At 62.9% G+C, this 56,085-nt stretch carries 55 protein-coding genes (1 of these 55 cut by a window edge); 19 read left to right on the forward strand and 36 right to left on the reverse strand.

Annotated elements, in window-relative coordinates; translation table 11 throughout:
• Both glnQ and ybiO read left to right on the forward strand, forming a co-directional pair.
• Positions 1-490, forward strand: the 3' portion of a protein-coding gene (gene glnQ, locus ACUTSC_RS07950) for a glutamine ABC transporter ATP-binding protein GlnQ (protein WP_004939230.1). It extends 233 nt beyond the left edge of the window; only the last 490 of its 723 coding nucleotides appear in the window; its start codon lies off the left edge, out of view; the stop codon is at positions 488-490.
• 153 nt (positions 491-643) lie between these two features.
• Positions 644-2,866: a mechanosensitive channel protein gene (gene ybiO, locus ACUTSC_RS07955; RefSeq protein WP_445653255.1), complete on the forward strand. Its 2,223-nt coding sequence runs from the start codon at positions 644-646 to the stop codon at positions 2,864-2,866.
• Here ybiO and ACUTSC_RS07960 read toward each other — a convergent pair.
• The 6 genes from ACUTSC_RS07960 to rlmF all read right to left on the reverse strand — a co-directional run bounded on the left by ACUTSC_RS07960 (position 2,863) and on the right by rlmF (position 11,050).
• Entirely contained in the window at positions 2,863-3,873 is a 1,011-nt protein-coding gene (locus tag ACUTSC_RS07960; protein ID WP_197766600.1) for an alpha/beta fold hydrolase, read from the reverse strand. The two genes, ybiO and ACUTSC_RS07960, sit on opposite strands and share 4 nt — an antisense overlap.
• The gene (locus ACUTSC_RS07965) at positions 3,861-4,499 is read right to left on the reverse strand and encodes a GNAT family N-acetyltransferase (RefSeq protein WP_197766601.1); all 639 of its coding nucleotides are present in this window, start codon (positions 4,497-4,499) and stop codon (positions 3,861-3,863) included. Before ACUTSC_RS07965 ends, ACUTSC_RS07960 begins: the two co-directional genes overlap by 13 nt.
• 11 nt (positions 4,500-4,510) lie before the next feature.
• Entirely contained in the window at positions 4,511-5,080 is a 570-nt protein-coding gene (locus ACUTSC_RS07970) for a TetR family transcriptional regulator (protein WP_197766602.1), read from the reverse strand.
• A 178-nt stretch (positions 5,081-5,258) separates the two neighbouring features.
• Complete coding sequence (locus ACUTSC_RS07975) at positions 5,259-6,563, reverse strand: methyl-accepting chemotaxis protein (RefSeq protein WP_197766603.1); 1,305 nt, start codon at positions 6,561-6,563, stop codon at positions 5,259-5,261.
• A gap of 309 nt (positions 6,564-6,872) precedes the next feature.
• Positions 6,873-9,875 (reverse strand): DUF4214 domain-containing protein, encoded by a 3,003-nt coding sequence (locus tag ACUTSC_RS07980; RefSeq protein WP_445653256.1) that lies wholly within the window; start codon positions 9,873-9,875, stop codon positions 6,873-6,875.
• Between the two features lie 209 nt (positions 9,876-10,084).
• Positions 10,085-11,050, reverse strand: a complete 966-nt coding sequence (rlmF, locus tag ACUTSC_RS07985; RefSeq protein WP_180548279.1) for a 23S rRNA (adenine(1618)-N(6))-methyltransferase RlmF — start codon at positions 11,048-11,050, stop codon at positions 10,085-10,087.
• A gap of 118 nt (positions 11,051-11,168) precedes the next feature.
• Here rlmF and ACUTSC_RS07990 point away from each other — a divergent pair, with 118 nt between their 5' ends.
• The 3 genes from ACUTSC_RS07990 to ACUTSC_RS08000 all read left to right on the forward strand — a co-directional run bounded on the left by ACUTSC_RS07990 (position 11,169) and on the right by ACUTSC_RS08000 (position 13,150).
• Positions 11,169-11,798: a flavin reductase family protein gene (locus ACUTSC_RS07990; protein ID WP_197766605.1), complete on the forward strand. Its 630-nt coding sequence runs from the start codon at positions 11,169-11,171 to the stop codon at positions 11,796-11,798.
• Between the two features lie 168 nt (positions 11,799-11,966).
• A complete protein-coding gene (gene bhsA, locus ACUTSC_RS07995; RefSeq protein ID WP_004939265.1) occupies positions 11,967-12,227 on the forward strand; it encodes a multiple stress resistance protein BhsA in 261 nt (86 codons plus the stop codon).
• 287 nt (positions 12,228-12,514) lie between these two features.
• Positions 12,515-13,150 (forward strand): carbonic anhydrase, encoded by a 636-nt coding sequence (locus tag ACUTSC_RS08000; protein ID WP_004939270.1) that lies wholly within the window; start codon positions 12,515-12,517, stop codon positions 13,148-13,150.
• A gap of 63 nt (positions 13,151-13,213) precedes the next feature.
• On the opposite strand, the gene ACUTSC_RS08005 is transcribed toward ACUTSC_RS08000, so the two are convergent.
• From ACUTSC_RS08005 to ACUTSC_RS08020, 4 genes are read right to left on the reverse strand one after another with little or no spacing between them, the layout of a single operon-like run.
• Positions 13,214-15,070, reverse strand: coding sequence for a M3 family metallopeptidase (locus tag ACUTSC_RS08005; protein WP_197766606.1), 1,857 nt, complete (start codon positions 15,068-15,070; stop codon positions 13,214-13,216).
• Between the two features lie 46 nt (positions 15,071-15,116).
• Positions 15,117-16,076, reverse strand: a complete 960-nt coding sequence (gene ybiB / locus ACUTSC_RS08010; RefSeq protein WP_197773119.1) for a DNA-binding protein YbiB — start codon at positions 16,074-16,076, stop codon at positions 15,117-15,119.
• A 38-nt stretch (positions 16,077-16,114) separates the two neighbouring features.
• Positions 16,115-16,744, reverse strand: a complete 630-nt coding sequence (locus tag ACUTSC_RS08015; RefSeq protein ID WP_197773118.1) for an FMN-binding negative transcriptional regulator — start codon at positions 16,742-16,744, stop codon at positions 16,115-16,117.
• A gap of 56 nt (positions 16,745-16,800) precedes the next feature.
• Positions 16,801-18,225 carry an MFS transporter gene (locus ACUTSC_RS08020; protein WP_445653257.1) on the reverse strand — a complete coding sequence of 475 codons (1,425 nt, stop codon included), beginning with the start codon at positions 18,223-18,225 and terminating at the stop codon, positions 16,801-16,803.
• Positions 18,226-18,324: 99 nt separating this feature from the next.
• On the opposite strand from ACUTSC_RS08020, the gene ACUTSC_RS08025 reads away from it, so the two are divergent.
• Complete coding sequence (locus ACUTSC_RS08025) at positions 18,325-19,164, forward strand: MmyB family transcriptional regulator (RefSeq protein ID WP_197766610.1); 840 nt, start codon at positions 18,325-18,327, stop codon at positions 19,162-19,164.
• Here ACUTSC_RS08025 and ACUTSC_RS08030 read toward each other — a convergent pair.
• The 4 genes from ACUTSC_RS08030 to prpB all read right to left on the reverse strand — a co-directional run bounded on the left by ACUTSC_RS08030 (position 19,161) and on the right by prpB (position 23,449).
• Positions 19,161-19,790, reverse strand: coding sequence for a LysE family translocator (locus ACUTSC_RS08030; RefSeq protein ID WP_048321374.1), 630 nt, complete (start codon positions 19,788-19,790; stop codon positions 19,161-19,163). The genes ACUTSC_RS08025 and ACUTSC_RS08030 overlap by 4 nt on opposite strands.
• A gap of 79 nt (positions 19,791-19,869) precedes the next feature.
• Positions 19,870-21,321, reverse strand: coding sequence for a bifunctional 2-methylcitrate dehydratase/aconitate hydratase (locus ACUTSC_RS08035; protein ID WP_197773177.1), 1,452 nt, complete (start codon positions 21,319-21,321; stop codon positions 19,870-19,872).
• A 40-nt stretch (positions 21,322-21,361) separates the two neighbouring features.
• Complete coding sequence (prpC, locus tag ACUTSC_RS08040; protein ID WP_197760111.1) at positions 21,362-22,525, reverse strand: bifunctional 2-methylcitrate synthase/citrate synthase; 1,164 nt, start codon at positions 22,523-22,525, stop codon at positions 21,362-21,364.
• Between the two features lie 33 nt (positions 22,526-22,558).
• A complete protein-coding gene (gene prpB / locus ACUTSC_RS08045) occupies positions 22,559-23,449 on the reverse strand; it encodes a methylisocitrate lyase (protein WP_094460442.1) in 891 nt (296 codons plus the stop codon).
• Positions 23,450-23,693: 244 nt separating this feature from the next.
• Between prpB and prpR the strand changes: the two genes are divergently transcribed.
• On the forward strand, positions 23,694-25,283 hold the full coding sequence (gene prpR, locus ACUTSC_RS08050) for a propionate catabolism operon regulatory protein PrpR (RefSeq protein WP_445653258.1): 1,590 nt from the start codon (positions 23,694-23,696) through the stop codon (positions 25,281-25,283).
• 3 nt (positions 25,284-25,286) lie between these two features.
• Here the strand turns inward: prpR and ACUTSC_RS08055 are convergent, their stop codons facing one another.
• Positions 25,287-26,195, reverse strand: a complete 909-nt coding sequence (locus ACUTSC_RS08055; protein ID WP_197766612.1) for an EamA family transporter — start codon at positions 26,193-26,195, stop codon at positions 25,287-25,289.
• Between the two features lie 136 nt (positions 26,196-26,331).
• Here ACUTSC_RS08055 and ACUTSC_RS08060 point away from each other — a divergent pair, with 136 nt between their 5' ends.
• Positions 26,332-26,766, forward strand: a complete 435-nt coding sequence (locus ACUTSC_RS08060) for an Lrp/AsnC family transcriptional regulator (protein ID WP_025302064.1) — start codon at positions 26,332-26,334, stop codon at positions 26,764-26,766.
• Here the strand turns inward: ACUTSC_RS08060 and dinG are convergent, their stop codons facing one another.
• From dinG to ACUTSC_RS08080, 4 genes are all read right to left on the reverse strand, one after another.
• Positions 26,767-28,965: an ATP-dependent DNA helicase DinG gene (gene dinG / locus ACUTSC_RS08065; RefSeq protein WP_445653259.1), complete on the reverse strand. Its 2,199-nt coding sequence runs from the start codon at positions 28,963-28,965 to the stop codon at positions 26,767-26,769.
• A gap of 66 nt (positions 28,966-29,031) precedes the next feature.
• Positions 29,032-29,424 carry a tautomerase family protein gene (locus ACUTSC_RS08070; protein ID WP_197766613.1) on the reverse strand — a complete coding sequence of 131 codons (393 nt, stop codon included), beginning with the start codon at positions 29,422-29,424 and terminating at the stop codon, positions 29,032-29,034.
• Complete coding sequence (locus tag ACUTSC_RS08075; RefSeq protein ID WP_197766614.1) at positions 29,414-29,746, reverse strand: carboxymuconolactone decarboxylase family protein; 333 nt, start codon at positions 29,744-29,746, stop codon at positions 29,414-29,416. Before ACUTSC_RS08075 ends, ACUTSC_RS08070 begins: the two co-directional genes overlap by 11 nt.
• Positions 29,747-29,870: 124 nt before the next feature.
• Positions 29,871-30,527, reverse strand: a complete 657-nt coding sequence (locus tag ACUTSC_RS08080) for a glutathione S-transferase N-terminal domain-containing protein (RefSeq protein WP_197766615.1) — start codon at positions 30,525-30,527, stop codon at positions 29,871-29,873.
• A gap of 241 nt (positions 30,528-30,768) precedes the next feature.
• Between ACUTSC_RS08080 and ompC the strand changes: the two genes are divergently transcribed.
• The 3 genes from ompC to ACUTSC_RS08095 all read left to right on the forward strand — a co-directional run bounded on the left by ompC (position 30,769) and on the right by ACUTSC_RS08095 (position 33,744).
• Positions 30,769-31,866, forward strand: a complete 1,098-nt coding sequence (gene ompC, locus ACUTSC_RS08085) for a porin OmpC (protein ID WP_197766616.1) — start codon at positions 30,769-30,771, stop codon at positions 31,864-31,866.
• A gap of 178 nt (positions 31,867-32,044) precedes the next feature.
• Entirely contained in the window at positions 32,045-32,896 is an 852-nt protein-coding gene (locus tag ACUTSC_RS08090; RefSeq protein ID WP_197766617.1) for a GNAT family N-acetyltransferase, read from the forward strand.
• Between the two features lie 17 nt (positions 32,897-32,913).
• Complete coding sequence (locus ACUTSC_RS08095) at positions 32,914-33,744, forward strand: 5'-nucleotidase, lipoprotein e(P4) family (RefSeq protein WP_197766618.1); 831 nt, start codon at positions 32,914-32,916, stop codon at positions 33,742-33,744.
• 3 nt (positions 33,745-33,747) lie between these two features.
• Here the strand turns inward: ACUTSC_RS08095 and ACUTSC_RS08100 are convergent, their stop codons facing one another.
• From ACUTSC_RS08100 to ACUTSC_RS08125, 6 genes are all read right to left on the reverse strand, one after another.
• A complete protein-coding gene (locus ACUTSC_RS08100) occupies positions 33,748-34,266 on the reverse strand; it encodes a GNAT family N-acetyltransferase (RefSeq protein ID WP_197766619.1) in 519 nt (172 codons plus the stop codon).
• A 2-nt stretch (positions 34,267-34,268) separates the two neighbouring features.
• Positions 34,269-34,838: a helix-turn-helix domain-containing protein gene (locus tag ACUTSC_RS08105; RefSeq protein ID WP_197766620.1), complete on the reverse strand. Its 570-nt coding sequence runs from the start codon at positions 34,836-34,838 to the stop codon at positions 34,269-34,271.
• 69 nt (positions 34,839-34,907) lie between these two features.
• Positions 34,908-35,219, reverse strand: coding sequence for an AzlD domain-containing protein (locus ACUTSC_RS08110; protein WP_049200952.1), 312 nt, complete (start codon positions 35,217-35,219; stop codon positions 34,908-34,910).
• Positions 35,216-35,926, reverse strand: coding sequence for an AzlC family ABC transporter permease (locus ACUTSC_RS08115; RefSeq protein ID WP_197766621.1), 711 nt, complete (start codon positions 35,924-35,926; stop codon positions 35,216-35,218). Before ACUTSC_RS08115 ends, ACUTSC_RS08110 begins: the two co-directional genes overlap by 4 nt.
• A 71-nt stretch (positions 35,927-35,997) precedes the next feature.
• Positions 35,998-36,846, reverse strand: a complete 849-nt coding sequence (locus ACUTSC_RS08120; protein WP_049200955.1) for an AraC family transcriptional regulator — start codon at positions 36,844-36,846, stop codon at positions 35,998-36,000.
• A 30-nt stretch (positions 36,847-36,876) separates the two neighbouring features.
• A complete protein-coding gene (locus ACUTSC_RS08125; RefSeq protein ID WP_197766622.1) occupies positions 36,877-38,331 on the reverse strand; it encodes an MFS transporter in 1,455 nt (484 codons plus the stop codon).
• A 103-nt stretch (positions 38,332-38,434) separates the two neighbouring features.
• On the opposite strand from ACUTSC_RS08125, the gene ACUTSC_RS08130 reads away from it, so the two are divergent.
• The 4 genes from ACUTSC_RS08130 to ACUTSC_RS08145 all read left to right on the forward strand — a co-directional run bounded on the left by ACUTSC_RS08130 (position 38,435) and on the right by ACUTSC_RS08145 (position 41,075).
• The gene (locus tag ACUTSC_RS08130) at positions 38,435-39,088 is read left to right on the forward strand and encodes a helix-turn-helix transcriptional regulator (protein WP_060425543.1); all 654 of its coding nucleotides are present in this window, start codon (positions 38,435-38,437) and stop codon (positions 39,086-39,088) included.
• 177 nt (positions 39,089-39,265) lie between these two features.
• Positions 39,266-39,760, forward strand: a complete 495-nt coding sequence (locus ACUTSC_RS08135) for a DUF2878 family protein (RefSeq protein WP_197773108.1) — start codon at positions 39,266-39,268, stop codon at positions 39,758-39,760.
• A 111-nt stretch (positions 39,761-39,871) separates the two neighbouring features.
• Complete coding sequence (gene yedA / locus ACUTSC_RS08140) at positions 39,872-40,792, forward strand: drug/metabolite exporter YedA (RefSeq protein ID WP_197766624.1); 921 nt, start codon at positions 39,872-39,874, stop codon at positions 40,790-40,792.
• Positions 40,793-40,898: 106 nt separating this feature from the next.
• A complete protein-coding gene (locus tag ACUTSC_RS08145; RefSeq protein ID WP_016928550.1) occupies positions 40,899-41,075 on the forward strand; it encodes a hypothetical protein in 177 nt (58 codons plus the stop codon).
• On the opposite strand, the gene ACUTSC_RS08150 is transcribed toward ACUTSC_RS08145, so the two are convergent.
• Positions 41,063-41,974, reverse strand: a complete 912-nt coding sequence (locus tag ACUTSC_RS08150) for a LysR substrate-binding domain-containing protein (RefSeq protein ID WP_197766625.1) — start codon at positions 41,972-41,974, stop codon at positions 41,063-41,065. The genes ACUTSC_RS08145 and ACUTSC_RS08150 overlap by 13 nt on opposite strands.
• Before the next feature lie 133 nt (positions 41,975-42,107).
• Between ACUTSC_RS08150 and ACUTSC_RS08155 the strand changes: the two genes are divergently transcribed.
• Positions 42,108-42,827 (forward strand): SDR family oxidoreductase, encoded by a 720-nt coding sequence (locus tag ACUTSC_RS08155; protein ID WP_445653260.1) that lies wholly within the window; start codon positions 42,108-42,110, stop codon positions 42,825-42,827.
• Positions 42,828-42,833: 6 nt separating this feature from the next.
• Here ACUTSC_RS08155 and ACUTSC_RS08160 read toward each other — a convergent pair whose 3' ends face one another.
• From ACUTSC_RS08160 to ACUTSC_RS08190, 7 genes are all read right to left on the reverse strand, one after another.
• Complete coding sequence (locus ACUTSC_RS08160; RefSeq protein ID WP_077791553.1) at positions 42,834-43,595, reverse strand: phosphate/phosphite/phosphonate ABC transporter substrate-binding protein; 762 nt, start codon at positions 43,593-43,595, stop codon at positions 42,834-42,836.
• A 28-nt stretch (positions 43,596-43,623) separates the two neighbouring features.
• On the reverse strand, positions 43,624-44,397 hold the full coding sequence (locus ACUTSC_RS08165; protein ID WP_048233049.1) for an ABC transporter permease: 774 nt from the start codon (positions 44,395-44,397) through the stop codon (positions 43,624-43,626).
• Positions 44,394-45,329, reverse strand: a complete 936-nt coding sequence (locus ACUTSC_RS08170) for an ABC transporter ATP-binding protein (protein ID WP_033637623.1) — start codon at positions 45,327-45,329, stop codon at positions 44,394-44,396. Before ACUTSC_RS08170 ends, ACUTSC_RS08165 begins: the two co-directional genes overlap by 4 nt.
• Positions 45,326-46,480 (reverse strand): ABC transporter permease subunit, encoded by a 1,155-nt coding sequence (locus ACUTSC_RS08175; RefSeq protein ID WP_197773175.1) that lies wholly within the window; start codon positions 46,478-46,480, stop codon positions 45,326-45,328. Before ACUTSC_RS08175 ends, ACUTSC_RS08170 begins: the two co-directional genes overlap by 4 nt.
• Positions 46,481-46,547: 67 nt before the next feature.
• Positions 46,548-47,477, reverse strand: a complete 930-nt coding sequence (osmF, locus tag ACUTSC_RS08180) for a glycine betaine ABC transporter substrate-binding protein OsmF (RefSeq protein ID WP_445653261.1) — start codon at positions 47,475-47,477, stop codon at positions 46,548-46,550.
• A 41-nt stretch (positions 47,478-47,518) separates the two neighbouring features.
• The gene (locus ACUTSC_RS08185) at positions 47,519-48,550 is read right to left on the reverse strand and encodes a fatty acid desaturase (RefSeq protein WP_197766628.1); all 1,032 of its coding nucleotides are present in this window, start codon (positions 48,548-48,550) and stop codon (positions 47,519-47,521) included.
• Between the two features lie 982 nt (positions 48,551-49,532).
• A complete protein-coding gene (locus tag ACUTSC_RS08190; RefSeq protein ID WP_049200980.1) occupies positions 49,533-50,444 on the reverse strand; it encodes a LysR substrate-binding domain-containing protein in 912 nt (303 codons plus the stop codon).
• A gap of 140 nt (positions 50,445-50,584) precedes the next feature.
• On the opposite strand from ACUTSC_RS08190, the gene ACUTSC_RS08195 reads away from it, so the two are divergent.
• Genes ACUTSC_RS08195 through ACUTSC_RS08205 form a run of 3 tightly spaced genes read left to right on the forward strand, consistent with a single transcriptional unit; the run spans position 50,585 to position 53,715 of the window.
• Entirely contained in the window at positions 50,585-51,229 is a 645-nt protein-coding gene (locus ACUTSC_RS08195) for a hydrolase (RefSeq protein ID WP_004939390.1), read from the forward strand.
• A 47-nt stretch (positions 51,230-51,276) separates the two neighbouring features.
• Positions 51,277-51,822, forward strand: a complete 546-nt coding sequence (locus ACUTSC_RS08200) for an antibiotic biosynthesis monooxygenase (protein ID WP_038880135.1) — start codon at positions 51,277-51,279, stop codon at positions 51,820-51,822.
• 21 nt (positions 51,823-51,843) lie between these two features.
• Entirely contained in the window at positions 51,844-53,715 is a 1,872-nt protein-coding gene (locus ACUTSC_RS08205; protein ID WP_060440428.1) for an amidohydrolase, read from the forward strand.
• 102 nt (positions 53,716-53,817) lie between these two features.
• Here ACUTSC_RS08205 and ACUTSC_RS08210 read toward each other — a convergent pair whose 3' ends face one another.
• The 3 genes from ACUTSC_RS08210 to ACUTSC_RS08220 form a co-directional block, all read right to left on the reverse strand.
• The gene (locus ACUTSC_RS08210) at positions 53,818-54,948 is read right to left on the reverse strand and encodes a Gfo/Idh/MocA family protein (protein WP_445653262.1); all 1,131 of its coding nucleotides are present in this window, start codon (positions 54,946-54,948) and stop codon (positions 53,818-53,820) included.
• Between the two features lie 228 nt (positions 54,949-55,176).
• The gene (locus ACUTSC_RS08215) at positions 55,177-55,800 is read right to left on the reverse strand and encodes a glutathione S-transferase family protein (protein ID WP_089185681.1); all 624 of its coding nucleotides are present in this window, start codon (positions 55,798-55,800) and stop codon (positions 55,177-55,179) included.
• Between the two features lie 9 nt (positions 55,801-55,809).
• Entirely contained in the window at positions 55,810-55,992 is a 183-nt protein-coding gene (locus ACUTSC_RS08220) for a DUF1127 domain-containing protein (protein WP_197766633.1), read from the reverse strand.
• Positions 55,993-56,085: the final 93 nt, after the last annotated feature.

The following is a 56,085-nucleotide window of genomic DNA, read 5'->3' on the forward strand; positions in this document are numbered from 1 at the left end:
AGCCGGCATGGTGTTTCAGCAGTTCTACCTGTTCCCGCACCTGACGGCGCTGGAAAACGTCGCCTTCGGCCCGATCCGCGTGCGCGGCGCGAAGAAGTCCGATGCGGAAAAGCTGGCGCGCGAACTGCTGGCCAAGGTCGGTCTGGCGGAGCGTGCCCACCACTACCCGTCCGAACTGTCGGGCGGCCAGCAGCAGCGCGTGGCGATTGCGCGCGCGCTGGCGGTGAAGCCGAAAATGATGCTGTTCGACGAGCCGACCTCCGCGCTCGATCCGGAGCTGCGCCACGAAGTGCTGAAGGTGATGCAGGATCTGGCCGAGGAAGGCATGACGATGGTCATCGTCACCCACGAAGTCGGTTTTGCCGAAAAAGTGGCGTCGCGCCTGATCTTTATCGATAAGGGCCGGATTGCCGAAGACGGCAACCCGCACGACCTGATCAACCATCCGCCGAGCCCGCGTCTGCAGGAGTTCCTGCAGCACGTGTCCTGATCCCGGCGATTTAACGGCGGGCGCGCCACGCGCCCGCCGCTTTCATTCCGCACGCTCTCCCACGTCCCAGCGCGCCATCTTTCCTACTATATTGATTGTTTTCATCGTATTGCTTTTACATCCGCCGATCACAGAACGCCAAAGAGAGGAACAATGCCGCCAAACGCAGACTCCCGACGAGGTTCTCATCTGCGAGAACACCTGCTTTTCCTGCTGCTGTTGCTGACCCTGAACGTCTTCGCACCACCGGCGCTGGCGCAAAACGCGTCGCCGGCACCCGCCGACAAAAGCGAGCAGCAGAAGGCCGCCTATGCCGCGCTGGCCGATCTGCTGCAGGACGACCAAGCGCGCGCGGAACTCATCAACCACCTGAAACAGACCGCTGGCGACGCCCCCACCGCCCCGGCAACGCCGGAGGAATCAACGCCGGCCACGCTGAGCGACAGCCTGAACTCGCTGGCGCAGGAAGGCATCGGCACCTTTAACCAGAAGCTCGGCGCGCTGCAAAAGCTGATCGACTCCGGCCCGAAGCGCGTTTTCAATCCCGCCGGCTTTTTCCGCGCGCTGGGCTACTTTCTGCTGACGGTGGCGGTCACCTTTGCGCTGTTCCACCTGATCCGGCGGCTGATCGCGCCGCTGTACAAACGCATGGGCAGTTGGGGGCACAACGCCCGGCTGCAGCGTGGCCCGTGGTATAAGCGCCCCGCCGCCATTCTCGGCGCTTTCGCCGTCGATCTGCTGGTCCTGCTGCTGGCGCTGGCGGCGGGCAACCTGTTCGCCCGCCACGTCCACGCCGACAGCGCCACCATTCTGCGGCTGCAGACCCTGTTTCTCAGCGCCTTCGCGGTGATTGAATTCTTCAAGGCGGTGCTGCGGCTGATTTTCGCCCCCAACTTCGACTACCTGCGCCCCTTCCCCTTCAGCGACCAGAGCGCGCGCTACTGGAACACGCGCCTCGCCTGGCTCAGCGGGCTGATCGGCTACGGCCTGATGGTGGTGGTGCCGGTGGTAGCGGTGCAAATAAGCTACCCGGCCGCCGCCGCCGTCAACCTGGTGGTGATGCTGGCGCTGACGCTGTATGCCATCTGGCTGATCCTGCACAACCGCAAGCCGATACAGCAACAGATCAACCTGTTGGCCGAACGGTCGATGGCGTTTTTCAGCGTGATCCTGCGCGGCCTGGGGCATATCTGGCATCTGCTGGCGATCGCCTATTTTCTGGTGTTGTTCGTGCTGTCCCAGTTCGACATCGGCAACAGCCTGCGCTTTATGATGAGCGCCACGGTGAAAAGCCTGCTGGTGGTCGGCCTCGGCGCTCTGCTGTCCGGCATGCTGACCCGCTGGATTTTCCGCCGTATTTCGCTGCCGACCGACGTCAATCTGCGCTATCCGATGCTCGAGCGGCGCATCAACTCCTATATTCCCAACGGGTTGAAGATACTGCGGGTGATGGTGGTGCTGGCGGTGACGCTGTTCCTGCTTGACGCCTGGCACCTGATTAATCTGTACCAGTGGGCAGACAGCGAAAATGGCCAGCGGACGCTCGGCGGGCTGGTGCATATCCTGCTGATCCTGCTGATCGCCGTCTTCAGTTGGACGCTGATGGCCAGCATCATCGAGCACCGCCTGGCGTTGGAGCTCAGCAACGGCGTGCGGCCGAGCGCGCGCGAGCGCACACTGCTGACGCTGTTTCGCAACGTGCTGGCTATCGTTATCAGCACCATTACCGTGATGATCGTGCTGTCGCAGGTGGGGCTGAACATCGCGCCGCTGCTGGCGGGCGCCGGCGCGCTGGGGCTGGCTATCAGCTTCGGCGCCCAGACGCTGGTGAAAGACGTGATCACCGGCGTGTTCATCCAGTTCGAAAACGGCATGAACACCGGCGAATACGTCACCGTCAGCGGCATCACCGGCACCGTGGAGCGCATGACCATTCGCTCGATCGGCCTGCGCGACGACTACGGCGTCTACCACATCGTGCCGTACTCCTCGATCACTACGCTGGCCAACTATGCGCGCGAATTCGGGGTATACCGCGCCAACTACACCGTCAGCCGCGACGAGGATATCGATCGGGTCAATGAGGTGCTGCATCAGGCCATCGCGGCGCTGAAGCAAGATGAACAGGTGAAGCATTTCCTGATTGGCGAGCCGGTCTTCAACGGCGTGGTGGCGCTGGGCGACCGCTCGTTCACCACCCGCGTGACGGTGCGCACGCAGGCGCTGAAACAGTGGGTGGTCCAGTACGCCCTCGATCGGCTGGTGAAAATCCATTTCGATCGGGCCGGCATCGGCATGCCTCAGCAAGCGATGCAGATCTTCCGCGCGCCGCAGCTGCACGAAGAACAGGCGCCGCCCGCCGCTCCCGGCGGTTAGCGTCCGCGCCCGCAGGGCTGAGCGGCCAGGAAGGCCGCCACGTCCTGTCGGTAGGCGTCGTATTGCACCGAGCGCGGGGCAAACAGACCCACCACGTTGATCAGCCACGGATGGCGGGCGAACAGCGGTTTGATCATCACATGATCGGCTTCGTCGATGCGCGTCACCGTCAGCAGCGAGGCCGGGATCGTCTGCCGATACACGCGCTCGGTTTCGTCCGCGTCCACGTTGACGTCGCGCCCGCCCAGGATCAGGTGCACCGGCGTGGTGAAATACCGCAACCCCGCCGTCGCGTCGCTGGCCATGTTGGCGCGGATAAAGCGCCAGCGGTCGGTGCTCAATGCAGCGGCGGCGCCATACTCGCGGCGGTACTGCGCGTAGCCGTCCGGTTGCTCGAGCAGCGTCTGGATATGGCGCCAATACGCCTCGCGCGCCTGGATTTTAGCTTCATCGTCCCCCGCCGCCGCCATCGCCGCCCGGGTGTTATAGCGCCCCTGCCGCAGCCAGTTGATCGCCGGCGCCAGCGCCAGCGTGAAGGCGATGTCGGGGCGCAAACGCGCCACCTCCGGCATCACCCATCCCGCCTGGCTGGTGCCCCACAGCCCCACGCAGCGCGCATCAAAGCGCCCGTCCCGCCGGGCCCAGTCGATGATATCGGCGGTTTCCCGCGCGCGATCCGCCATGGTCTGATGCAGCCAGTTGCCACCGGAGCCGCCAACGCCCGGCTTATCGAAGGATAAAACCGCGTAACCCTGCTGCGCCATCGCCTCCCAAATGCCGTAATAGCCTTCGTCGCGGCTGGCGTTGGCCGGCCCATCGCCATGCACGAACACCACGACGCCGGGCTTGATCGGCGCATGCTGCGGCAACACCAGCATGCCGGTCAGCCGGTTGCCGCCGGCGGTCACCGTGACCGGTTCGGTGACAAAACGAAAGTCGTTGACGTCAATGACCCAGCCGAGCGCCAGCAGGAGCAGCGCCACACAGCACAGTCCTATTTTGCGCACGTCGCCTCCCCGCAGCGTCTCTCCATCAACACCCAGTCGGCCTGACCGAACAGCAATCCTAACGAAGCGTAATGCTCTTCGCGCCGCACCTGAAAACCGCAGCGCCGGTACAGGCGCAGCGCATCCACGTTGCGCCGGCTGACGTGCAGGCTCAGACGCCGGCCCGCGCCTTGTTCGGCAGCGTAGTCGTTCATCCACTGCAGCAGACGCTTGCCCACCCCTTTACCACGCTGACTCTCGGTCACCGCCAGGTAGGAGAGATACAGTTCATCGGCCGCCGGGGTGTGCTGCAACACCGCCATTTGCAGATACATGCGCCAAACGTTCAGCCAGCCATAGCGGCGGCACAGCCGCCAAATCGGCAAGGTGCACGGACGCCGCCCGGCGTTATTCTCGCCAGGGGCCACATTGAGGGCAAAGGCCGCCACCACCTGTTCATCCTGCTTCATCACGAAGCTGCGCTCCCGGCTGCCGCTTTGCTTCCAACGCCACAGCCGATAGAACAGACGCCACTGAAGGCGGGCGCTCAGACGGCGCGCGCGCTGAAACTTGTCGCAGAACGCGGCGTAGATCAGCGCCGCCGTTTGCCGGCGGTCAGCATCGCGGTACGGCTCAATGTGCAGCATATCCACCTCGACTAGGGATGCCGGTAGAGCAGCTGTTCCAACAGCCGCACCGGCGTGGTCTCCTCCGGCGCAGACGACGCAAAGATCGCCTGCCGCCAGGCCTGACTTTCGATCACGTCCAGCACCAGCTGCGCGAGCGGCAACGGCGCTATCGCCGGTGCGATCTCACCGGTTTGCTGCGCCTCGGCGATAACCGTCGCCAGCGCCTCAATCAGCTGCCGCTGGTTGGCGCTGAACGGCTCGGCCAACGCCGGGTTGCGCGCCACCTCCGCCACGATCTCCGCCGACAGCTGCACATTGGCCGGTTCGGCGACAAAGGCGTGATAGCCGGTGAAAAAGGCCGACAGCGCCTGTTTCGGCCGCGTTCTGTCGGCCCGCAGCCCGGCGGCAAACTCGGCGAATACGCCGTTTTCCAGCAGCGCAATTTCGCCGATCAACGCCTCCTTGCCGGTAAAGTGGTTATAGAGGTTGCCGACGCTGACGCCCGCCGCCTGCGCGATATCCCGCATACTGGTCTGGTGAAACCCCTTATGGGTAAAGCTGTGCAGCGCGGCCTCGACAATCTTTTCTCGGTTTCCCATCGGCAACTCCCGAAACGGTGAAGGGGGCGCCTGGCGCCATCGAATGGATATGAACGAACGTTCGTTCATATTTAAGGATAGCATAGGCCAGTAAAATTGAACCGCGGCTCAACGGCGTGTGAATCGGTGGGAAGATAAAAACGCCGCCCTCATTTTCGGCGGGCGGCGCGATGAAAACTCAGTGCAGCGCGTCGCCCTGCTTCACCGACGTAAACGCCTGCATCAGTTTCACGACGTCGTGCATGCCGATGTTGACCTGGTTGATCACTTCCCCGGCATCGTTGGTCAGCGCCACGCCGCCACCGGCCTGCTCCACACAGGTCGCCATGCCGGTAATCGCCGCCGCCACGCCTTGCTGGATGGACTTGGTCATGCGTTCAATCTCGGTCGCCGCCTTGCGCGACTGTTCCGCCAGCGTGCGCACTTCATTGGCCACCACGGCAAAACCGCGCCCATGCTCACCGGCGTGGGCGGCTTCGATGGAGGCGTTAATCGCCAGCAGGTTGGTTTGGGAGGCGATTTTACGAATGGCTTCGACGATGGTGCCGATCTGCTGAGAACACTTACCGAGCTCGGTGACCACGTCCGAGGTTTCGCGCGCCGCCGCTTCGACCTGCTGCATGCCTTTCACCGCCTGTTGCACGATGATCGCGCCCTGCGCCGCCTGCCGATCGGTGTCGAGCGACAGATGATGCGCGTTACGCACCATCTCTTCTTCGTGCTGCTGCTGTTGCATCAGCCGGGTGATGTCCTGGGCAATCTTTACCACCTTCACCACCTGGCCGTCGTTGTCGAGGATCGGGTTGTAACTGGCCTCCAGCCATACCCGTTCACCGCGCCGGTTGAGGCGTTCAAAACGCCCGGTGATGAATTCGCCACGCGCCAGGCGCTGCCAGTGCCGCCGATAATCGTCGGAATTGGCGAACGCCGGCGGGCACAGCACCGCATGCGACTGCCCGCACGCCTCTTCCAGCCGATAGCCCATCAGCGCCAGCATATTGTCGTTGGCGCTGACTATGGTGCCCTGCGGCGAGAAAGCGATCATCGCCATCGAACGATTCAGCGCCGCCAGCAGGCTGCGGTGTTCCTGCGCCTGGGTCACACGCTCGGTCACTTCGCTGGCGATCTTGACGATTTCCACCACCTTACCCTGTTTATTCAGCACCGGCGCGTAGGTGCCCTGCAGCCATACCGCCTCGCCGTTTTTCGCGATGCGTTTTATGGTGTCCGTGATGGGTTGGCCCTTATTCAGCGTCTCCCAATGTTTGCGGTACTGCGGGCTGGCGACATAGTTCGGATCGCAGAAAATACGGTGATGCCGGCCAATCACGTCATCGCGTTGAAATCCCAGCGTGCTGAGGAAAAGATCGTTGGCGCGCAATACCGTGCCGTCCGGCGAGAATACGATCATGGGAACGGCGTGTTCTATCGCGCTCAACTCGGCGCCTTTGTGGGTAGTTAACTGACTGAATCGTAACAGCATAAGGTGTAGTCCTTGTGGCAGATGATGGCGCTTTTCTTATTTTTGCCTGGCCACATGCCGCGCCCACACGCAGACGTGCCATCGCGGAAGGAACGGGCAGCGCCGTTCCTTCTGGTTATTGCTATTAACCGGATTAAATTTATTTATTCAGTAAAGTAATTATTAGAATTTAAATAAACCAACAGCCTAAGATTTTTATTATTAAACCCGTATTGAGAATAACGTAAGTGATGAAAATTGAAAGGTAAAATGCGGATTTTTGTCGGCACCGGCAGGATAACCGGCGCCGTTGAGCTAAAACGTCTCCTCTTACGCGACCAGCGGCTCCGGCTCAACCACCGTGCCGTTGAGTATGATTTCCGGAACATAGCGCAGTTCGTTGAGCAAACTTTGATGATCCTGCCCCAAGAGCAGGATGATGCTGTCCGCTTCATCCAGACGGTGATCATCATTGTTATCGACAATGAGATAGCTGCTGTTTTGCTCGCCGAGAACGCTACTGACCCCGACCTTGGCGCTCAATGCGCCAGGCTGGCCAAGATCGAGCAACGCGGCCAACAGCTGGCTGGCACTGCCGCCTTGTTCGGCCGTCAGGGCGCCGATTCTCGTCTCCACGCCTTGCACATCGCTGACACCATAATCTGCCAGCACGCCGCCGCCGGTACCATGAACGATCCGCAGGCCTGAGAGCACATCGTCGATGCTGCCCTGCGTCAGCGAAAAGTCTTTTAACGTCACGCCTGACGCCGCCGTGCTGCTGTGCAGCGTCACGTGGCTTTTCCCTGCGCCGGCCACGATCGTCGTATCTCCCAGCACGTTAAATTGATCGCTGCCTCCCCCGCCTTTGACCAACAGCTGCTCTCCCTGTAGCCCAAGATCTTCCAGCAGCGGCGCCAATTTGGCCTGCGCGTCACCACTTAACGGCAGCGAATCCAACATTTGAATGATCGTGCCGTCACCGCTGCCGCCATGAGAGGACGTCAGGGTAAACCCATTACCGGCGAAGGCCGAAGCGTCAACCAGGCGGACCTGAGTATACCCCTCGGTCAGCGTCAGGTTGAAATTCGCGCCGCCGGACAACGTAATGTCTTGCACCTGATCATTTTGCCCCGTCAGCGTCAGCGCGCCATTGCCCCAGGCCCCGGTGGTGACGGCGATCAGCGTCAATGGGTTTTCATCGCCATGCGAGTCAAGCGCCAATAAGCCGGCGTTACCGCGCCCGGAGAACAACAGGTCGAAACGATCGGTGGCATTCTCAAGGAAGGCTATCTCCAGCCGGCTGTCCGCATGATCACCGATGCCGCTGATTTCAAGGCGTGCCGCATCGGCATTGGCGTTGATCACCTTGACGTTATCCGCCCGGCCGGACAACAGCAATCCCTCACGGCCAAGCGCCTGCGCCGCCCAGCTCTGCACGATCGTCCCTCCGTCCGTTCCCTCTACGGTGGCGTTGCCACTCAATACCCCGTAGTCAAACACATGAGCACTCGTCGCCAGCGCTTTCGTGCTGTAACCGTTCCAACCGATTTGCGTCAACGTGGCTTCCGCCTGGCCGATATAACCCGCCATATCTATCTGTTCGAAATGACTGAAATTGGCGGCATTGCTGCTCACCGTACTGATGCGCGCGCCAAAAAGATCGAGCGTCGAGGTCATTTTGACGATCAGGTTGGCGGACAAAATATCGTGCCCGTCACCGCCATCGGCGCTGAACACCCACCCCACATGATTGGCGCCGCCATTGGCATTGCCTCCCCACAGCAGACTGTCATTACCATGGTTCAGATAAAAGTGCCCTTGGGCGGCGGCGAGGTCGGCCTGCGAGGTGAGCTGCACCCGATCGTCGCCATAGGTGCCATGCACTATCACATTGGCATTGTTTACCGTCATGTCCACCCCATACCGAGCCGCAGGGTTATTATGCAGCCAGATATCCGCCGCAGCGTCGCCATTGACGATCAGATAAGAAAGCTGCGAGGCATAGCTCAGGTCAACCATAACGTCTGCGTCAGCATGCAGGAACACCCTGAACAGCACGGCGGTTTCCACATTGCTCAGCGTATGGTGAGCATGCGTATTCACCGAACCCGACGCGTTGCCGCCACCCTCGCTGGTGGCGAGAGAAGCGGTCGTTTTATACGCCAGGCTGGCGCCGACATCGCGCGCGAACATCCACTGTTCATACTGAACGTCACCTGCCGGCGGCGCATTGATCAGATCGGCAATCACCGCCTGCGTGACCAGTGCCTTGTCGCCGCCCAATGCCCGATAGTGTTCCAACTGCTGTTCATCCACCGCCCGGCCATGCACCGCCTGATAGACGTGCTGAATAAAGTCGTCGCCCTGCAAACCACCGACCTGCGCCTGAAATTCCGGCGTCGCCAGAAGGGCCGTGACCAATTCGGTATAGCTCAACGTGCCGGAGGCCAGCGTCTTGCTCCAATTGTCCAACGAGACGCTGTCCACCGCCCGCTCGGGCAATGCACGGAACAGCGCCGCTATCTGCTCCAGATACTCGGTCGCCGGCAGTTCGCCCGGCGAATATTCCTGGCCCGCCGCATTGAAATGCTGTTGAGCCACCGCATCTTCCGGCGCCACCACGCCGCGCAACTGCGCGATCATATCCACCAGCAGATCGCCACGCGTCGCGCCTTCCGCCAGCCGTTGCTGGTAAGCGGCCAGTTCAGGTACCGTCGGTGGCCGTTCGAATCCCTGAGCGAACAGATGCAAAATGAAGTCATGATCGGAAAGATCGTTGAGTGACAGAGTGGCAATCTTGCTCTGCGCCAACGCAGCCAGATCGCCGCCCTGATTGAGCAGCTTGCCGTCATGGGCAATTTCATCGGTCTGCCAGGACGCTCGCAGCAGATAAAACATCGCCTGCGCGTCGCCGCTTCCGCCGGCGGCATCGGCGGCCGTGCCGGGATACAAACCTTCTGCAATACGCTGATCGAGCACATCACGCTGCGCCAGCATCACCGGATCGTCCCACAGATAGTTAAAGAGGTCGATGACAACGCTGGCGACAGCGCTGTTGAAATGCCCCTGCTGTAGCAAGGCATTGATGTAATCCGGATCGGGAGCGGTATTGTAAACGGAGAAATAAACCTGGCTGAGAATGTCGTATTCGCTTTGGCCGCTCATCCAACCGGCATCGGGTTGGCTCATTAAAATACTGGCCATATAGGCGGGCGGCTGGCTGCCGATATCAAATGCGCTGTCGTAGTAATCGATTTCCGCCGCCGTCGGCAAACGCCCGAAAATCCCGATGATTAAGGCGCCGACCTCTTGTTGCGTAGCTAAAGGAATCATAATAAATCCCGTCAGTGTGATGGATTACGTTCGCGGCATGGCTGCACCGCGGCCTGTCTCCTACATAGGGAAGAGAGACATTGCACACTGCCTGAATGGGTTTTATTGGTATTTCTACAGTTAAGAAATGCTGATGCGATAAGTCAATAAAACGGGGAAAACCGGTCCTCGGTATGGGACTTTGCTCCCATACCGAGGCACCTGAAGACCTAACGCCAGCGTTCGGCTGCCCAGGCGGCTTGTTGCTCGGCGTCGTGGAAGGTCCAGGCGACGAAGCGGCTGATCTTCTGCCCTTGCGCCATCTCGATGGTGCGTACCTCTGCCGCGCCCGCCACGTTCAGCGCATGGTAAATGGCCGGCAGCGTGGTGTTTTTCGAGATGAGTGAGGTAAACCACAGGCAGTGGTTGGCCTTGCCGACGCTCTCTTCCACCATCTTGCGCACGAAGGCTTCTTCGCCGCCTTCGCACCACAGCTCGTTGTTCTTGCCGCCGAAGTTTTGCACCGGCTTGGCGGCCACTTCCCCTTTGCCCAATTTATGCAGCTTGCGGCGGGTGCTGGCGCGCGCTTCCTGCTCGGACGCATGGAACGGCGGGTTGCACAGGGTGGCGTCGAATTTCTCGGCCGCGCCGATGATGCCGCTAAAAATCAGCTCAGGCTGTTTTTGCAGCCGCAGACGCACGCTGTTACGCAGCGTCGGGTTCATCTCGACGATCATCTTGGCCGAGTTGAGCGACACCGGATCGATTTCAGACCCGGTGAAACGCCAGCCGTATTCGCGCAGGCCGACGATCGGGTAGATGCAGTTGGCGCCGACGCCGACGTCGAGGATCGCCACACCCTTGCCGCGCGGGATCTCACCGCCGTTGCTGGTCGCCAGCAGATCCGCCAGGTGGTGCAGATAATCGGCGCGGCCGGGGATCGGCGGGCACAGGTAGTCCGCCGGAATATCCCAGTGTTCAATGCCGTAAAAGTGTTGCAACAACGCACGGTTGAGCATTTTCACCGCCGCCGGATCGGCGAAGTCCACCGAGACATCGCCCCAGGCGTTCGGCTTCACGAACGGCGCCAGCGCCGGGCAGCTGGCGATCAGCGCCGGGAAGTCGTAGCGCGAACGATGACGGTTGCGCGGATGCAGGCCGCTTTTCTGCTGCGGGAAGGTTTTCTTTTTTTCCACCGTGACGGGCTCTCTTGAAGGTATTTCCGACGCGTAAGATAACACATCCCGCCCGCAATGGCGCAGCGACGGGAAACCCGGCACAATGAAAGCTTCATCGATTGCCACAGGGTCCCCCATGAGCCGTGAATCTCGTTATTATTATGAACCCGCCGCCGGCCACGGCCTGCCGCACGATCCGCTGAACGCCATCGTCGGCCCGCGCCCCATCGGCTGGATCTCTTCCCGTAGCGCCGCCGGCTTGCGCAATCTGGCGCCCTACAGCTTTTTCAACTGCTTCAACTATCGCCCGCCGATCATCGGTTTCGCCAGCACCGGCTGGAAAGACAGCGTGGCGAATATCGTGGAAACCGGCGAGTTCGTTTGGAATCTGGCGACGCGCTCGCTGGCAGAAGCGATGAACAACAGCGCCATCAACCTGCCGCGCGGCGAGGATGAATTCGCCTTCGCCGGCGTCACGCCGCTGCCCGGACGCAGGGTCAAAGCCGAGCGCGTGGCCGAAAGCCCGGTGAACTTCGAATGCCGCCTGACCCAGTGCATTCAGCTGCAAACCGCCGCCGGTGAACAGGTGGAAACCTGGCTGGTATTGGGCGAGGTGGTGGCGGTGCACCTCGATCCGGCTCTGCTGGACGAACACGGCGTCTACCAGACCGCCGCCGCCGAACCTATCCTGCGCGCCGGCGGCCCGACCGCCTACTATGGCATTTCCGAACAGCACCGTTTCGATCTGGCGCGCCCGACGCGCTGATCGTCTCCCCCCGTTTAGGCAGAAGATGAACGGGGGAATAAATAATCAAAAAATCTGAAAAAAACCATCAACACTCTCCGATTTCATCCCGCCTGTCACTGCGCAATAATCTTCCCATCGAAAGGCAACCCCCTTTCTCCCTAATTCACTTTGACAGGAATGACGAACATGAAAACCATCAAAACTTTTGCTGCTGCTATCGCCCTGGCCACCGCTTCTTTCACCACTTTCGCCGCTGAGCACGTCAGCGCCCAGGATGCCGCCCAATTCGAAAAAGCCGGCGTGATCGTCGCCAGCGGCGCGACCGACCTGAGCAGCCTGAAGTCGCAGCTGGCCGCCAAAGCCGATGCGGCAGGCGCCAAGGCCTTCACCATCACCTCCACCAGCGGTAACAACCTGATGCACGCCACCGCGGTTATCTACAAATAATCACCGCCCCAAACGTCAAAAAGCCCGCCGGCTATCACCCCGGCGGGCTTTTTTTATGTTCAAGTGCATTAGCGCTGAATGGGTACGACAGCGAGTTTCTAACCGTCCGCTTCTTCAGCACCCCACGCGTAAACGAACCGGACAATGCTGCCGAAAACGGGTAGAAACCCCGTATTTAATGGGGTTTGCAGGGGGGATGAGCACACATTTTTTTACCACCCCATTGCTGGACTAACGGGAGAGGATGATTATCATGTTACGCAGACTACAGATGCAGAGAGCGTTGTATGCAACATATCATTGAAGGTTTCCTCAGTTTCCAGAAAGAGATTTTCCCGCAGCGTAAGGAACTCTTTCGCAGCCTGGCCTCCAGCCAAAATCCTAAAGCGCTGTTTATCTCCTGTTCTGACAGCCGCCTGGTGCCCGAGCTGGTGACGCAGCAAGAGCCTGGGCAACTGTTCGTTATCCGCAACGCCGGTAACATCGTCCCTTCCTTTGGCCCGGAGCCGGGTGGGGTTTCTGCCACCATCGAATACGCGGTGGTGGCGCTGGGCGTGACTGATATTGTGATTTGTGGCCACTCGAACTGTGGCGCCATGAAGGCTATCGCGTCCTGCCAATGCCTCGACCCTATGCCTGCCGTTGCCCACTGGCTGCACTACGCGGATGCGGCCAAAGCGGTGGTGGAGAAGAAAACCTGGAATAGCGAAACAGACAAAGTTAACGCTATGGTGGAAGAGAACGTTATCGCCCAGCTAAATAATATCAAAACCCACCCTTCTGTTGCGGTGGGTCTGCGCAACAGCGGGCTGCGCCTGCACGGCTGGGTGTACGACATCGAAAGCGGCGAAATTCGTACGCTGGACAGAAACACCAAGAGCTTCGTTTCCCTGGCCGATAATCCCGACGTCTATTTCGAATAAAATAACGCCCGGTTTTAACCATTAAATAAAATCCACGCTGCCGCGTGGATTTTATTGTCAGCCTTAAACCAAACGCGCCTCTATCGCCGCGGCGAAGTCGCGGCACATCCGTTCGTCACCGTCGGCGTTATCCGCCAATACCGTCTCGCCGTCCACCACCCGAATGTGCGCCTCCAAATCGAAATCCGCCGGCGGCTGCGGGCGCTTGGCGGCGGCGGCCATCGTCTGCTGCGCCTCATGCCACGCCTGTGCCACCGTATGGTTACAGGCCTGCGCCAGAGAGTCCGGATTGAACCCTTCGCCGGTCAGGCTGCGCAGCGTGTCGTCATGGCTGACGCTGTTGCCCGGCAGCCAATAGTGTTGCGCCAGATCCGGGCCGATGGCCGGGTTGTCCGTCAGGTAACCGTCGCGCTGCAGGAAGAACTGGCGGGTTTGTTCCACCGCCATCATCGCCAGCAGATAGCCCTGGTAAGAGCAGGCGGACTCCAGCGACAGCAGATGCGGGATCGCCAGCGTCGGGCGCGGGCTGCCGCTGATGCCGAGGATCTTTTGCTCGACCTCGCGCGCCAGCGCGGTGATGGCTTCCGGCGTGCGCTGCTCGTCATCCCATTGATACAGCGCCCACTCGAAGTACGGCACCAGCAGGATATGGCGTTCGTTGAACGCGCGCATCGGCTGGCGCGCCGCGATGCCGGCTTCGATCAGCGCATCGGGCACCGCTTCGCCGGCGGCGTTTTTCGCATAGCGCTTCAACCAGTCGGCGTCGTCCAGCAGGCTGTCGCAGAACATCGACTGGGTTTCGGCATAGGCCATCGAGGTCGGCGGGAACTCCTGCGAGAAGCACGGCGCATTCTGGCGAATGTTGGCAAAATGCGCCGCGTGGCCGCCTTCATGGAACAGGGTGTTGAGCCCGTAAGCGCCACTGCCCACCTGCCCCGGCTGTGCCAGGCTGGTGAAGTTGATGCGCGCCGGTACCCATTCCCCCTGGCGCACAAACGGCGGCACCGGGCCGTGCATAAAGCCATTCTCATACTTGCCTTTGCGCACCAGCAGATCGAGGTTCATCTCGGCGCCGCCAAAGCCGATGTGCAGGCGTTTGAAGCTGTCGACCCAGCGTTCCAGCGAACGCGAAAACGGGAAGTAAGGATCCAATTGACGGGTGACGTCGCCGGCGCTGGCGAAGCGCACGTTCCACGGCTCCAGCGCCTGGCTGCCCTTGTCGGCCGCCAGCTGCTGCAGGCTACGCGCGTTGGCCTCGCGGGTTTCCCGCTCGAAACGATCCAGAATGGCGAACAGCTGCTCCGGCGTCATGCGCTCGGTTTTGTTCACCTTGTAGTCGAAATAGTTGCGATAACCCATCTGGCGCGCAAAGCGGTTGCGCAGGCCAATCAGCGCCGGCAGGCCGTTATGCAGCAGCCATTGCTCCAGGTCGCGTAGCGCCTGCTGCGAGCTGCGGCGATAGTCTTCGTTCGGATTGGTCGCCTGGTTGGTCAACAGCTCGCCGAGCGAGGCTGCCACCCGCTGGCCCTCGGCGTTCAGGTGCGTGACCTGGTAGCCCTTGCGGCGCGAGTAGAGATCGGATTCGGCGTGGATGATCTGATCCAACAGCGCCTGCGCCTGCGGATCTTCGATGGCGTTACAGTCGAAGAAACGCAGCCAGCCTTGCAGGCCGTGGATCAGCGCATCGCGCTGCGCCTCCTGCGGCAGCGTTTCCAATCCGGCCAGCAGATTGCGGATCTCCGCCAGCCGGCGCGGTTCGGCGATAAAGCGCTTATAGGCGCTTTCCGCGGCGGAAAAGCGCGCCGACACGTCTTCACTGCCGGTGCCCATGTAGTTTTGCCAGAACAGCTCTTCTTTGGCGCGGTGTACGTCGAGGTAATCCTGGTTCAATTGATTGAAGTAATCGAGAGCCTGTTGCATAACCGTCCTTCTCAGCCGATGAGGAAATATCCCAGTATAGTCGCGCTCAGGCCTGACGCAGGCGCTGCAGTCCCTGTTCCAACGTCTCGCTCTCGCCGGCGGCCACCAGGCAACAGGCGATCTGCCGCTGGATGGCCTGCGGGATCGCCACCTCGCCCGCCAGACAGCGCTCGGTCCAGCGCGCGGTGGTTGCCGCGTCTTTCGCCGCCGGCAACGTCGGCGTTTCATCCTGCAAGGTGCGCTCCAGCAATACCCGCTGTTCGCCGCCGGCAATATAGTGAATCTGCGGGCAGCGCAGCGGGTTGGCGTAGGCTTCGCCTTCGGTGCCGTGCATCAACAGCCCGCGAGCACCGATCTGGCGGAAAAACGACGCCACCCGGCCGACATACTCCGGGTGTGAGACGCTGGCGAGGCGCAGCACATCCTGTTCGCCGAACGGCGTCGCCAGCTTGGCCAGCGTATGGGCGCTGTTGCGCACCCCCATGCGCCAACGCAACCCGAGCTGCCGCGCCAGCGGCGCCGACAGCGTGGAAACCGGCATGAATACCGCCTCGCCGTTATCGAGACGCTGCTGGGCGTGAGCGGCCTGTTCCGACCACGGCAGCCCGAGGGCGCGAAAAATCTCGGCGCTGGTCACGCGGGTACTGTCGTCCAGCACGCCGTGCACCACCACCGGCAGGCCCACTTTCGCGAGCAGCAGCGCCAGCAGCGGCGTCAGGTTGGCCTGCTTGCGCGCGCCGTTGTAGCTCGGCAGCACCACCGGCAATGGCCGCCCCTGCGGCGCCTGCAGCGGCAACACCTGCTGCTGCATCGCCTGGTAGAAGCCCAGCATCTCCTCTTCGGCTTCGCCCTTGATGCGCAGCGCGATCAGAATGCCGCCCAGCTCCAGCTCAGGAACCTCTCCGGCCAGCATCGCCTGATACAGCTCAAAAGCGGTCTGCCGGTCCAGGTCGCGCGCATGATTTTTGCCGCGGCCTATTTCTTTGATAATTTTGGTGTAATCCATCCGAAGGTTCCCCTTGCTCACTCTTCGGTTAGCATACCCTATCCGCGCCGCCGCTCAACCTCCGCCGCCAGCCGCCGCTGCGTTTCATCGCCATCGCGCAGCCCGGCGATCACCCCGCCGGCATCGTCGGCGCTGCGGTTTTGGCTCATCTTCCATTTGCCTTCGCGCCGGGTGACGGCGATCTCGATACCGACGATGCCTTTAAGCTGCGCGGCGATGTAGTTGGCCGGCGCGTCGTCGAGCCGCCAGGGCGCCGGGCGGCGCCCTTCCTGTTGCGCCGTCAGGTCGATCAGCTGGCGGCGCAGCCAGGCCGGGTCGTCCATCACCGTCGGCACGCCATACAGCTGCACCACGCTGTAATTCCAGGTCGGCACCACTTTGCCGGTCTGGCGCTTGCTCGGGTACCAGCCGGGCGACACATAACCTTCCAAACCCTGAAAAATCACCAGGCATTCCGCCGCGTGCTGCAGCCGCCGCCAGTGCTCGTTGGCGCGCGACAGGTGCGCCCGCAGCCGGATCTGCCCCTGTTCGACATCGGCCAGAAACGGCAGCGGATCGGCCGTCAATCCCTGCTCGCCGTGGCTGACCAATAGCCCCAGCGGGTGGGCGCGCACCAGCGCCAGTTGGGCATCCAGATCGTCTTCGCGAAATGCGGCGGGTTGAAACATCAGTGTGGCTCCTTACGCTCTCTCATGATGACCACAGTAAAGCACCCGCCGGCGGCCTACTTAAGATCCGCTTTCTGACTATTTCGAGTGATCCGGTTTAACAAGATCAGGGCAATGCCCATCGCCACCAAATTACAGAGCATCGCGCCGGCAAAGGCCTGTGCATAGCGTTCCGCCGCACCGCCGCTCGCCAACAGCGGCACGAAGCCGACGCCACTGACCACGATGCCGAGCGCGCCCCCCACCTGCTGCACGGTGGCGACCAGACCCGCCGCCATGCCCGCCTGCCGCTCCGGCGCCAAACCGAGCACCAGATTCAGCAGCGGCGTCATGCTCAGCGCCTGGCCGAATCCCAGCACCACTAACCCCGGCAGCAGCCGCAGCGGATGCGCCAGCGCCGCGCCCCACAGCGCCTGGGCCATCAACAGCGCCAACCCGGCGGCGTAAATCGCCACGCCCACGCTCAGTACGCCGTTGCCCCAACGCAGCGCCAGCCGGGGCGCGAGCATCGACGCCAGCATAAAGGCCGCGCTGGCCGGGGCGAACAGGCTGCCCGCCTGAAAAGGCGTCAGCCCCGCCCCCGCCTGCAGCAGCAGCGCGAAGCACAAGAAAAACGAGGAGGCGGTGGCATAAATCGCCAGCACCACCGCCATACCCGGCGCGAAGCCTGCCTGGCGGAACAGCGCCGGATCGAGCACCGCATCGCCGCCGCGCTGCGCCAGACGGCGCTCCCAACGCAGGAAGCCCCACAGCGTCAGCATTGCCAACGCCAGCATCGGCGCGATCCACCACGGCCAGCCGCGCGCCGGCCCTTCCAGCAGCGGCAGCAGCAACAGCGACAGGCCGGTCGCCGCCAGCCACAGGCCAACGCCGTCCAGCCGCTGCGCCTGCGCCACCCGCGATTCGGGAATGCGCCGCGCCGCCCACAGCGCCAGTGCGCCGATCGGCAAATTGATCAGAAAGATCATGCGCCAGCCGCTGCCGAACAGGTTGGCCTCGATGATAAAACCACCAAGGATCTGGCCGAAGATCGCCGCCAATCCCAGCGTCATGCCCAGCCAGGCGAAGGCGCGCCGCCGCTGTTGCGGCGCATACAGCACCAGCATCAAGGCGTAGATCTGCGGGAACAGCAACGCCGCCGTCGCCCCCTGCAGGATACGCGCCACGATCAGCAAGTTGAGCGATCCCGCCAACCCGCACAGCAGAGAGCTCAGCGTGAATCCCAGCATGCCGAGGCTGAACAGGCGCCGGCGTCCGAAGCGATCGCCCAGACGCCCGCCGGCGATCAGCAGCACCCCAAACGCCAGTTCATAACCGGCGACGATCAAACCGACACCGGCGAAATCGGCGGCGAACTGCCGCTGGATCACCGGCGCCGCCACGTTGACCACAAACAGATCGAACACCGTGACGAAGCCGCCCAACAGCAGTACCGGCAGGCCGGGCAGCGCTCGCCGCTCACGAGATAATGAATATTCCATACCACCTCCAGAGATTATGATGGTCGCAGTATGGAACAGGGTTTAAACTGTTACTATATAGCCAGTTATACTATTACTGACAGCAACAGGACGGCCGCCATGCCCCCACGCACCCTCGAGCGCACCCGCCACGAACTGGCGGATTTTCTACGTCAAAAGCGAGAACAGCTGTCGCCGCAGGCGGTCGGTTTGCCGAGCGGCAGCCGCCGCCGCACGCCGGGATTACGGCGCGAGGAGGTCGCGGCGCTGGCCGGCGTCGGCCTCACCTGGTATACCTGGCTGGAACAAGGCAGGGAAATCAATGCGTCGGTGGCATTTTTGGAAAACCTGGCGCGGGTGCTGCAGCTCGACGCCGCCGGCCGCTACCACCTGTTTTTATTGGCGCATCAGCGGCCGCCGGTGCCGGTCGGCCATCAGTGGTGCCAGGTCTCGCCGCTGGTGCGGCGGCTGCTGGACGACCTTGTGCTGCGACCGGCCTACGTCATGAACCTGAGTTGGGACATCATCGCCTGGAACCCGGCGGCGCAGCGGCTGTTCGCCATCGGCGAACGCCCGGCGGAAGAGCGCAACATGTTGTGGATGCTGTTTGCCGATCCGCAGCTCAATGAACGCCTGTTGGAGTGGGAGGCGCAGGCACCGCAAATCCTGGCCAGCTTCCGCCGCGACTATGCCCGCGCGCCGGAGGATGAGGTAATGTGCCAACGGGTACAGGCGCTGGAGCGGGTATCGCCGCCGTTCCGCCGGCTCTGGCGGCAGCACGATATCCACGGGCGCTGCCAGGGGCGGCGCAGCTTCATCGTTCCGGAGATCGGCCCGATCACCTTTGACCACGCCTCTTTCATCGTCGACGAAGAGAACCACCTGCGGCTGGTGATGTACAGCGCGCTGCCGGACGAACCGGCCAGCGCGGCGTTTGAAGCGCTGCTGCGCGAAGGTTAACGGCGGCTGTCGAAAATGAGTTTGCAGGCCAGCCCGGCGAACACCCCGCTCAGCAGGTAGTTCGGCCAGCGGGCGCTGAAGCGGCGGCCGGCGAAGCGGCTTTTCATGCCGCTGACCGCCAGGATCACCCCGCCGTTAATCAGCAACCCCACCAGATTCAGCACCGTCGCCAGCGCCAGCATCTGCACCACCACCGAGCCTGAACGCGGATCGATAAACTGCGGGAACAGCGCCAATACGAACAGCGCCATTTTCGGGTTGAGGATGTTGGTGAACAGCCCCTGGCGGAAGATGCGCGCCGTCGGCACCGCCTGCAACCCGGCAGAAGCCTGCAGACTGCTGCCGGATCGCAGCGTTTTCCACGCCAGGTAGAGCAGATAGGCGGCGCCCAGCATTCTTACCGCGTCGTAAGCCAGCGGCACCGCAACGAACAGTTGCGACAACCCCAGCGCCGCCGCCAGCGCGTGGCAGTAAGTACCGAGCTGAATACCCGCCAACGAAGCAAAACCGGCACGCCGCCCCTGGCTGACGCTGCGCGAAGCGATCAGCAGCATATCCGGGCCGGGGGTCAGCGCCAGCGCCACGCAGGCACCGGAAAACAACAACAGCGTTGCGGCATCAATCATGAATCACCTGATAAGAAGATGGACGGGAATGGAGCGTCCATCATAGCGACGCCGACGTGGCTTGTCAGCGTCGCTCGCGTCAGATCACCCACAGATCGAGGTATTCGTTGACCGGCATCTGAGCCAACCGTTGCCGGTCCAGCGACACCTCGAGAATGCGCTGCTGCTGCAGGGCCGGGAACTGGCGCGCCAGGTTGGTTTTGAACTTCTCGATCAGCAGCGGAATGCCCTCTTCGCGCCGCCGCGCATGGCCGATTGGATACTCCACGGCCACCTCATCCAGACGGCTGCCGTCGGCGAACTCTACCGTCAGCGCATTGGCGATCGATCGTTTTTCCGGATCGTGATAATCGCGGGTGAAGGCGGGATCTTCATGGCAATGGATCTTGCCGCGCAATGCGTCGATGCGCGGATCCTCGGCCACCCGATCCTCGTAGTCCGCCGCCGTCAGCCGGCCGAACAGCAGCGGGATCGCCACCATATACTGAATGCAGTGATCGCGATCCGCCGGGTTATCCAGCGGCCCCTGCTTGTCGATAATGCGCAGGCAGGCCTCGTGGGTACGGATGCTCACCCTGGCGATGTCGGCGGCGGTTTTGCCGGCGGCCTGCATCTGGCGGTGCAGCGTCATGGCCGCCTCCACGGCGGTCTGGGCATGGAACTCCGCCGGGAACGAAATTTTAAACAGCACGTTCTCCATCACGTACGCGCCGTACGGCCGCTGGAAGCGGAAAGGCTTGCCGTTGAAAGAAACGTCGTAGAACCCCCAGGTCGGCGCCGTCAGCGCCGAAGGGTAGCCCATTTCGCCGGTGGCGGCCATCAGCGCCAGCCGCACCGCGCGGGCGGTCGCATCCCCCGCCGCCCAGGATTTGCGGGTGCCGGCATTCGGCGCGTGGCGATAGGTACGCAACGACTGCCCGTCCACCCACGCCAGCGACACCGCGTTCAGGATCTCCGCCCGGCTCAGGCCGAGCAGCTGCGCCACCACCGCGGTAGACGCCACCTTCACCAGCAGCACGTGATCCAACCCTACCCGGTTGAAGGCGTTTTCCAGCGCCAGACAGCCCTGGATCTCATGTGCCTTGATCATGGCGATCAACACCTGCCGCATGGTCAGCGGCGCCTTGCCCGCCGCCACCGCCTGGCGCGAGAGCCAGTCGGCCGCCGCCAGGATCCCGCCCAGGTTGTCCGACGGGTGGCCCCACTCCGCCGCCAGCCAGGTGTCGTTGAAGTCGAGCCAGCGGATCATGGCGCCGATATTGAACGCCGCCTGCACCGGATCCAGCTGGAAGCGGGTGCCCGGCACCCGGCTGCCGTTCAGCACCTCGGCGCCCGGCACCACCGGCCCCATCAGTTTCTTGCAGGCCGGATAGCTCAGCGCCTCCAGCCCGCAGCCGAGGGTATCGAGCAGGCAATAGTGGGCGGTGCGGTACGCCGCCGGGGTATCGACGGCCTCTTTCATCACATAATCGACGATATCGACCATTTCGCGATCGAACGGCGGACGGCGGGTATTGGCAGACTCAAGCATCATGATTCCCAAACGCTCCATAGTGAATAACGATCGGCGCTCAGCGCTGATCCAGCGGTACGAACGCCCGCGCTTCCGGCCCGGTATAGTTGGCGGACGGGCGAATGATTTTGTTGTCCTGCCGTTGCTCGATGATGTGCGCCGACCAGCCGCTCACCCGCGCCATGACAAACAGCGGCGTGAACATTTCGGTGGGCACCCCCAGTTGGTGATAAGACACCGCCGAGAACCAGTCGAGGTTGGGGAACATGTTTTTAGTGTCGCGCATGACGCTTTCCAACCGATCGGCGATGTCATACAGCTTCATCGCCCCCGCGTCCTGCGACAGGCGCAGCGCGATCTCTTTGATCACCTGATGGCGCGGATCGGAGACGGTGTACACCGGGTGCCCGAAGCCAATCACCACCTCTTTGTTGTCGATGCGGCGGCGAATGTCGGCTTCCGCTTCATCCGGCGTTTCATATCGTTGCTGGATCTCCAGCGACACCTCGTTGGCGCCGCCGTGTTTCGGCCCGCGCAGCGCGCCAATGGCGCCGACGATCGCCGAATAGACGTCGGATCCGGTGCCGGCGATCACCCGGCCGGCGAAGGTCGAAGCGTTGAACTCATGCTCGGCGTACAGGATCAAGGAAGCGTGCATCGCCTGCTCCCAACTGGCGGAAGGCGCCTCGCCGTGCAGCAAATGCAGGAAGTGACCGCCGATGGAATCGTCGTCGGTCTCCGGCTGAATGCGCTCGCCGTTGTGGCTGTAGTGATACCAATACAGCAGCATCGATCCCAGCGACGCCAGCAGCCGATCGGCGATGTCGCGCGCGCCGGCCGCGCCGTGCTGCTCTTTTTCCGGCAGCGTGCAGCCGAGGGCCGAGACGCCGGTGCGCATCACGTCCATCGGGTGAGACGCCGCAGGCAATGCCTCAAGCACCGTGCGCACGCTGGCGGGCAGGCCGCGCAGCGCTTTGAGACGGTGTTTGTAGGCCTGCAGCTCGTCGCGGTTGGGCAATTTGCCGTGGATCAGCAGGTGGGCGACCTCTTCAAACTCGCAGTGGCGCGCGAGATCGAGAATGTCGTAACCGCGATAGTGCAGATCGTTGCCGCTGCGCCCTACGGAGCACAGCGCGGTATTCCCGGCGGGTACGCCGGATAACGCCACGGATTTTTTCGGCTTAACGCCAGTCGGGCTTTGCGGGGGGATCGCTTGGCTCATACTGTCCTCATTTGGCTTCTGCGTGAATGGCGCCTATTCGTCGCGCTGGCGAGCGAACAGGGCGTCGAGTTTCTCTTCGAACAAATAGTAGTTGATGCTTTCGTACAGCTCGTTGCGGGTCTGCATGGTGTCGATGACGCTTTTCTGCGTGCCCTCCTCGCGCAGGGCGCGGTATACCCGCTCCGCCGCGCGATTCATCGCCCGGAAGGCCGACAGCGGATACAGCGCCATATCCACCTGGGCGCTGCGCAGCTCGTCGGTGGTAAACAGCGGCGTCGCGCCGAACTCGGTGATATTGGCCAGGATCGGCACCTGCGTCGCCTCGGCGAAGCGGCGGTACATGCCCAGTTCGGTGATCGCTTCCGGGAACAGCATGTCGGCCCCGGCCGCCACATAAGCCTGAGCGCGCTCGATGGCCGCCTCCAGCCCCTCCACCGCCAGCGCGTCGGTGCGCGCCATGATCACGAAGTCCGGATCGCTGCGCGCATCCACCGCCGCCTTGATGCGATCCACCATCTCTTCGGTGGAGACGATGGCCTTATTGGGGCGATGGCCGCAGCGCTTGGCGCCGACCTGATCTTCAATATGCAGCGCCGCCGCCCCGGCCTTGCTCACCGATCGCACCGTGCGGGCGACGTTGAACGCCGAAGCGCCGAAACCGCTGTCAACATCCACCAGCAGCGGCAGCGGGCAAACGTCGGTGATGCGGCGAATGTCGGTCAGCACATCGTCCAGGGTCGAAATGCCCAGATCCGGCAGCCCCAGCGAACCGGCCGCCACGCCGCCGCCGGAAAGGTAGATGGCCTGGAATCCGGCCCGCTGGGCCAGCAACGCATGGTTGGCGTTGATCGCGCCGGCGATTTGCAGGGGGTTTTCTTTACTCAGGGCCTGACGAAAGGCGAGCCCGGGTGAGCGCAGCGTCATGACGTTTTCTCCGATTAGCCAGATGAAACAGACAGAGCAAGGGGCGGGCCAGGTTGTACTTCGGTGAGGAAAAAATTAAACGCGATAAAAATAAGTGAGTTACAACATATTCAGCGCCATTGGCCTGGCAAAGGGGTAAAAAACGTTTCAGTTAACGTTTCAATCGTTGTTTCACGCAGTAAATTTGAAACATCACTGAAACCGGGCTACACCTAATGCAGCCACTTCCATTCGGTAACCCACCATGAGCGATCACGTCACGCCGGACAAACCGGTGATCTGGACCGTCTCCATCACCCGCCTGTTCGATCTGTTCCGGGACATCAGCCTCGAGTTCGACCATCTGGCGACCATCATCCCGATCCGCCTCGGCTTTGAGGAGGCGGTGCAGCACATCCGCGCCCGCCTGGCGACCGAGCCTTGCGACGCCCTCATCGCCGCCGGCTCCAACGGCGCCTACCTGAAAAGCCGCCTGTCGGTGCCGGTCATTTTGGTCAAGCCCGGCGGCTTCGACCTGCTGCAGGCGCTGAGCAAGGCGCGCAGAACCGCCGATCGGATCGGCGTCATCACCTATAAGACCCCTCTGCCCGCGCTGCTGGAGTTCCAGCAAACCTTCGATCTGCCGCTGGAGCAGCGCAGCTACGTCACCGAAGAGGACGCCCGCGGCCAGATCGCCGAGCTGAAAGCCGCCGGCATTCAGGCCGTGGTCGGTGCGGGCCTCATCAGCGATCTGGCGGAAGAGGCCGGGCTCACCGCCATTTTTCTCTATTCCGCCGCCACCCTGCGCGCCGCCTTCAGCGATGCGCTGGACGTGACGCGCCTGATGCTGGGCGGCGGCAAACGCGGTGGTGATTACGCCGCACGCAATACCCTGCAACCGCGCTACGGGCTGGGCGATTTGCAGGGCAATTCCCCGCAGATGGAGCAGGCGCGGCGCACCATCGTGCTGTACGCCCGCTCGCCGGCGGCGGTATTAATTGAAGGAGAAACCGGCACCGGCAAGGAGCTGGCGGCGCAGGCGATCCACCGGGAATACTTTTCCCGGCGCGGCGCACCGGCCAGAGGCGCGACGCCGCCGTTCGTCGCCATCAACTGCGGCGCCATCGCCGAATCGCTGCTGGAGGCGGAGCTGTTCGGCTATGAGGAAGGCGCCTTTACCGGCTCACGGCGCGGCGGCCGACGCGGGCTGCTGGAAACCGCCAACGGTGGCACCCTGTTTCTGGATGAGATCGGCGAAATGCCGCTGCACCTGCAAACGCGACTGCTGCGCGCGCTGGAAGAGAAAACCATCACCCGGGTGGGCGGGCAACAGCCGGTAACGGTCGACTTTCGCGTCATCAGCGCCACCCACAACCACCTGGAGCAGGCGATTCAACGGGGCGACTTTCGCGCCGATCTGTTCTACCGCCTGAGCGCCCTGCGGCTGCAGCTGCCGCCGCTGCGGGCGCGCGGCGACGATATCGCGATGCTGGCGGAGCACTTTCTGAAACAGTCGCTGGCGGCGCTCGACGTGCCGCTGACGGAGCCGCTGCGCGCCGCCCTGGCCGGCTGTTACGCAGCGCTGAGTCATTACGCCTGGCCCGGCAACCTGCGCGAACTGCGCAACATGATGGAGCGGGTGGCGCTGATGCTGAGCACCGGCGCCGCGCCGAGCGGCGAGACGCTACGCTGGCTGTTGCCGGAGCTGGCGGCGGCCACGCCGCTCGAGACGCCGGTAGCGCCCGTCTCCGCTCATGAGGCACTGGCGCGGTGCGGGGGCGACCACGCCGCCGCCGCCCGGTTGCTCGGGATCAGCCGCACCACGTTATGGCGCCGGCTGAAAAAAACGAACTGAGCATCAGCCGGCGCGCCGGCCGTCTGAGGCCGGCAGCAGCCGCGCTCGCCGCTCGCCCAGCAGGTTCATGCCCGCCGCCGCCAGCAGAATGATCGCTGCGCCCAGCAACTGCCATGCAGACAGCCGGTGGCCAAACGCCAGGCGATCCACCAGCATGGCGGCGATCGGGTAGATGAACGACAGCGAACCGATCAGGTTGGTCGGCAGCTTCTGCAAGGCGCCGTACATCAACACATACATCAGGCCGGTGTGCAGCACGCCGAGCGTCGCCAGCATTCCCCACTGCCCAACGCTGGCCGAAACGCGGAAATCCACCAGCGGCAACAGCATCACCGCCCCCACCGCCACCTGGATCAGCGCGATAAGATGCGGCGGCGTGCCCTTCAGCCGCTTGGCCGCCAGCGCCATCAGGGCGTAGAAAAACGCCGCCCCGAGCGCCAGCGCGATGCCCGCCAAATAATGACTCTGTTCCCCCGCCTGCCGCGGCTGCGCCAGCACCACCAGCATCATGCCGCCGAACGCCAGCCCCAGCCACAGCAGCTTGCGGGCGGTCAGCCGTTCCCCCAGAAACAGCGCCCCCAGCCCCACCAGCATAAACGGCTGGGTGTTGTACACCGCCGTGGCGATGGATATAGACGCATAGGAATAGGCGGCAAACAGCAGCAGCCAGTTGATCACCAGCGCGACGCCGCCGGCGATCGCCAGCAGCAGTGTGGCGCGCGTCAGCGCATCGCGCCGCAGCTGCCCCAGCGCGCCGCACACCGCCAGCAGCACCAGCGCCCCCACCGCGCAGCGCCAAAACACCACGTTGATAACCGGCTGGCCGGACATCAGCACAAACCAGCCGATAGAGCCGGAAATCAACATCGCCGCCGCCATCTCCAGCGATCCGCGTTTTATCTCTGCATTCATTCTGCGTTCCTCCAAACTTGCCCAGAGGCATAGCTTGCGGCTTCGCGGCACGGCTTTCCATAGCATAAAGAAGGCAGATATGCTTAACTGCCTTTTTCTCGTAGCTATAATAAAGATAATACCTAACGGAGGCGTTATGGATGATATCGATCGCCAAATCCTGACCATTCTGGCGGAAGATGCGCGTGCATCGTTGAAGACGCTGAGCGCGCAGGTGGGGCTGTCGTCGCCGAGCACGTCGGAAAGGCTGCGGCGGCTGGAGGAAAGCGGCGTGATCCAGGGCTATACCCTGAACGTCAATCTGCAGGCGGTGGGCTACGCCTTCGAGTCGCTGGTGCGTATCAAGCCGCTGCCGGGCATGCTGAAAAAGGTCGAACAGCTGATTCAGGCGATCCCGGAAGTGGTCGAATGCGATAAGGTGACCGGCGAAGACTGCTTTATCGTGCGGCTGGTGGCGCACTCGATGGAACAGCTCGACCACACCCTCGATCGGCTGGCCGAGCATGCGCAGAGCAACACCTCGATCGTGAAAACCACGCCGGTCAAACGCCGCCTGCCGCCGCTGCTCTGATTAACGCCGCCGCTTGCGGGCAAACGGGTTGCCGCGCTTCTTCTCTTTTTTGGCCGCGTCGGCGGCGGATTTCAGCGCCGCCAGATGCGCCTTGTCGGCCTCCGGCACCGCGCGCTGTTCGATCGGAAACACCGGCAGCGACGCCAACAGCCGCGAACCGTAGTTTTTGGTCAGCAGCCGACGATCGTAGATCACGATCTCGCCGTAGCATTGGTTGCTGCGGATCAGGCGGCCGACCTGCTGGATCAGGTTGAACGAGGCGCTCGGCAGGCTCTGCACTTCGAACGGATAGCGCTTCAGCGATTTCAGCCACTCGCCTTCGGTAATGATCACCGGGCTGTCGATCGGCGGGAACGCAATTTTGTGAATGTGTACCTGGGTCAGCAGCTCGCCTTTCAGATCCAGCCCTTCGGCGAACGATTGCAGCCCCACCAGCACGCTGGCGACGCCCTTCTCCACCCGCTTGCGGTGCTCTTCCACCAGCCGGTAGCGTGGTTGGTCGCCCTGCACCAGCAGCATCAGCCGCAGATCAGTCACGTAGCTGAGGAAAGTCTGCATCGCCCGGTGGCTGCTGAACAGGATCAGCATGCCTTTGTGTTTGCCGCTCGCCTGTTCGGCGCGGAAACATCGCGCCATCTCCTCGAGGTGCTCCGCCTCGTTGGCGAGCGCCGGTTCGTAGCGCATTTGCGGAATGACAATCTTGCCCTGTTCGACGTGATTGAACGGCGAAGAGAGCGTTTCGAAGCGATCGCCGGCCTTCTCGCTCAACCCGCTCATCTCCTGCAAACGCGCGAAGCTGTTCAGCGAACGCAGCGTGGCCGAGGTGACCACCACGTGCGGCACCTTGCGCCACAGCAGCTTCTCCAGCTGGTCGCTGACGCGGATGCCGACGCAGTGCAGGTAGAGATGGGTAACGTTATCGCGCAGCTCGCGCGTGACCCATTTGGAGATCGGCGCGTTGGACGATTTGTCGAGCGCCGCCAGCCGCCACAATTTGCTCATCGCCTCCAGATAACCCAGCGTGCGGCTCATCTGAATGATCGACCGGTGCAGGCGCATGATGTCATGCTTGCCGGTCTGCTCGGTGAGATCGTTAAGCACGAACTCCGCCAGCCCGCGCAGCGCATCGGTCAGTTTGAACAGCCGCGCGCAGCTCTCCACCATCTCCGCCGGCAGCTCGCCCATCTCGAAACGGTGCTCGGCCGCCACGCTGTCGCCGGGCAGGTAGGCGCTGACCTGATGCTCGAAGATCTGCACCAGCTCGCGCAGCTCCTCGCAATGGTTCTTCAGCCGCTCGCTGTTGGCCAGCCCCGGTGGATTCTTCGGCCGGTACTGCGTCATGCACTGCTCGACCTGGCGCACGATCATGTCCAACTGCAGGTTGGTCGACAGCGCGGTGATTTCCCCGTCGATCTCCAGCGCATCGCGCGCCACCTCCGGCAAATGGTGGCCTTCGTCCAGCACCAGCAGCAGCTCTTTCGGGTTCGGCAGCACCGATTCCGTCTCCAGCGCCGCCATCACCAGGGCGTGGTTGGCCACCACCACGTCGGCGCTCTCGATCTCTTTGCGGGCGATATAGAACGGGCATTCGCGAATGTAGTGGCAGTTGCGCCCCAGGCAGTTGGCCTTGTCGGTGCTCAGCTTGGCCCACAGCGGATCGTCGATGCTTTGTTGATAGTGATCGCGCAGCCCGTCCCACTCGAAGCGGGCCAGCGCCTTGGTCAGCTTCTGGCACAGCGCCTGCTCTTCGCCGCTGGACGGCGCCAGCTCGTCGTCGAGGAACAGCGTCAGATCGCCCTGTTGGCTGACGTCGGTGCTCATCGCTGCCAGGTTGCGCGGGCACACGTAGCGCCCGCGGCCAAAGGCGCCGGTAAATTTCAGATCGGGGATAATCTTCTTCAGCAGCGGCAAATCCTTGCTGTAGATCTGGTCTTGCAGCGCCACGTTGGCGGTGCTGACCACCAGCGGTTTGCTCTCCGCTCGCCCGACGGCGATGCCCGGGATCAGGTAAGACAGCGTTTTGCCGACGCCGGTCGGCGCCTCGATCGCCAGATGGCGCGGGTAGTAACCGGCCAGCGTCTTCGCCACCTCGGCGATCATCTGGCGCTGGGGCGCGCGGGAAATGAAATCCGGTATTTGCTGCTGCAGGGCTTTGTACCACTGGCCAATCTGATCTTTAACTGCGGAGGAGAGCGCCATTCAACTCTTATCTAAACGAAATGATGGCGCTATTGTCCCACAGACCGCCGGCGGCGTCAGCCCGAGTTACGCCTGCAGATCGATCATCGAGGCGCGCCCGGCGCTGAATGACCACTCGTCCAACTGGGTGGTAGTGATCACCACCATCACATCCTCGGGGCGCAGCCGCAGGTTTTCCGCCAGCAGCGCCGCCAGCCGCCCGTAGAAGCGCCGCTTGGTGTCGGTGTCGCGCGGCCGCCCGGCGGTGATGTAAAACAGCACGAAATCCGCACTGCGCGGCCCGCCGAGATAGTCGCGATCGTAAATAAGTTCACCGGGACGGTATTGATCGATCACCTGAAATTTATCCGTCGGCGGCACCTCAAAGGCCTCCACCAGCGCCTGATGCAGGCTGTCGGACAAGGTTTGCAGATAGTCGGCGGATTTTCCCTGATGCAGGGCGATGCGGCTAAACGGCATGATTGACCTCCGGTTTCAGCTCGCGCAGGCGCGCCACGGCCGACGCCGCCGCGGGCCAGCCGGCGTAGAACGCCAGATGGGTGATGAGCTCGGCCAGCTGCTGACGCGTCACGCCGTTACGCTGCGCCAGTTGCAGGTGAAACGGCAGCTGTTCCACGCGGTTGAGCGCCACCAGCGCGGCGACGGTGATAAGGCTGCGCTCGCGCGGGCTCAGCGCCGGCCGCTGCCAAATATCGTCAAACAACACGCGGTCGCTGAGCTGCGCCAGCTTGGGGGCAATATCGCCGAACGCCTGTTGCCCGGCCTGGGATTCTGATGGCATCACACTCTCCTGTCAGTTGCGGATAGCCTTACGCTACCCGCCGCCGCAGCGAGTGAAAATCGGGATTTTCGGCAGTCTCGGTTCAGAAAAACGGGAGGGTTCCCCGCCGGACGGCGGGGAGGATTCAGGATTCCAGCGGAGCAACGCCGTCGAACTGCGCGCTCAGCAGCGCATTCAGCGCCGGCCGCTGTTCCACCCGTTCAGCGATGGCGTACAGCCGCGGACAGTGTTGCCGGAACCACGCGCGGCCCGGCCGCCAGTGGCACATCACCGCCACGTACAGATCCAACGCGCTGAAGCTCTTGCCGAGAAACCACGGGCCCGCTGCGCCGGCGGCGGCGTTCAGCTGCTGCAATAAACGCTCACGATAAGCCATTACCGCGTTTTTCAGCTGTTCCGCCCCCGCCGCCTGCGGCTGCCAGCGCTGCGGATGGTCGGCATAGGTGAAGGTGGGGTAAATCTCCGCGTTGATGAACAGCAGCCAGCGCAGAAAACGCGGCAACAGCGGCGAACCGCCGGGCGGCGCCAGCTCGGCATGGGGTGCGCGATCGTGCAGCAGCAGAATAATCGCCGCACTCTCCGTCATCACTTCGTCATTGGGCAACACCAAGGTGGGCACCTGACCCAGCGGGTTCAGCGCCAGCAGGCGATCGCGCTCCGGGCCATCCTGCGTGTAGTCCACCTCCTCATAGCCCCAGGGGAAAGCGGTCAACGCCAACGCGGCGGCCACGATCGTCGAGCCGCAGCCCTGCGTACCGAACAAAGTATAAGTATCGTGCATGATTCCTCCCGCAGCGGAACAAGGTATCGGTAACTGTAGACCAGCCGCCGACCGTCGGCCGAAGAAAAAATTCACCCTTTGCGCGACTTTTTTAATCGTTCGACATGAAAATGAATTTTTTGTCATAAATAGATCACATTACTACGGTAAAAATTCTCCGCCGCAAAGAATCGGGCGGCACAGTAAAACAGCAATGCAACTGATGATAAGCGTCTTTCAATCGAATAAAGCAGGGTAACTCATGAAACGTAATCTTCTGGCCGTTATTATTCCGGCACTTTTACTTGCGCAAGCGGCACAGGCAGCAGAAATCTACAATAAAGACGGCAACAAACTCGATTTTTACGGTCGTGTGAAAGCCCTGCATTATTTCTCCGATGATGCCGGCAACGACGGTGATAAAACCTACGTCCGTATCGGCTTTAAAGGCGCGACTCAGATTAACGATATGCTGACCGGTTACGGCCAGTGGGAATATCAGATCGCCGCCAACCATTCTGAATCCGACGGCACTAAAGACACTAAAACGCGTCTGGGCTTCGCCGGTCTGAAATATAAAGACTTCGGCTCTTTCGATTACGGTCGCAACTACGGCATTATTTACGACGTCGGCGCCTGGACGGATATGCTGCCTGAATTCGGCGACGATGCTTACGTCAAGACCGACAACTTCATGAACGGCCGCACCAACGGCGTTGCCACCTACCGTAATAACAACTTCTTCGGTCTGGTTGACGGCCTGAAATTCGCCGTGCAGTACCAGGGCAAGAACGAAAACGACGGCCGCTCCGCCAGCAAGGCGAACGGCGACGGTTGGGGCCTTTCCTCCAGCTATGAAATTATCGACGGCCTGAGCGTGGGCGCCGCCTATGCCTCTTCCAACCGTACCGCCAGCCAGAAAGCGGGCACCTTCGGCAAAGGCGACAAGGCCGATATCTGGGCCGCCGGTATGAAATACGACAACAACGATGTCTACCTGGCTGCCACCTACTCGGAAAGCCGCAACATCGCGCCTATTTCCGGCACCGCCACCATCAATAACCGTTCCGCCTCCGTCAGCGGCTTCGCCAATAAAGCGGAAGGCCTGGAATTGGTTGCGCAATATCAGTTCGATTTCGGTCTGCGCCCATCGCTGGGTTACGTTCAGCAGAAAGGCAAAGATATTGAAGGCATCGGCGATGCCGACCTGGTGAAATATATCGATGTCGGCGCGTACTACTATTTCAACAAGAACATGTCGACCTATGTCGATTATAAAATCAACCAGCTCGACAGCAATAACAAGCTGGGTCTGAAAGACGACAACGTGATTGCCGTCGCCCTGACCTACCAGTTCTGATGTGATGAATGAATAACCACCACTGCAAACTTTAGCGTCACTTGATACCCAGAGTTTTATTTCGCCGGGCGGCTGCGTCCGGCTTTTTTGTTTTTATTTTCCCGCCAACGAATGCCCTCGCTTGCCTTGCAAAACAAACGGGTCTACATGTATAGCTTTCCCCCGAGCGGAATCAGCCATGCATAACGACGGACGCTTCGACTTCCACAACGCCCTGCGCTACAGCAGCGACGAGCTGGCAAACATCCTCAACCACTGTTTTGAAAACTACATGGTGCGCTTCGTGCTCGACGGGCCGACCTTCGCCGCCCGCTTCGGTGCCGAAGATCTCAGCCTGAACGACAGCCTGATCGTCACCCATCGCCAGGAACCAGTGGCGGTGGCGCTGATCGCCCGCCGCGGCCGGCACAGCCGGGTGGCGGCCTTTTCCGTGCGCCCGGAGATGCGCGGCCAGGGGCTGGGCAAGGCGTTGATGCAGCACCTGGTGGCGGATGCCCGCCAACGCGGCGACCGGCGGCTGTCGCTGGAAGTGATAGAAGGCAACGAAGCCGCGCTGGCGCTGTATCATCGCGCCGGGCTGCGCATCGTGCGCACCCTGACCGGCCACCAGGCGCCGGCGGAAGTGCCGCCTGGCACGGCGGTGCTGCAGGCGGTCGATCCGCTGACCGTCAGCCATCGCCTGACGGCGGAAGGCGCCACCGACCTGCCCTGGCTGATCGCCCCCGAATCGCTGTTCAAGCTGCCGGGCAAACCGCAGGCCTATACGCTCAATCGTCAAGCCTACGCCGTGGTGATGCCCGGCGCCGAGCACTGCTGGCTGCGCCTGATCTACGTGCCGCCGCAGCACCGCGGCCAGGGGCATGCGCGCGCCTTGCTGGCCGCCCTGCAAACACGGTTCGCCCCTTTGCCGCTGGCCGCCAACGTCTTTGTGCCCGAGGTGGCCGCCCCCTTCTTTACGCATCTTGGCTGGCGGCAGGATCCCCTGCGCCAGTTCGAGATGGATATGTTGCTGGACAGCCCACAAGACTAAAACCAAGAGAGATAACGATGGCAGGAAAACAGGCAAGGAAACTCACCCTAGGCGCGGCGGTTGGCGTCGCGCTGCTGACGTTGGCCGGTTGCGCGCAGCCGCCGCACACCGACGCTCAGGCCCAGCAGCGGCTGGCGGATCAGTCAGTGCTGGCAGTGAACTGGTTCCAACAGTCCGGCGAATACCAGGCGTTGGCGCATCAGGCGTTCAACAGCGCGCAGCGCGCCTTCGATCAGGCCAAGGCCGCACCGGGCCGTAAAAAGGCGGTGGTGGTCGATCTGGATGAAACCATGCTGGACAACAGCGCCTACTCCGGCTGGCAGGCGCAGCAGGGCCAGCCGTACGACGGCGCCACCTGGACCCAATGGACGCAGGCCGAACAGGCCGGCGCGGTGCCGGGCGCAGTGTCGTTTGCCCGTTACGTTAACGCCCATCAGGGGACGATGTTCTACGTATCGAACCGCAAGCAGAGCGAATACGCCGCCACGGTGGCCAACATGCAGAAGCTCGGTTTCACCGGCATGTCGGAAAAGACCGTGCTGCTCAGCACCGGCACCTCCAATAAGCAGGCGCGCTTCGACGCCATCAAACAAGCCGGCTATGACATCGTGGTGTACGCGGGCGACAACCTGAACGACTTCGGCGCCGCGACTTACCACCAGGACAATGCGCAGCGCCGGGCATTCGTCAGCGAGAACCAGGGCAAGTTCGGCACCGAATTCATCGTGCTGCCCAACCCGCTGTACGGCGATTGGGAAAGCGGCCTGGCCCGCGATTACAACAAGTTGACGCCGCAGCAGAAGCTGCAGGTGCGCCAACAGGCGATCAAAGCCTGGCGCGGGCGCTAAGCCTCACAGCAGTTTGTACATATAGCAGGTGGCCTCCAACACCCCGCCGTCGCTGGCGCGGGCGTATTGTGGGATGTCACCTGCCGCTTCGAACCCCAATTGGCAGTACAACCCCTGCGCCGCGCTGCCGCTCAGGGTATCCAGCACCAACAGGCTGCGGCGATGACGCGCCGCCAGCGCCTGCACTTCCTGCATCAACAGCCGCGCGACGCCCTGCCGCCGCGCCTGCGGGTGCACCATCAGCTTGACCACTTCCGCCCGGTGGCGGCCATTGTCCGGCATCGCCAACAGCAGCTGCACGGTGCCGACCGGCCGCCCGTTCGCGAGCGCCACCAGCATCGCGCGCTCGCCCCGCGCCAGGGCCGGCAGCAGCCCCTGCCAAAACGCCCGCGCCTGTTCCAGCGTAAAAGGCATGACAAAACCGATGCTGGCGCCGTGCGCCACGCTGGCGTGCAGCATTTCGGCCAGGTCGGCCAGGGCGTTGTGCGCCGCGTCGGCGTCCCACTGTTGTAATTCAATCATGGCTATGGCCTGCAGATAACGAGCGTGTAATGGGCCGGCTCATCGCCGGGGACATGGAAACGGGAAGCGCCGAACAGGCGGTAGCGCAGACAATCGCCGGGCGACAGCTGGAAAACACGCTCTTCCAGCGTCAGCTCCAGCTGCCCGGACAGCAGCCAGAGGTGATGCTCCAGCGCCGGAATCGACGGCAGGTCGTAATCGATCTGCGCGCCGGCATCGAGCCGGGCTTCGATAAATTCGGCCTTATACAGCGCGGCAGGCGGGGAAACGGAGCGACGGTGAAAACCGCTGGCGCGATCGATCCATACCGGCTGTTGCGGCGGCCGCAGCAGCTCCGGCGGTTCGTCTTCGATTTCGCTCAGCAGGCGCGACATGGTCAACCCGTAGGCGGCGCACAGCCGGTTCAGCAGCGACGCCGTCGGGCTGGTTTCGGCGCGCTCCACCCGCGAGAGCGTCGCCCGGCTAAGGCCGGTGCGTTGCGCCAGCGCCTCCAGCGACCACCCCTGCTGCTGGCGCAAATCCGCCAACCGCTGCGCCAACCTCAGGTCAGCCGTCTCCAAACCGTTATCCATCGCTCACACTCCGCCGAAAAATCCCACATAAGAGAAATAATCTCAAATTAGAGATATGGCAAGCGAATTTTAAAAAATGCCGCGCAGCGCGATGAAAATCAGCAGGCTCAGCAACACCACCGCCAGCATGTTGCGCAGAAAGAACGCCAATATCACCGCAAACACCGCCCCCCACAGGTAAGGGTTATCCGGCGCGGCGCGCAGCTGGTCGCCGCTGAAGGCGATAATCGGTCCGCAAATTGCCGTCAGCACCGCCGGCACGGAAAAGCTCAGCAGGGTTTTGACGCGCGGCGATAACCGCAGCGGCAATCCCGGCGCCAAAAAGCAGTAGCGGTTGAAGAACACCACCAGCCCCATCAAAACGATCGTCAGCCAGATCATCGGCGCCCCCCGCTGCACAGCAGCCCGACCAGCATCGCCGCCACGGTGGCGATCACCAATGCGCCCGGCGTCTGGAAATGGTGCAACACGATGGAAAGCAGCAGCGCGGTCAGCACGCAGGCCAACACCGGCAGGCTGCGCACCAGCGGCACCACGATGGCGATAAAGGTGGCGGCGATGGAAAAATCCAGCCCATAACCGTCCAGATCCCCGGCGCTGCCGGCGGCTACGATGCCGAGCAGCGTGGAGAGAAACCAGCACAGGTAAAAGGTCAGCCCGGCGCCCAGCGCATACCAGCGGTTGAAACGCGCCGGCGTCTGTTCGCCGGTCAGCGCGAACAGTTCATCGGTGAGCAAGAATCCCAGCGCCAGCCGCCAGCGTAACGGCAGCGGCGCAATGCGCTCCCGCAGCCGCAGCGCATAGAGAAAATGCTGGGCGGTAACGAAAAAGGTCGACAACAGGATCGCCAGCAGCCCGGCGCCGCCCTTGATCATGCCCATCGCCACCAGCTGTGCCGCCCCGGCGAACACGATGGCCGACATGCCCAGCCCCTGCGCCGGCGTCAGGCCGTTTTGCAGGGCCATCGAGCCCGCCAGTATGCCCCACGGCACCACCGCCAGGCACAGCGGCAAGATCGCCACTCCCCCCTGCAGCGCGGGGCGCAGGCGGGCAGACGGCGGCGTGATGAGAGGGATTGAATCAGTCATGGGCTTCTCCTTCGGTTGAAGAAGCCAGCTTACGGCGCACGCGCACAAGGGTATTGCACCCGATTGCCCGACTATTTCAGCGATTTGACGTAGTCGCCCGGCGTGATGCCCATCGACTTGCGAAAATGGCGATGGAAATGGCTTTGATCGTGAAAACCGCAGCTCAGCGCGCTGTCCAGCACGCTGCTGCCGGCCTTCAGCATGCCGCGCGCTTTACGCAGCCGGGCCTGAATTTGATAGGCGTGCGGCGGCAGACCGGTGGCCTGCTGAAACTGCCGCAGCAGGTAATAAGGGCTGAGCGCCACTCGCTCCGCCAGCTCCAGCAGCGAAATGTCCGCCTCGGGGAAATCGTCGAGAAAGGCTTTAACCCGCGCCACCTGACTTTGCGCTCGGCTCTGCGGCGTGGGATCGATGCGGCTTTTACCGTGCCGCAGCATCAGCCAGGTCAGCGCCGAGAACACCATGGTCTCTTTCATCAGCCGGTTCTCATCGCTGCGCAGCAGGCTGAACGCCATCCGCAGCTGGCCGGCCAGGCCGACGTCGTGCACCACCGGGTTGGGGAAATAAGGCGTCGCGCCGGCGCCGGTTTTCAGATCGCGCGACAAAAACGCCAGCAGCTCCGGCGTCGGGTACATCGCCTGATACGACCACCCCTCTTCGGTGGCGGAGCTGCCGGTGTGGATGTCGTCGGCGTTGACCAGAATGATGCTGCCCAGCGGCGCAACGTGTTCGCCGCCGGTGCGGTAGAAGCGCTGGGCGCCGTCGTCGATGACGCCCACGCAGAAGCCTTCATGGCTGTGGCGCGAGAAGGTTTGGCGGCGGTAGGTGGCCTGCAGCACTTCCAGCCCGCCGAGATCGTCGACGTGCATGAAATGGGCCTGTTCCCGGGATGCTTTGCGCGCTGCGCCTTCCACCTTCATCTTGCCTACCTCCGCTGAATGAGCGCCATTCTAGCACTCGCGCGAGGGCGGGGTTTGTACAAAATTGCCCGTCTCGGCGCCCGGCGGCGCGATCGCCGCGCAGCGCCAGGCGCTGAATACCGCCAGCAGCGGCGCCAGCGCGAACGCCAGGAACAGCCAACGCGCCGCCGACGCCGCGCCCACCGCCCCGCCCGGATCGTTCAGCCCCGCCAGATTGGCCGTCATCCCGGCCAGCGCCGCCCCGAACGCGGTGGCGAACAGCTGCACCGTGGTAATGGAAGCGCCGGCGATGTCTTTGTCCGCCTCAGGCGCCACCTGCAAAATGCGCGTCAGCAGGTGCGGCCAGCCGAAGCCGATGCCGAACCCCACCAGCAACAGCGCAATGACGATCGGCGCCAGCGCCTGCCAGTGGCCACCGGACGGCACCGGCATCAGGATCGCCAGCGCCAGCAGCCCCACCAGCACAAACAGCGGCCCGCTGACGATCGCCCGGCGAATACCCGCCCCGCGCCAGCCGGAGCTGAGGATCTCGGACAGCGTCCAGCCGGCGGCCATGGCGGCGGCGATATAACCGGAGATCAGCGGCGACTGGCCGTGCAGCAGCTGCAGGAAATAAGGCACGAAGATCTCGCTGGTCATGCCGATCACCAGCAGCGCGGTCGTGATGTAGAGCGCCGCCAACGATGATCCGCGCCGCAGTGCGCCGTGCGGTAACAGACGGGCCCTCGAGTGCGCTTCACGCTTCAGCAGCCAGGCCATCAGCAGCAGCGAGAGTGCGATGCCCGCCAGGTTAATCCAGGCGCTGTGCGCCAGGCTGCCGGCGGACACCACCAGCACCGCCACGGTCAACAGCAGCAGCTGCGCGGCCGGCAACGGCGCGGCCGCCTGCTGCGCTTTGCCCTTGGGCAGGATCAGGAAGGTAAACGCGGCGTACAGCGCCATGATCGGCAGCAGAATGCCGAAGGCCCAACGCCAGGCGTTCAGCTCGGCGAAAATACCGCCTACCGCCGGCCCCACCAGGGTGGCGATGCCCCACATCGCCGAGATGAGCGCCATGGCGCGCGGCCACAATCGCTGCTCGAATACCAGGTTGATCATCGCGTAGGAGAGCGCAAAGATCAGACCGCCGCCGAAGCCCTGCACCGTGCGGCCAACCAGCATCACCGGCATGCTCGGCGCCAGCGCACACAGCGCCGCCCCGGCGATGAAGAACAGCGAAGCCACCAGATAGGCGCTGCGCGCGCCGTAGCCGCTGAGCAAGCGAGCAGACAGCGCGGAGCCGAGGATCGACGCCACCACGAACAGCGTGGTGTTCCAGGCGTAGAGATCCAGCCCGCCGATATCCTGCACCACCGAGGGCAGAATGGTGGTGGCGACCAGAATATTGATGGCATGCAGCGCTACGCCGAGCGAAAGCGCGATCGCACTGGCCGCATTTTTGCCGGAGAAAAGGTCGCTCCAGCGGCTATCGTCATGGGTTATCACGGTTGTCGTCCTGTTTTCAGAGGAATGGCATTGAGTTGATCATAAGATTGCGTTAAATTTAACAAGAGTTATCTTGGAATAAGTTAGGGCGAGGCGGAGAAATATGTCAAGAATAAACTTGGAAAATAGCGGCAGCACCGCACAATCGGTCAGTGACCGCTTGCTGACGCTATTGAAAACCCGCGGCCCGCAGCAAGCTTCTGACGCAGGAAAGGTGCTCGGCACCACCGGTGAGGCGGCCCGCCAGCAGTTCGTCAAGCTGGCGAAAGAGGGGCTGGTCGAAGCGGTGGCGGAAACGCGCGGCGTAGGCCGCCCGGTGCAGCTGTGGCATTTGACCTCGGCTGGCAACGCACGCTTTCCCGACACCCATGCGGATCTGACGGTGCAGCTGCTGCGCACCGTGCGCGATAAATTGGGCGAACAGGCGCTCGACGTGCTGATCGAGACCCGCGAGCAGGAAAACCGCATCAACTACAAGCAGGCGATGATCGGCGCCACCGATCTGCGCGAACGCGTGGCGCGGCTTACCGAGATCCGCTGCCGCGAAGGCTATATGGCCGAATGGCGCCAGGAGGAGGACGGCACCTATCTGCTGGTGGAAAATCACTGCCCGATTTGCGCCGCCGCCACCGTCTGCCAGGGCTTCTGCCGGGCGGAGCTGAGCATCTTTACCGAAGTACTGCAGGCACAGGTGGAGCGCGCCGAACACATTCTGGCCGGCTCGCGCCGCTGCGCCTACCGCATTTCGCTCCTGTAACACCGGTTTTTGCCCACGTTTTCAACCGGTACAGATTATTCTGCTTGTGCACCCCGCACCTTCCCTTCTAAGGTTGAATTAACGAACATTCAGGCAAACGGCGGGCCTCACGCCCGCTCTGGCAAATCCGTCGGCGCTTGGCGCGCAGCGGCAGAGTAACCCCACGGGAGTTGAACGATGAAGAAGCCGCATGCCGGATTCTGGCTGGCGACGCTGGGACTGGGCGTTTGCTGGCTGCTGGCGCTGCTGACTCGCGATCGGCTCAACGGCATACTGCTGGCCGGCGCGGCGCTGGCGCTGATCTTTACCCCCGCCGCCCGCCGCAAAGGCGCGGCCCTGGCTGCCCTGGGCGGCATCGGCATGGATGGGCTGTGGAGCTACAGCGGCGTGCTGCACTACAGCGGGGAACACGGCCTGCCACTCTGGGCCCTCGCACTGTGGATTGGCTTCGGCTGCTGGTGGTATTGGCTGCTGGACGTGGTCAGAGCGGCCCCCTGGCCGCTGGCGGTGCTGGGCGCCGCCGTCGGCCCCTTCGCCTACGCCGTGTCCTGGAAGCTGGACGCGTTGCTGCCCGGCGTGCCACCGGAGTTCATGCTGCTGCTGCTGGCCATCGGCTGGTCGATTTACCTGCCGGCCGTCAGTTGGCTGCAGTGGAAACGACGGGACAGCTGAACGGCGGGCGGCGGCCGGGTAAAATAATGCCGAAAGCCATTGCTTATCCGCTACCCGATCGGGTTTACTGAGCATTCTAATAATAATCATCCCTGCAAAAATACAATCCCTATGCTTAGCCAACCAAGCCGTAGCGTCCTGCCGTTGATCGGGGCGTTGTTCACGTTATATATCGTTTGGGGTTCAACCTATTTCGTCATTCGCCTCGGCGTCGCGCAGTGGCCGCCGCTGATGATGGCCGGCATTCGCTTTCTGACCGCCGGCATCGTGCTGTTCAGCTTCCTGGCCTGGCGCGGCCACGCGCTGCCGACGCCGAAGCAGTGGCTGGCCGCCGGCGTCATCGGCATTCTTCTGCTGGCGGTGGGCAACGGCCTGGTGACGGTGGCGGAGCACCAACACGTGCCGTCCGGCATCGCTGCGGTGATGGTGGCGACGGTGCCGCTGTTCACCCTCTGCTTCAGCCTGCTGTGGGGCATGCGCAACACCAAACTGGAATGGGCCGGCATCGCGCTCGGGCTGGTGGGCATCGTGCTGCTCAACACCGGCAACAACCTGGTGGGCAACCCGACCGGCGCGCTGCTCATTTTGCTGGCGTCGGCCAGCTGGGCCTTCGGGTCGGTATTGGGATCGCGCATCTCGCTGCCGGCCGGGCCGATGGCCGGCGCGGCGGAGATGCTGGTCGCCGGCGTGGTGTTATTGGTCGCCAGCCAGCTGAGCGGCGAACACCTGACTCAGATGCCGAGCACCAGCGGCTTTCTGGAGCTGGGGTACCTGATCGTCTTCGGCTCGATGCTGGCGATCAGCGCCTATATGTTTTTGTTGAAGAACGTGCGCCCGGCGGTCGCCACCAGCTACGCCTACGTCAACCCGGTGGTGGCGGTGCTGCTCGGCATCGGCTTTGCCGGCGAATCGCTGGCGCCGCGCGAGTGGCTGGCGCTGGCGATCATCGTGGCGGCAGTGGTGCTGGTGACGCTGGGGAAATACCTTTTCGCCCGCCCGGCCCGCGTGCAGGCCATCGACAGCGAACGGTAGCGATCGCAAAGGGCGGTCTGCGGGCCGCCGTTAAAAACGATTCTTGTTTCACCCGGCGAAGGGGCTATAATTCCCGCTGTTCCAAGCAACCTGCGAAATTATTCCTATGCTGAAAAAAGCGTTCGTCATCGTCATCGCCCTGTGCGCCTTCGGTTCTTTGGGCGGCGTATTTCTCGCCGGGCTGAACATCTACACCCGTTCTACTACCCCGCACGAAGAAAGCGCGCCTGCCGGGGATGCCGCCGCCACGCCGGCGCAAACCGAAACCCTTCAGGCCAAGTGATCGTCCATCCAACGCTGGCAGCGCTGCTGTAAAAAGCGCTGCAGTTGCCTGACGCGTTCCGACACCTGCGAGCGATGCGGGCAGACCAGATTGATCGGCACCGCGTCGCTGCGCCATTCCGGCAGCAGTTGCACCAGCCGTCCGGCGCGAATATCCGCCGCCACGTCGATCGCCGACTTGCGCACCACCCCGTGGCCGGCCAGCGCCCAGCGCCGCGCGATCTCGCCGTCATCGGTAAAATAGCTGCCGTTCAGCGGCACTTCGACCAGCTCCTCACCGCGCCATAGCCGCCATTCCACCTGCCGTTTGCCGCTGGGCTGATACACCAGAATGCTGTGCCGGGCCAGATCGGCCGGCGTTTGCGGCACGCCATGCCGCCGCAGATAATCCGGGCTGGCGCAAATCAGCCGCCGGTGCTGCGGCAAGATCGGCAGCGCCACCAGCGAAGAGTCGGCCAGCGGCCCGAAACGCAACGCCACGTCCACCGGTTCGCGGAACAGATCGGCCTGCCGATCGTTGATCAGGAGCTGCAGCTGAATATGCGGATGCTGTTGCCGGAACTCGTCCAGCCAGCCCAAGAGCAGATTACGGCCGAAATCCGACGGCGCGGAAATCTGCAGCACCCCGGACAACCCCTGATGCTTCTCGCGGATCGCCTGCTCTCCCTCGGCCAACGCGCCCAGCGCCAGGCGGGCGCTGTCGAGATAGCGGGCGCCCTCCTCCGTTAACCTCAGGCTGCGGGTGGAACGCACCAACAGCCGCGCGCCCAGCTGCTGCTCCAGCCTTTTCACCGCGATGCTGGCCGCCGCCGGCGTCATATCCAGCGCACGCGCCGCGGCGGAAAAACTGCCGCCGTCCACCGTGCGGACAAACACCTCGAGATCGACAAATGAGGTCATCAGCTTCCCCTTCTTTAGCGCAATCGATTATTAATATTAATTTACAAGTGTTTGCTATTAGGCGGGGTTTTTTCATCATTTTCAATCAGGAAAGATAGATCCCGTTGAAACTTACCCTAAAAGAGGCCTTAACATGACGATTCCCGATTCCCCTCTGAAACGACAAAAAGTGGTGATCCTCGGCGGTACCAGCGGCATTGGCGCCGCGGTGGCCTACGCAGCGGCGGCGCGCGGCGCTGAAGTGGTGCTGGCTTCGCGCCGCCTGCCCCACGCCAGGGAGAAGAACGACGCGCTGCGCCTGATGCAGGCCGACCTGACCGATGAAGCGTCGCTGCACGCGCTGTTTGCCGCCGTCGGCGCTTTCGACCATTTGGTGATCACCGCCGGGCCGCTGGTGGAGGCCAAGCCGCTGGCTGAAACGGCCATCCAACAGGCGCAGGCCGACTTCAACGTCAAATTCTGGGGCAGTTTGCGCGCGGTGCAGGCGGCGCTGCCGACGCTGGCGCCGCAGGGCTCCATCACCCTGACTTCCGGCCAGCTGTCGCGTAAATACCTCGGCGGTCAGCTGGTCAAAACCGCCATCAACGCCGCGCTGGAAGCGGCCGGCAAGCAGCTGGCGAAGGAGCTGGCGCCGCGGCGGGTGAACGTGGTCAGCCCCGGCATCACCGCCACCGAAGCCTACGATGGCATGAGCGCCGCGCAGCGTCAGGCGCTGTTCGAACGGGTTGGCGTAAGCCTGCCGGTCGGCAGGGTCGGCCAGGCGGCCGACGTCGCGGCGGGTTACCTGCTGGCGATGGAGAACGGCTTCGTGACCGGCAGCGTGATCGACATCGACGGCGGCGGCCTGTTGTAACGGCGGCTAGAGCGCCGTCACGCCCTGCGCGGCGGCCTGTTGTTCCAGCACGGTGATAATCTGGTAGGCCGAACGCGGCACCAGGCTGAAATCGCCGATCAGCAGGCGGTCGCTGACCGCCTCATCCAGCATCGCCCGGGCGCCGGCGCGCAGGATTTCCACCTGTTCCGGCGGCGTACCCGCCGCGGTGATCAGCGGCAGGCCGGGCACCGCCGCCGTGCGGCCGATGATTTTCAGCCCCTCCAGCGCCTGCGGCTGCGCACGGCGCAGCAGTTCCATGCTGATCGAATCGATGGCGGCGATATCCGCCTGCCCGCTGCGGATCAGCTTCAGCGACTGATAATGCGCGCCGGAAGCGATAGCCGCACCAAAGAATTTCCCGTCCTGCGCCAGCGGCGCGATCAGCGCGCGCAGGCCGTTGTAGCCGGACTGGGAATCGGTGCTGTTATAGGCCACCGTCCGACCGCGAAAATCCGCCAGCCGTTCGCCGGGGTCGCCCGCGCGCACCACCAGCCAGCTGCGGTAATTCGGCCCGTCGCACCCTTCAACCCGGTAATGGTAGGTGCCGATCAGCTGCACCTGCGACAGGGTGCTGACCAACGGGTAACCGCAGGTTTGGCTGAGCAGCAGATCGTCGCGCCGCCAGTGCTGCGCCAGATCGTCCGGCCAGCTGAGCCGCTCCGGCGCCGCCGGCAGCCCCAGCCGCAGCAGCTTGTCGCGCAATACCTGCCAGAAGGATTCGGCCTGCTCCCGGCCAACGCCGTACATCGGTAGAGACACCTGCATCATTTCCCCCTTACCCCGCCGGAGTAGTCGCCAGCGTCTGCTGACGCCAGGCGGTGAGATAACGCACCCAACGTTCGAACAGCATATCGGTGATAATAGCCAACAACGCCACCACCGCCGCGCCCTGGATCACATAGGCGGTGTTAAACCCGCTCAGACCGATGATGATCGGCGAGCCGAGGGTTTTGGTGCCGACGGTGGAAGCGATGGCCGCCGTGCCGATGTTAATGATCACCGACGTGCGGATCCCGGCAACGATCACCGGCGCCGCCAGCGGCAATTCGACCCGCCACAGAATTTGCCAGGCGCTCATCCCCACGCCGCGGGCAATCTCGCGCGTGGCGGGCGGCACCGATTCGATGCCCGCCAGCGTGCCCTGCAGGATCGGCAGCAGGCCGTACAGCACCAGCGCAATGATCGCCGGCTGTTCGCTGAAGCCCATCACCGGCACCGCCACCGCCAGCACCGCCACCGGCGGGAAGGTCTGCCCCACCGCCACCACCGTTTCCACCAGCGAACGAAACTCCCGACCGCTGCGCCGGGTCACGGCCACGCCGGCCGCCACGCCGAGAGCCACCGCGATCAGGCTGGAGATCGCCACCAGCGACAGGTGCGCCCCCACCAGCGCGATAAAGCTGTCCTGCTGATAAATGGGCCGCTCCAGATCGGGGAACCAGGCGGCGAACAGGCCGCGCAGATGATCCATGCCGAACACCAGCGCCAACAGCAGCGCCAGCGTCCAGGGCAGCGGATCGCGCAGCAGGCGCCAGACGCGCCCGCTCATGACAGCGCCTGCCCGGCGATCAGATCGTTGAAGTGCAACACCCCCAACGCTTCGCCCCGTTCATCCACCACCGGCAGGCAGTCGCTGCCGCGCGCCACAAACACCGACAGCGCCTCGCGCAGGCTCATGGCGGCGGCGATCGGTTCGCCCTCGGCGGCGCCGGGCCGCACTCGCTCCGCCACCGTTCCCAGCGACAGCAGCTTGATGCCGCGATCGCTGCGCCCGAAGAAATCCCGCACGAAGTCGTTGGCCGGCGCGGTCAGCAGCGCCAGCGGCGTGCCCTGTTGCACCACCCGCCCCTGATCGAGCAGCACCAGGCGATCCGCCAAGCCCAGCGCTTCATCGATATCGTGCGTCACCAGCACGATGGTGCGGCCGGAGAGCTGATGGATGCGCGCGATCTCCGCCTGCAGCGCCGCACGGGTGACCGGATCCAGCGCGCCGAACGGTTCGTCCATCAGCAACACCTCGGGATCGGCGGCCAGCGCGCGCGCCACCCCCACCCGCTGCTGCTGCCCGCCGGACAGCTGATGCGGGTAGCGGCGACGAAACAGATCCGGCTCCAGATGCAACAACTCCAGCAGTTCGGTCACCCGATCGCGAATGCGCGCGCGCGGCCATTTCAGCAGCTGCGGCACGGTGGCGATGTTCTCCTCCACCGTCCAGTGCGGGAACAGGCCGATCGACTGGATCGCATAGCCCATGCGCCGCCGCAGATCCTGCGGTTTGAACGACTGGATCTCTTCGCCGGCAAAGAGAATCTTGCCCCGATCGTGTTCGATCAGGCGATTGATCATTTTTAACGTCGTGGACTTGCCGGAACCCGAGGTGCCGATCAACACGGTGAATTCGCCCTCGGCGATGTGCAGCGTGAGATCGTCAACCGCCGGCTTGCCCTGAAAAATTTTACTGACTTGCTCAAAGTGAATCATCGGCGCGATACATCCAGGATTGAAACCCAAAATTTAAACAGCGAATCGACGATGACCGCCATCATGACTACCGGGATCACCCCCAGCAAAACCAGATCCAGCGCACTGCTGAGCAGCCCCTGGAACACGATGGCGCCAAAGCCGCCGGCGCCGATCAGCGCCGCCACCACCGCCATGCCGACGGTTTGCACCGCCAGGATGCGCACACCGGTCAGGAACAGCGGCAGCGCCAACGGCAGCTGCACGCGCAGGAAGATTTGCCCACGCGTCAGCCCCATGCCGGTGGCAGATTCGATCACCCCGGCCGGCACGCTTTGCAGCCCCGCCACCACGCTGCGCACCAGCGGCAACAGCGCGTACAGCACCAGCGCCACGATCGCCGGCGCCATGCCGATGCCGCTGACGCCGTGATCCGCCAGCCAGGGCACCGCCGTCGCCAGCCCCGCCAGCGGCGCGATCAGCAGGCCGAACAGCGCGATGGACGGCACGGTCTGGATAATGTTCAGCGCGGAGAAAATCGGCCGCTGCCAGCGTTCAGAGCGAAAACACAGCACCCCGAGCGGCACGCCGATCGCCAGCGCCGGCGCCATCGTCGCCAGCAGAATCGTCAGGTGTTGCAGCAGCGCGGCGTCAAACACCTCCTGGCGATTGTGGTACTCCTTCAGCAGCGACAGCTGATCGAGCTGATGCCCGAACAGCAGCAGCGCCGGCGGCACCAGCACCAGCGCGTTGCCCAGCATGCGCCACAGGTGCGACGCGGTGATGCGCGCCAGGGCGTCGGCGGCGATCAGCAGGCTCAGCGCCATCGTCAGCCAGCACCCGCTGCCCCAGGAGGTGCGCGCCAGGCGCGATCCCTCCTGCGCCAGGCGTTCGGCGGCCTGCCCGCTGATCCAGAAAGCCAGCGTCAGCACCCCACAGGCGGCCAGCGCCGCCAGCAGCGCCCGCCCCCGCGTCGGCGGCAACAGGCTAAGGATCGCCAACGCCGCCAGCGGCAACAGCAGCCACAGCGCCGGGCCGTGCAGCAGGGAGAACAAGGAGAGACTTTTGCCCGACAACAGGCGATTGGGGGCATAACTGAGGAACGGCAGGCCGAAAACGGCCAGCAGCAACAGCATGAACAGCGTCAACAAGACGCGATGTTTTACGACGATAGTCAAAGAAACGCTCCGGCTTCCTCGGTTTACCCCCTCTCCCGACGGCAGAGGGGGCACCTCGGCATTATCCCTTAACAAACCCTTTCTCTTTCAGGTAAGCGGCCGCCACCTGTTTGGCGTCCTGGCCTTCCACGGCGATCTGCGCGTTGAGTTTTTGCAGCGTCGGCCCGTCCAGCGAGGCGAACACCGGCTTGAGCAGCTCAGGCAGATTGGCGTGCGCCTTCAGCGCCGCTTCGCGCACGATCGGCGCCGGCGCGTAGATCGGCTGTACGCCTTTCGGGTCCGCCAGCGTCTGCAGCCCCAGCGCCGCCACCGGGCCATCGGTGCCGTAGGCCATCGCCGCGTTGACGCCGGAGGTCTGCTCCGCCGCCGCCTTGATGGTCACCGCCGTGTCACCACCGGCCAACGACAGCAGTTGGTCCTGATTCAGTTTGAAACCGTAGGCGTTCTGGAACGCCGGCAGCGCATCCGGCCGCTCGATAAATTCCGCCGAGGCCGCCAGCTTGAACTTGCCGCCGCCGTTGATCCACTTGCCGAGATCCGACAGCGTCTTCAGATGGTTGGCCTCCGCCACGTCCTGACGAATGGCGATGGTCCAGGTGTTGTTGGCCGGCGCCGCATCCAGCCAGACGATTTTGTTTTTGTCGTAGTCGAGCTGTTTCACCTTCTCGTAACCGGCCTGGGCGTTCTTCCACGCCGGATCTTTCTCATCGGAGAAGAAAAACGCGCCGTTGCCGGTGTATTCCGGGTAGATGTCGATCTCGCCGGAGGTGATGGCGCCGCGCAGCACCTTGGTGGTGCCGAGCTGCAGCTTGTTGGTGGTCTTGATGCCGTTGGCTTCCAGCACCTGCACGATGAGGTTGCCGAGCAGCGAACCTTCGGTATCTATCTTGGAGCCAACGCGCACCGAGTCGGCCGCTTGCGCCAGACCGCCGGTGGCCAGCAGGGCCAGCGCGACGGCAAAGGAACGTCCGCGTGATAAGGTGATTGCCATACTTTTTCCTCTGGTTATATGTTTTCCGGCTCATGGGTCGGTTAGGTTGGAAAATCCTGAGAAACGCGCTTCCAGCGCGCAATAAATTTTTCCGGCGGCAGGGCATCGCCTTCCCCCTGCGGTTCATCGGCGCGCAATGGATGCACGCCAACGTCGATCGGCGTCAGGGCGTAATCGCGCAGCCACTCGCCATAGCCTTGCGCGACAAATCCCTGGCTGCGCCGCTGATACGCCTCGCGCTCCGCCAGATAGACTTCGCGCAAACCATACCAGGGCAGGCCGGGCAAATCGTGATGCACTAAATGGTAGTTCAGATTGAGAAACAGCAGCCGCCACGGCCAGCCCGCCTCATTAATAATAGAACGTGCCTGCGGTGCGTCCACGGCGCGATGCTCAAAAAACGATCTTACCTTGGTCAGCGCCAGCGCCGGGTAGCTGATGGCCAGCAGGTAAAACGCCGTGCCGATACCCTGCGCCTGCAGCCAGTTCAGCAACATCGCCAACAGCGACAGGTGCACTCCCCACATGCCCCAGGCGCGCCACTCCCCGGCGGCAAGTGCTTTCACCGCCCCGGCCAGGGTCGCGGCGATATCCAACGCCGGGCCGAGGAGCACCCGGCCGATCAGCGTATTGCGTACGGCGACCAGCAGCGGCAACAGGCGGGGATAGCGCCGCCACTGCGCGGCGCTGAAGTAATAGCTTTCGGGATCTTCGTGCGGGTCGGTCAGGTGATCGTTACGGTGATGGCGCAGATGCGAATCGCGATACAGCCCATAGGGATACCACACCGCCAGCGGCAACAGGCCGAACAGCTGATTGACGCGCGGCCAGCGCGTCGGATGGCCGTGGATCAGTTCGTGTTGCAACGACAGGTACCAGGTGGTCAGGAGAATCAACAGCGGCGCGCCAAGCCACGGGCCCAGCGTTTGCCACCCCAGCACCACGCCGAACCAGCCGCCGTACACCGCCGCCATGATCCCCCAGGTGGGCAATTCCATTCGCCAATAGCGGCGCCGATAAAGCTGCCTGATTCGTTCGCGCTGTTCGGGGTGCAAATAGTGGGCATGGGACATGCTGCGGCTCGCGGTGAGAGATTTTCTCCCAGTATCCGCGAGCCGTAGCGGCGTTCAAAATAACGAAAATGGCAAAGCTAAGTGAAAATTCAGCGGGTTGCGTACGCGTAAAAGCGAAAAAACGGGCCGCGCAGACGATAATATCAGTCAGTTAAACCTGACTGGCATTTTTTATCCCATCTTTGTATGTTTTGTGTAGCCTGAATTGCCGTAAATGTTCCGCATTTCTCTGTTACTACAATGAACGGCAATTGGAGGGGCCGAAGGCGCGGCCCCTCCACCCGCGCCTTCGCTTAACACCGTCTGTCCGCTGTGCGGATACCCTCGCCGCGTCTGCATTGTCGGGCGGGTCGGCTGCGACAAACGTCCCTGTTAGTCTCGCCTCAACCGGCCTTCCCTGGCCGGTTGCCCCTGACAACGCCGTCTTGCTCGGCAGCCGGTGATGCGCACCAAAGGTCAACCCCCGTGCTGGCAGCTGCTACCAGGCAACCCGTCTTTTATGAGGTTATGGCAGAGAAGAGGAATCGGAGATGAGCACCGTATTGGACGCCCTTGAAGACGCCGAACGCAGGCATAGCGCATTAGGCGAAACCGCCATGGACGGCGGTTTCAGGTGAGACAGGCAGGGACGCCTGTCGTAACCGGCCTCAATGCGGTATGGCGGAGGGAGGGGAGTTGGCAAAGCCAACCGTCTGATAGGGCAAAGGCGCGGGTTGCCAGGGGCCGCGCCTTTCGGCCCCTGGCTCGGTCGAGGTGCAGGAGCCTCATGATGCACCTCTCATTTATCGACCGAAAACGTCACGAGTACTTCAAAAAAACGCTAACTGACAAGCATTAGCCGCGCAGGCGGCCCGTCCGTTACCTCCCTTCAGGGAACGAAATCGAGCACCACAGCCGCTCAGCAGCAACAGCGCCAACAGGCTTAGCGTCTTTTTCATTCCCTATGTCCTTATTGGGGGGATTTATCCTTATCGCGTGGCCCTCACTGCGCCGCCGGGTAAGCCTCGCCGTCATCCGCGTAACGCTGCAGCCGTTCGCGCCACCACTTGGCCGCCAGACCGCTGGCGCTTTCCCGCCAGCCGAAATAGGCAACGTCGCTGCAGCGCTCAGATTCCACGCGTTTCGCCACCAGTTCGCCGCTGTTCAGGTAAGGTTCCGCCAGAGAACGCGGCAGATAGCCGCAGCCCAACCCGGCCAACTGCGCCTGCAGCTTGGCGTCGAAGCCGAAGACCGTCAGCGTATCCTGCTCTTCGAGCAGGTTCAGGCTCTGCGGCGCATTGACCCGCGAGGTATCGCGCACCACCACCGCCCGGTGCTGACGGATTTCGTCCTTCGGCAACGGTTCCGGCAGCGTCGCCAGCGGATGCTGCGGCGCGACGGCGAACACGTAATCCAGCTGCCCCAGCCGGCTGAACGCATAGCCCACCCGCGACGGCGGCTCGCAGATGGCGCCGATGATAATGTCGGCGCAGCCATAAACCAGCGATTCCCAGGAGCCGGCCAGCACCTCGTGGCTGAAACGTAGCCGGGTATGATGATGTTGCCGATAGAACTCGTCGATCAGTGGCAACAGGCGGGCGAACGGGAATGAGGCGTCGATCCCGAGCGTGATCTCGCTTTCCCAGCCGTTCTCCACGTAGCGCGCCTGCTGCTCCAGATCCTGCGCCGCCCGCAGCAACACCCGGCCTTTTTCCAGCATCAGCTTGCCGGTATCGGTGAACTTCGCCCGATGGCCGGAGCGGTCCAGCAGGGTGATGTCGAGATCGTTCTCCAGCTTTTGCACCATATAGCTAAGTGCCGAAGGGGTTTTAAACAGTGCGGCGGCCGCGGCGGCGAAAGATCCGTGCCGGTCCAGCGCGTCCAAAATCAGCAGCGCTTCCAGGTTTAATCTCATGCTTTCTCCCGTGTATAAAAAAACTCAACAAGTCGGCAAAAATTCTGCGGTATCTTTGAAATCGCCCTCTGCCTACCATGCGTTTTATCGGCGTTACACTCATCAGATGTTCAACCGAAATATCACTGGGAAGGTAAATTATGTCCAAGTTTCAACTGCTTGATAAAGACAACTCCGCACTGATTTTTATCGATCATCAACCGCAAATGGCCTTCGGCGTGGCTAATATTGATCGTCAGCAACTGAAAAACAACGTTGTTGGCTTGGCGAAGGCGGGCAAGATTTTCAACGTGCCAACCCTTTTCACCTCGGTAGAAACTGAAAGCTTCAGCGGCTATATCTGGCCGGAACTGCTGGCGGTACACCCTGAAATCACCCCGATTGAACGCACCTCGATGAACTCCTGGGAAGACGCGGCCTTCGTTAAAGCCGTGGAAGCTACCGGCCGCAAAAAGCTGGTGATCTCCGCGCTGTGGACCGAAGTGTGTCTGACCTTCCCCGCGCTGATGGCGCTGGAAGCCGGCTATGAAGTGTATGTGGTGACCGACACCTCCGGCGGCACCTCCGTCGATGCGCACGAGCGTTCGATCGATCGCATGGTGCAGGCCGGCGCCGTGCCGGTGACCTGGCAGCAGGTGCTGCTGGAGTACCAGCGCGACTGGGCGCGCAAAGATACCTACGACGCGGTGATGGCGCTGGTGCGCGAACACAGCGGCGCGTACGGCATGGGCGTCGACTACGCTTACACCATGGTGCACCACGCACCGGCTCGCACGGTGAAATAATTCCCTTGCCCCGGCCCTGCGCCGGGGTATTTTCAGGAGTCGGTTTTATGGCCCATCCGCAGCATGTCACGCTGGTGATCACCCACCGTTTGGCGCCGGGGAACGAGCAGGCCTATGAGGCCTGGCTGAACCGCATCATGCCCGACGCCGCGGGCTTCACCGGCCATTTGGGCGTCAACGTGATTCGCCCTTCCGGCGACGAACAGGCCTATACGGTGTTGGTCCGCTTCGACAACCTCGACAACCTGTACCGCTGGATCCACTCGCCGCTGCGCAAGCAATACATCGAAGAAGTCACCCCGCTGCTGCTGGAGAGCGACCATATCGAGATCCGCCCCGGCGCGGAGTTCTGGTTTACCCCGCCCAACCCCGGCGTGCGCCAGCCGCCCCAGTGGAAGCAGTTCATCATCACCCTGCTGGTGATTTTCCCTTCCACCAATCTGGTGCCCTGGTTTTGGGGGTTGGTGCTGCCGCAGCTGGACGGCACGCTGCTCGGCCATTTTCTCAATGACGCCACCGTGGTCGCCCTGGTGGTGTACCTGTGGATGCCTATCGTGACTCGCGTTTTTCATCAATGGCTGACCCGCCGCTAGGCGGTTCGCCGGGAGAATGTTATGAACCACCACGCTTCATTGATCATCACCAACGGCAAGTTTCACACCGTCGATCGCCAAAATCCCACCGCACAGGCGGTCGCCATCCGCGACGGCAAGTTTCTGGCGGTCGGTAGCGAAAGCGAAGTCATGCAGCACGCCGGGCCGGAAACCCAGGTGATCGATCTGCACGGCCATACCGCTATTCCAGGCCTGAACGACTCGCACCTGCACCTGATCCGCGGCGGCCTGAACTATAACCTGGAGCTGCGCTGGGAAGGCGTGCCTTCGCTGGCCGACGCCCTGCGCATGTTGAAAGAACAGGCGCTACGCACGCCGAACCCGCAGTGGGTACGGGTGGTCGGCGGCTGGACCGAATTCCAGTTCGCCGAGCGCCGCATGCCGACGCTGGACGAGATCAACCAGGCGGCGCCGGACACGCCGGTGTTCATACTGCACCTCTACGATCGCGCGCTGCTCAACCGCGCGGCGCTGAAGGTGGTCGGCTACACCAAAGACACGCCGAACCCGCCGGGCGGCGAGATCCAGCGCGACGCCAACGGCAACCCGACCGGCATGCTGATCGCCAAGCCCAACGCCATGATCCTGTACGCCACGCTGGCGAAAGGGCCGAAGCTGCCACTGGAACAGCAGGTTAATTCCACCCGCCAGTTTATGCGCGAGCTGAACCGTCTGGGCCTCACCAGCGCCATCGACGCCGGCGGCGGCTTCCAGAACTACCCGGAGGATTATCAGGTGATCGCCGAGCTGCACGAGAAAAAGCAGCTGACCATCCGCATCGCCTATAACCTGTTCACCCAGCGGCCGAAGCAGGAGCTGGAAGACTTCGAGCTGTGGACCGACATGCTCAAGCCGGGTCAGGGTACCGACTTCTATCGCCACAACGGCGCCGGCGAGATGCTGGTGTTCTCCGCCGCCGACTTCGAAGACTTCCTGCAGCCGCGCCCGGATCTGCCGCCGGGCACCGAAGACGAGCTGGAGCGGGTGGTGCGTCATCTGGTCGAGCACCGCTGGCCGTTCCGCCTGCACGCAACCTATGACGAGTCCATCAGCCGCATGCTGGACGTGTTCGAGAAGGTGAACCGCGACATTCCGTTCAACGGGCTGCACTGGCTGTTCGACCACGCCGAAACCATTACCGAGCGCAATATCGAGCGGGTCAAGGCATTGGGCGGCGGCATTGCGGTGCAGCACCGCATGGCGTTCCAGGGCGAGTATTTCGCTGACCGCTACGGCATCGAAGCCACCAAACATACGCCGCCGGTGGCGAAAATGCTGACGGCCGAGCTGCCGGTCGGACTGGGCACCGACGCCACCCGCGTCGCCAGCTACAACCCGTGGACGGCGCTGTACTGGCTGGTTTCCGGCCGCACCGTCGGCGGCATGGCGATGTACGACGACAGCGCCCGGCTGGATCGCGAAACGGCGCTGATGCTGTGGACGCAAGGCAGCGCCTGGTTCTCCACCGAACAGGGCAAGAAAGGCCAGATCAAGGTCGGCCAGCTGGCGGATGTGGCGGTGCTGTCGCAGGACTATTTCAGCGTGCCGGAAGAGCAGATCAAAGGCATCGAGTCGGTGATGACGGTGGTGGACGGCAAGGTGGTCTACGCCGCCGGCAGCTTCTCGCCGCTGGCGCCGCCGCCGCTGCCGGTGCTGCCGGAGTGGTCACCGGTCACCCAGGTGCCGGGCCACTACCGCTCCGCGCCGCCGTCGGCGGCGGCCAAAGTCGGCGTGCTGAGCCAGGCGCACCAATGCTGCGGCCCGTGCGGTGTACACGCGCATCAGCATGACATTGCGCGCCGCTCCAGCATCCCGGTGTCGGACGAGAATGCCTTCTGGGGCGCGTTCGGCTGTTCGTGCTTCTCATTCTAAGTTGCCAGGTCAGTAACTTATTATGCAATTAGCTTAATAAGATATTAAGCTAGCAACATAGCAAACTAATGGCGCTGTCCAGGGGAGAGCGCCATTTCATTTTCAATCGCGGTTGATCTCCAGCCAGCGCCGCTGCTCGGCAGAGGCGGCTATCGCATCCAGCACGCAAGACACCTTCCAGCCTTCTTCAAAGTCCGGCCGCATGCGATCGCCCGCGGCGATGCCGTTGACCAGATCGCGGATCTCCACCGTCTTCTGATCGTTAAAGCCGATGCCGTGCCCGGCGCTGATGCAGAACGCCGCGTAGTCCGGGTGCTTCGGCCCCACCAGCAGCGTTTTGAACCCCTGCCGCTCCGCCGGCTCATCGTGCCGATACAGCTTCAGCTCCGCCATCCGTTCCTGGGTATAGCTCAGCGTGCCCTTGGTGCCGGTGACCACATAGGTCAGCCCCATCTTGCGCCCGCAGGCGATGCGCGAGGTTTCGAGAGTGCCCATCGCCCCGCCGGCGAAGCGCAGCAGCGCGCTGGCCTGATCTTCGTTTTCCACCGGCAGCAGGCGCGCCGGGTCTTGCGGATCCGGGCGCTGTTTGATCACGGTCTGCATATCGCCGGAGACCGCCACGATATCGCCCACCAGGTAGTGGGCCATATTGACGATATGCGCCGCCAGATCCCCCAGCGCGCCCAGCCCGGCGCTGGCGCAGCGGCAGTGCCAGTCAATCGGCGTGCGCGGGTCGGCCAGATAATCCTCATTGTGGGTGCCGTAAAAATGCACCACCTCGCCGATTTCGCCGTTGGCGATGATCTCGCGCGCCAGCTGGCTGGTCGGGTTCTTCATGTAGTTGAAACCGACCAGCGTTTTCACGCCCTTGGCGCGGGCGGCCTGCACCATCTCCGCCGCGTCGGCGGCGTCCAGCGCCAGCGGCTTTTCCGAATACACGTGCTTGCCGTGGCGGATCGCCTCCAGCGCCATCTCTTTGTGCAAGAAGTTGGGCGCGCAGATGTCCACCACGTCGATCGCCGGATCGGCCACCAGCTGCCGCCAATCGCCGGTCGAACGCGCAAAACCGAACTCGCCGGCGCGCTGCGCCGCCAGCTCGGGCGTCACTTCCGCCAGCATCTCCAGCACCAGCTCCCCTTTCAGAGGAAAGACCGTGGGGGCCTGCGCATAGGCGATAGCGTGACAACGCCCGATATAACCGGTGCCGATTAACCCAACGCGTACCTGTTTCATCATTTTCTCCCGTGATCGAAATCCTGCGTAGAACCAGGCGCCGTTCAATGAAACGCGCCGTCTGATAACGGGTTTATATGGAATATAAATTTCAATAACAAGCGCGCGGGAAAATAAAGTTCATATTCGTGATGCCGTTCATGAAACGTTGACGGGATGATGCAACGCAGAAAGCCCAGACACGGCTTGCCGTATCCGGGTGAGATAAAATGAACCGTTTATTTCATATCACGGTAAACCGTTGGCGCCGTGCTGCACGTAGCCGGGGCGTTGCAGCAGGCGCTGCTGATAGGCCGCCAGCGCCGCATAATCCGGCCGCTCGAACGGCGTCATCAGCCAGCGATTCAGCGACAGCCCCAGCACCACGTCCGCCAGCGTGAAGGCGGCGCCGGCGGCATAAGGGCCGTGCTGCGCCAAATGCCTGTCCAGCAGCCCCATCAGCCGGTTCCACTCACGCTCGGCGGCGGCCAGGCTGGCGGCATCCTGATAATCTGCATGCCCTCGCACCCGCGACATGAACACATAGCGCCAGGCGCTGTTCAGATCGGTGGCCTGCCAGTCCATCCACATCTCCACCGCCGCGCGCGCACCGGGTTCCTGCGGCAGCAGATCGCGGCGCCCTTCCCGCCCCGCCAGATAGCGGCAAATGGTGTTCGACTCCCACAGCACCCGCTCGCCGTCGATCAGCACCGGCACCAGGCCGTTCGGGTTCAGCGCCAGAAACGCCGGCTCCTGCGTGGAGCGGAAGCCGCTGCCCCAGTCCTCCCGCGCCAGCGGCAGCCCCAGCTCCTGGCAGGTCCACAGCACCTTGCGCACGTTGATCGATGAAGCCTTGCCCAACACTCTCAGCATCGGTTTTCCTTATTCTTTCCAGAACGGTTTATAGCCTTCACGCCGGGCTTCCACCTGCGTCAGGCCGATGTCCGCCAGCTGCCTGTCGTTCAACAGTAACAGCTCCTTTCTCGTTCTGTGCCGCAGCAGATACAGACGCCAGCGTGACCCACCGAATGAGCGCCGCCGCGGCGCGCCAGTAAACAGAGCCATCTTGTTATTCTCCCTGATGTTTTCGCGTTGCAGTCATCATGCTCGCCGAGAGAAAAACAATACAGATTCACGCCGGCGCTATTTTTTTCATAC

The organism is Serratia sp. TSA_105.2 (assembly GCF_052692115.1).

Bases quoted from the DNA above. Each gene is read 5' to 3' on its own strand.
- ACUTSC_RS08185 (WP_197766628.1), bottom strand. From the start codon at position 48,550: ATGTCCCATGCCCACTATTTGCACCCCGAACAGCGCGAACGAATCAGG.
- ACUTSC_RS08145 (WP_016928550.1), top strand. From the start codon at position 40,899: ATGCTGAAAAAAGCGTTCGTCATCGTCATCGCCCTGTGCGCCTTCGGT.
- ompC (WP_197766616.1), top strand. From the start codon at position 30,769: ATGAAACGTAATCTTCTGGCCGTTATTATTCCGGCACTTTTACTTGCG.
- ACUTSC_RS08105 (WP_197766620.1), bottom strand. From the start codon at position 34,838: ATGGATAACGGTTTGGAGACGGCTGACCTGAGGTTGGCGCAGCGGTTG.
- ACUTSC_RS08190 (WP_049200980.1), bottom strand. From the start codon at position 50,444: ATGAGATTAAACCTGGAAGCGCTGCTGATTTTGGACGCGCTGGACCGG.
- ACUTSC_RS08195 (WP_004939390.1), top strand. From the start codon at position 50,585: ATGTCCAAGTTTCAACTGCTTGATAAAGACAACTCCGCACTGATTTTT.
- ACUTSC_RS08020 (WP_445653257.1), bottom strand. From the start codon at position 18,225: ATGGAATATTCATTATCTCGTGAGCGGCGAGCGCTGCCCGGCCTGCCG.
- ACUTSC_RS08155 (WP_445653260.1), top strand. From the start codon at position 42,108: ATGACGATTCCCGATTCCCCTCTGAAACGACAAAAAGTGGTGATCCTC.
- ACUTSC_RS08215 (WP_089185681.1), bottom strand. From the start codon at position 55,800: ATGCTGAGAGTGTTGGGCAAGGCTTCATCGATCAACGTGCGCAAGGTG.
- ACUTSC_RS08080 (WP_197766615.1), bottom strand. From the start codon at position 30,527: ATGCACGATACTTATACTTTGTTCGGTACGCAGGGCTGCGGCTCGACG.
- prpB (WP_094460442.1), bottom strand. From the start codon at position 23,449: ATGACGCTGCGCTCACCCGGGCTCGCCTTTCGTCAGGCCCTGAGTAAA.
- ACUTSC_RS07970 (WP_197766602.1), bottom strand. From the start codon at position 5,080: ATGGGAAACCGAGAAAAGATTGTCGAGGCCGCGCTGCACAGCTTTACC.
- prpC (WP_197760111.1), bottom strand. From the start codon at position 22,525: ATGAGCCAAGCGATCCCCCCGCAAAGCCCGACTGGCGTTAAGCCGAAA.
- ACUTSC_RS08015 (WP_197773118.1), bottom strand. From the start codon at position 16,744: ATGTTTCAACCCGCCGCATTTCGCGAAGACGATCTGGATGCCCAACTG.
- ACUTSC_RS07980 (WP_445653256.1), bottom strand. From the start codon at position 9,875: ATGATTCCTTTAGCTACGCAACAAGAGGTCGGCGCCTTAATCATCGGG.
- ACUTSC_RS08060 (WP_025302064.1), top strand. From the start codon at position 26,332: ATGGATGATATCGATCGCCAAATCCTGACCATTCTGGCGGAAGATGCG.
- ACUTSC_RS08210 (WP_445653262.1), bottom strand. From the start codon at position 54,948: ATGAAACAGGTACGCGTTGGGTTAATCGGCACCGGTTATATCGGGCGT.
- ACUTSC_RS08100 (WP_197766619.1), bottom strand. From the start codon at position 34,266: ATGATTGAATTACAACAGTGGGACGCCGACGCGGCGCACAACGCCCTG.
- dinG (WP_445653259.1), bottom strand. From the start codon at position 28,965: ATGGCGCTCTCCTCCGCAGTTAAAGATCAGATTGGCCAGTGGTACAAA.
- ACUTSC_RS08110 (WP_049200952.1), bottom strand. From the start codon at position 35,219: ATGATCTGGCTGACGATCGTTTTGATGGGGCTGGTGGTGTTCTTCAAC.
- ACUTSC_RS07990 (WP_197766605.1), top strand. From the start codon at position 11,169: ATGAGCCGTGAATCTCGTTATTATTATGAACCCGCCGCCGGCCACGGC.
- ACUTSC_RS08130 (WP_060425543.1), top strand. From the start codon at position 38,435: ATGTCAAGAATAAACTTGGAAAATAGCGGCAGCACCGCACAATCGGTC.
- ACUTSC_RS08220 (WP_197766633.1), bottom strand. From the start codon at position 55,992: ATGGCTCTGTTTACTGGCGCGCCGCGGCGGCGCTCATTCGGTGGGTCA.
- ACUTSC_RS08035 (WP_197773177.1), bottom strand. From the start codon at position 21,321: ATGCTTGAGTCTGCCAATACCCGCCGTCCGCCGTTCGATCGCGAAATG.
- ACUTSC_RS08200 (WP_038880135.1), top strand. From the start codon at position 51,277: ATGGCCCATCCGCAGCATGTCACGCTGGTGATCACCCACCGTTTGGCG.
- ACUTSC_RS08095 (WP_197766618.1), top strand. From the start codon at position 32,914: ATGGCAGGAAAACAGGCAAGGAAACTCACCCTAGGCGCGGCGGTTGGC.
- ACUTSC_RS08115 (WP_197766621.1), bottom strand. From the start codon at position 35,926: ATGACTGATTCAATCCCTCTCATCACGCCGCCGTCTGCCCGCCTGCGC.
- ACUTSC_RS08205 (WP_060440428.1), top strand. From the start codon at position 51,844: ATGAACCACCACGCTTCATTGATCATCACCAACGGCAAGTTTCACACC.
- ACUTSC_RS07975 (WP_197766603.1), bottom strand. From the start codon at position 6,563: ATGCTGTTACGATTCAGTCAGTTAACTACCCACAAAGGCGCCGAGTTG.
- ACUTSC_RS08160 (WP_077791553.1), bottom strand. From the start codon at position 43,595: ATGTACGGCGTTGGCCGGGAGCAGGCCGAATCCTTCTGGCAGGTATTG.
- prpR (WP_445653258.1), top strand. From the start codon at position 23,694: ATGAGCGATCACGTCACGCCGGACAAACCGGTGATCTGGACCGTCTCC.
- ACUTSC_RS08075 (WP_197766614.1), bottom strand. From the start codon at position 29,746: ATGCCATCAGAATCCCAGGCCGGGCAACAGGCGTTCGGCGATATTGCC.
- ACUTSC_RS08090 (WP_197766617.1), top strand. From the start codon at position 32,045: ATGCATAACGACGGACGCTTCGACTTCCACAACGCCCTGCGCTACAGC.
- osmF (WP_445653261.1), bottom strand. From the start codon at position 47,477: ATGGCAATCACCTTATCACGCGGACGTTCCTTTGCCGTCGCGCTGGCC.
- ACUTSC_RS08055 (WP_197766612.1), bottom strand. From the start codon at position 26,195: ATGAATGCAGAGATAAAACGCGGATCGCTGGAGATGGCGGCGGCGATG.
- ACUTSC_RS08165 (WP_048233049.1), bottom strand. From the start codon at position 44,397: ATGAGCGGGCGCGTCTGGCGCCTGCTGCGCGATCCGCTGCCCTGGACG.
- ybiO (WP_445653255.1), top strand. From the start codon at position 644: ATGCCGCCAAACGCAGACTCCCGACGAGGTTCTCATCTGCGAGAACAC.
- ACUTSC_RS08070 (WP_197766613.1), bottom strand. From the start codon at position 29,424: ATGCCGTTTAGCCGCATCGCCCTGCATCAGGGAAAATCCGCCGACTAT.
- ACUTSC_RS08150 (WP_197766625.1), bottom strand. From the start codon at position 41,974: ATGACCTCATTTGTCGATCTCGAGGTGTTTGTCCGCACGGTGGACGGC.
- ACUTSC_RS08000 (WP_004939270.1), top strand. From the start codon at position 12,515: ATGCAACATATCATTGAAGGTTTCCTCAGTTTCCAGAAAGAGATTTTC.
- ACUTSC_RS08025 (WP_197766610.1), top strand. From the start codon at position 18,325: ATGCCCCCACGCACCCTCGAGCGCACCCGCCACGAACTGGCGGATTTT.
- bhsA (WP_004939265.1), top strand. From the start codon at position 11,967: ATGAAAACCATCAAAACTTTTGCTGCTGCTATCGCCCTGGCCACCGCT.
- ybiB (WP_197773119.1), bottom strand. From the start codon at position 16,076: ATGGATTACACCAAAATTATCAAAGAAATAGGCCGCGGCAAAAATCAT.
- ACUTSC_RS08005 (WP_197766606.1), bottom strand. From the start codon at position 15,070: ATGCAACAGGCTCTCGATTACTTCAATCAATTGAACCAGGATTACCTC.
- ACUTSC_RS08030 (WP_048321374.1), bottom strand. From the start codon at position 19,790: ATGATTGATGCCGCAACGCTGTTGTTGTTTTCCGGTGCCTGCGTGGCG.
- ACUTSC_RS08170 (WP_033637623.1), bottom strand. From the start codon at position 45,329: ATGATTCACTTTGAGCAAGTCAGTAAAATTTTTCAGGGCAAGCCGGCG.
- ACUTSC_RS07965 (WP_197766601.1), bottom strand. From the start codon at position 4,499: ATGCTGCACATTGAGCCGTACCGCGATGCTGACCGCCGGCAAACGGCG.
- ACUTSC_RS08135 (WP_197773108.1), top strand. From the start codon at position 39,266: ATGAAGAAGCCGCATGCCGGATTCTGGCTGGCGACGCTGGGACTGGGC.
- yedA (WP_197766624.1), top strand. From the start codon at position 39,872: ATGCTTAGCCAACCAAGCCGTAGCGTCCTGCCGTTGATCGGGGCGTTG.
- ACUTSC_RS08120 (WP_049200955.1), bottom strand. From the start codon at position 36,846: ATGAAGGTGGAAGGCGCAGCGCGCAAAGCATCCCGGGAACAGGCCCAT.